Source organism: Xylanibacter sp. (assembly GCF_057607445.1).
Window position 1 is genome coordinate 266,547 of the sequence record NZ_DBLZAX010000003.1, and the last position, 49,610, is coordinate 316,156.

The 49,610-nt window shown below is 48.6% G+C and carries 51 protein-coding genes; 32 read left to right on the forward strand and 19 right to left on the reverse strand.

Going from position 1 to position 49,610, the window contains the following annotated elements; translation table 11 throughout:
• A partial coding sequence (locus tag ACZMIG_RS04310; RefSeq protein ID WP_487889131.1) for a tetratricopeptide repeat protein occupies positions 1-916 on the reverse strand: 916 nt, incomplete at its 3' end.
• Positions 917-1,337: 421 nt separating this feature from the next.
• On the opposite strand from ACZMIG_RS04310, the gene ACZMIG_RS04315 reads away from it, so the two are divergent.
• The 7 genes from ACZMIG_RS04315 (at position 1,338) to ACZMIG_RS04345 (ending at position 5,106) form a co-directional block, all read left to right on the forward strand.
• Entirely contained in the window at positions 1,338-1,691 is a 354-nt protein-coding gene (locus ACZMIG_RS04315) for a hypothetical protein (RefSeq protein WP_487889132.1), read from the forward strand.
• Positions 1,692-1,752: 61 nt separating this feature from the next.
• Positions 1,753-2,139: a hypothetical protein gene (locus ACZMIG_RS04320; RefSeq protein WP_487889133.1), complete on the forward strand. Its 387-nt coding sequence runs from the start codon at positions 1,753-1,755 to the stop codon at positions 2,137-2,139.
• 13 nt (positions 2,140-2,152) lie between these two features.
• The gene (locus ACZMIG_RS04325; RefSeq protein WP_487889134.1) at positions 2,153-2,398 is read left to right on the forward strand and encodes a hypothetical protein; all 246 of its coding nucleotides are present in this window, start codon (positions 2,153-2,155) and stop codon (positions 2,396-2,398) included.
• A 308-nt stretch (positions 2,399-2,706) separates the two neighbouring features.
• Positions 2,707-3,075, forward strand: a complete 369-nt coding sequence (locus ACZMIG_RS04330) for a hypothetical protein (protein WP_487889135.1) — start codon at positions 2,707-2,709, stop codon at positions 3,073-3,075.
• Between the two features lie 231 nt (positions 3,076-3,306).
• Entirely contained in the window at positions 3,307-3,552 is a 246-nt protein-coding gene (locus ACZMIG_RS04335; protein ID WP_021854850.1) for a hypothetical protein, read from the forward strand.
• A gap of 408 nt (positions 3,553-3,960) precedes the next feature.
• Positions 3,961-4,323, forward strand: coding sequence for a hypothetical protein (locus tag ACZMIG_RS04340; protein ID WP_302023521.1), 363 nt, complete (start codon positions 3,961-3,963; stop codon positions 4,321-4,323).
• Between the two features lie 264 nt (positions 4,324-4,587).
• Positions 4,588-5,106 carry a hypothetical protein gene (locus ACZMIG_RS04345; RefSeq protein WP_288949084.1) on the forward strand — a complete coding sequence of 173 codons (519 nt, stop codon included), beginning with the start codon at positions 4,588-4,590 and terminating at the stop codon, positions 5,104-5,106.
• Positions 5,107-5,260: 154 nt separating this feature from the next.
• On the opposite strand, the gene ACZMIG_RS04350 is transcribed toward ACZMIG_RS04345, so the two are convergent.
• Together ACZMIG_RS04350 and recO are read right to left on the reverse strand one after the other, a co-directional pair.
• Positions 5,261-6,577 carry an alpha-L-fucosidase gene (locus tag ACZMIG_RS04350; RefSeq protein ID WP_487889136.1) on the reverse strand — a complete coding sequence of 439 codons (1,317 nt, stop codon included), beginning with the start codon at positions 6,575-6,577 and terminating at the stop codon, positions 5,261-5,263.
• Positions 6,578-7,333: 756 nt separating this feature from the next.
• On the reverse strand, positions 7,334-8,062 hold the full coding sequence (gene recO / locus ACZMIG_RS04355) for a DNA repair protein RecO (protein WP_287604479.1): 729 nt from the start codon (positions 8,060-8,062) through the stop codon (positions 7,334-7,336).
• Positions 8,063-8,268: 206 nt separating this feature from the next.
• On the opposite strand from recO, the gene rpsT reads away from it, so the two are divergent.
• Together rpsT and gyrB are read left to right on the forward strand one after the other, a co-directional pair.
• Entirely contained in the window at positions 8,269-8,523 is a 255-nt protein-coding gene (rpsT, locus tag ACZMIG_RS04360) for a 30S ribosomal protein S20 (protein WP_021854845.1), read from the forward strand.
• 302 nt (positions 8,524-8,825) lie between these two features.
• Positions 8,826-10,799 carry a DNA topoisomerase (ATP-hydrolyzing) subunit B gene (gene gyrB / locus ACZMIG_RS04365; RefSeq protein WP_053398406.1) on the forward strand — a complete coding sequence of 658 codons (1,974 nt, stop codon included), beginning with the start codon at positions 8,826-8,828 and terminating at the stop codon, positions 10,797-10,799.
• Positions 10,800-11,067: 268 nt separating this feature from the next.
• Here gyrB and ACZMIG_RS04370 read toward each other — a convergent pair whose 3' ends face one another.
• Entirely contained in the window at positions 11,068-11,211 is a 144-nt protein-coding gene (locus tag ACZMIG_RS04370; RefSeq protein ID WP_302353970.1) for a hypothetical protein, read from the reverse strand.
• A gap of 190 nt (positions 11,212-11,401) precedes the next feature.
• Here ACZMIG_RS04370 and ACZMIG_RS04375 point away from each other — a divergent pair, with 190 nt between their 5' ends.
• A complete protein-coding gene (locus ACZMIG_RS04375; protein ID WP_487889137.1) occupies positions 11,402-13,783 on the forward strand; it encodes a T9SS type A sorting domain-containing protein in 2,382 nt (793 codons plus the stop codon).
• A gap of 92 nt (positions 13,784-13,875) precedes the next feature.
• Here the strand turns inward: ACZMIG_RS04375 and ACZMIG_RS04380 are convergent, their stop codons facing one another.
• From ACZMIG_RS04380 to ACZMIG_RS04390, 3 genes are all read right to left on the reverse strand, one after another.
• Complete coding sequence (locus ACZMIG_RS04380) at positions 13,876-14,592, reverse strand: MBL fold metallo-hydrolase (protein ID WP_302698185.1); 717 nt, start codon at positions 14,590-14,592, stop codon at positions 13,876-13,878.
• A 133-nt stretch (positions 14,593-14,725) separates the two neighbouring features.
• Positions 14,726-16,831 carry a M6 family metalloprotease domain-containing protein gene (locus ACZMIG_RS04385; protein ID WP_487889138.1) on the reverse strand — a complete coding sequence of 702 codons (2,106 nt, stop codon included), beginning with the start codon at positions 16,829-16,831 and terminating at the stop codon, positions 14,726-14,728.
• A gap of 276 nt (positions 16,832-17,107) precedes the next feature.
• Positions 17,108-18,211, reverse strand: a complete 1,104-nt coding sequence (locus ACZMIG_RS04390; RefSeq protein WP_487889139.1) for a M20 family metallo-hydrolase — start codon at positions 18,209-18,211, stop codon at positions 17,108-17,110.
• Positions 18,212-18,520: 309 nt separating this feature from the next.
• Between ACZMIG_RS04390 and ACZMIG_RS04395 the strand changes: the two genes are divergently transcribed.
• The 4 genes from ACZMIG_RS04395 to ACZMIG_RS04410 all read left to right on the forward strand — a co-directional run bounded on the left by ACZMIG_RS04395 (position 18,521) and on the right by ACZMIG_RS04410 (position 22,332).
• Complete coding sequence (locus tag ACZMIG_RS04395) at positions 18,521-20,362, forward strand: AMP-dependent synthetase/ligase (protein ID WP_053398410.1); 1,842 nt, start codon at positions 18,521-18,523, stop codon at positions 20,360-20,362.
• Positions 20,363-20,386: 24 nt separating this feature from the next.
• Positions 20,387-21,508, forward strand: a complete 1,122-nt coding sequence (gene prfB, locus ACZMIG_RS04400; RefSeq protein ID WP_125105597.1) for a peptide chain release factor 2 — start codon at positions 20,387-20,389, stop codon at positions 21,506-21,508.
• 172 nt (positions 21,509-21,680) lie between these two features.
• The gene (locus ACZMIG_RS04405) at positions 21,681-21,824 is read left to right on the forward strand and encodes a hypothetical protein (RefSeq protein ID WP_021854834.1); all 144 of its coding nucleotides are present in this window, start codon (positions 21,681-21,683) and stop codon (positions 21,822-21,824) included.
• A 1-nt stretch (position 21,825) separates the two neighbouring features.
• Complete coding sequence (locus ACZMIG_RS04410) at positions 21,826-22,332, forward strand: CYTH domain-containing protein (protein ID WP_125105596.1); 507 nt, start codon at positions 21,826-21,828, stop codon at positions 22,330-22,332.
• Here ACZMIG_RS04410 and ACZMIG_RS04415 read toward each other — a convergent pair.
• Positions 22,292-22,684: a VanZ family protein gene (locus tag ACZMIG_RS04415; RefSeq protein WP_021854832.1), complete on the reverse strand. Its 393-nt coding sequence runs from the start codon at positions 22,682-22,684 to the stop codon at positions 22,292-22,294. The genes ACZMIG_RS04410 and ACZMIG_RS04415 overlap by 41 nt on opposite strands.
• Positions 22,685-22,846: 162 nt before the next feature.
• Between ACZMIG_RS04415 and ACZMIG_RS04420 the strand changes: the two genes are divergently transcribed.
• The 5 genes from ACZMIG_RS04420 (at position 22,847) to ACZMIG_RS04440 (ending at position 28,525) form a co-directional block, all read left to right on the forward strand.
• Positions 22,847-24,205, forward strand: a complete 1,359-nt coding sequence (locus ACZMIG_RS04420) for a sodium-dependent transporter (protein ID WP_487889140.1) — start codon at positions 22,847-22,849, stop codon at positions 24,203-24,205.
• A gap of 44 nt (positions 24,206-24,249) precedes the next feature.
• The gene (locus ACZMIG_RS04425) at positions 24,250-25,146 is read left to right on the forward strand and encodes a helix-hairpin-helix domain-containing protein (protein WP_487889141.1); all 897 of its coding nucleotides are present in this window, start codon (positions 24,250-24,252) and stop codon (positions 25,144-25,146) included.
• 667 nt (positions 25,147-25,813) lie between these two features.
• Positions 25,814-26,824: a phosphate acetyltransferase gene (gene pta, locus ACZMIG_RS04430; protein ID WP_053398439.1), complete on the forward strand. Its 1,011-nt coding sequence runs from the start codon at positions 25,814-25,816 to the stop codon at positions 26,822-26,824.
• A 64-nt stretch (positions 26,825-26,888) separates the two neighbouring features.
• The gene (locus tag ACZMIG_RS04435) at positions 26,889-27,275 is read left to right on the forward strand and encodes a four helix bundle protein (protein ID WP_418874330.1); all 387 of its coding nucleotides are present in this window, start codon (positions 26,889-26,891) and stop codon (positions 27,273-27,275) included.
• A 56-nt stretch (positions 27,276-27,331) separates the two neighbouring features.
• Complete coding sequence (locus ACZMIG_RS04440) at positions 27,332-28,525, forward strand: acetate/propionate family kinase (RefSeq protein ID WP_021854827.1); 1,194 nt, start codon at positions 27,332-27,334, stop codon at positions 28,523-28,525.
• A gap of 181 nt (positions 28,526-28,706) precedes the next feature.
• Here ACZMIG_RS04440 and ACZMIG_RS04445 read toward each other — a convergent pair whose 3' ends face one another.
• The 7 genes from ACZMIG_RS04445 to efp form a co-directional block, all read right to left on the reverse strand.
• On the reverse strand, positions 28,707-29,474 hold the full coding sequence (locus ACZMIG_RS04445; RefSeq protein ID WP_021854826.1) for a UDP-2,3-diacylglucosamine diphosphatase: 768 nt from the start codon (positions 29,472-29,474) through the stop codon (positions 28,707-28,709).
• Positions 29,475-29,506: 32 nt separating this feature from the next.
• Positions 29,507-29,827 (reverse strand): metal-sulfur cluster assembly factor, encoded by a 321-nt coding sequence (locus tag ACZMIG_RS04450; protein ID WP_021854825.1) that lies wholly within the window; start codon positions 29,825-29,827, stop codon positions 29,507-29,509.
• 278 nt (positions 29,828-30,105) lie between these two features.
• Positions 30,106-30,678, reverse strand: coding sequence for a DUF4840 domain-containing protein (locus ACZMIG_RS04455; RefSeq protein WP_021854824.1), 573 nt, complete (start codon positions 30,676-30,678; stop codon positions 30,106-30,108).
• A 401-nt stretch (positions 30,679-31,079) separates the two neighbouring features.
• Complete coding sequence (gene radC / locus ACZMIG_RS04460) at positions 31,080-31,772, reverse strand: RadC family protein (RefSeq protein ID WP_053398420.1); 693 nt, start codon at positions 31,770-31,772, stop codon at positions 31,080-31,082.
• A 162-nt stretch (positions 31,773-31,934) separates the two neighbouring features.
• Positions 31,935-32,303, reverse strand: a complete 369-nt coding sequence (locus ACZMIG_RS04465; protein ID WP_487889142.1) for a four helix bundle protein — start codon at positions 32,301-32,303, stop codon at positions 31,935-31,937.
• A gap of 226 nt (positions 32,304-32,529) precedes the next feature.
• The gene (locus tag ACZMIG_RS04470) at positions 32,530-33,567 is read right to left on the reverse strand and encodes a glycosyltransferase (protein WP_021854821.1); all 1,038 of its coding nucleotides are present in this window, start codon (positions 33,565-33,567) and stop codon (positions 32,530-32,532) included.
• Between the two features lie 174 nt (positions 33,568-33,741).
• Positions 33,742-34,308 carry an elongation factor P gene (gene efp, locus ACZMIG_RS04475; RefSeq protein ID WP_053398423.1) on the reverse strand — a complete coding sequence of 189 codons (567 nt, stop codon included), beginning with the start codon at positions 34,306-34,308 and terminating at the stop codon, positions 33,742-33,744.
• Positions 34,309-34,568: 260 nt separating this feature from the next.
• Between efp and rpmH the strand changes: the two genes are divergently transcribed.
• The 11 genes from rpmH to ACZMIG_RS04530 all read left to right on the forward strand — a co-directional run bounded on the left by rpmH (position 34,569) and on the right by ACZMIG_RS04530 (position 43,579).
• Positions 34,569-34,724 carry a 50S ribosomal protein L34 gene (rpmH, locus tag ACZMIG_RS04480; protein WP_021854819.1) on the forward strand — a complete coding sequence of 52 codons (156 nt, stop codon included), beginning with the start codon at positions 34,569-34,571 and terminating at the stop codon, positions 34,722-34,724.
• A 104-nt stretch (positions 34,725-34,828) separates the two neighbouring features.
• The gene (locus ACZMIG_RS04485; RefSeq protein WP_053398424.1) at positions 34,829-35,542 is read left to right on the forward strand and encodes a PASTA domain-containing protein; all 714 of its coding nucleotides are present in this window, start codon (positions 34,829-34,831) and stop codon (positions 35,540-35,542) included.
• A 63-nt stretch (positions 35,543-35,605) separates the two neighbouring features.
• Positions 35,606-36,655, forward strand: coding sequence for an RluA family pseudouridine synthase (locus tag ACZMIG_RS04490; RefSeq protein ID WP_021854817.1), 1,050 nt, complete (start codon positions 35,606-35,608; stop codon positions 36,653-36,655).
• Between the two features lie 9 nt (positions 36,656-36,664).
• Positions 36,665-37,681, forward strand: a complete 1,017-nt coding sequence (locus tag ACZMIG_RS04495; protein ID WP_487889143.1) for a D-alanine--D-alanine ligase — start codon at positions 36,665-36,667, stop codon at positions 37,679-37,681.
• A gap of 93 nt (positions 37,682-37,774) precedes the next feature.
• Positions 37,775-38,929 carry a 1-acyl-sn-glycerol-3-phosphate acyltransferase gene (locus ACZMIG_RS04500; protein WP_021854815.1) on the forward strand — a complete coding sequence of 385 codons (1,155 nt, stop codon included), beginning with the start codon at positions 37,775-37,777 and terminating at the stop codon, positions 38,927-38,929.
• Positions 38,926-39,618, forward strand: coding sequence for a NigD1/NigD2 family lipoprotein (locus tag ACZMIG_RS04505; protein ID WP_287603593.1), 693 nt, complete (start codon positions 38,926-38,928; stop codon positions 39,616-39,618). Before ACZMIG_RS04500 ends, ACZMIG_RS04505 begins: the two co-directional genes overlap by 4 nt.
• A gap of 376 nt (positions 39,619-39,994) precedes the next feature.
• On the forward strand, positions 39,995-40,960 hold the full coding sequence (locus ACZMIG_RS04510; protein WP_053398427.1) for a GIN domain-containing protein: 966 nt from the start codon (positions 39,995-39,997) through the stop codon (positions 40,958-40,960).
• Positions 40,961-41,120: 160 nt separating this feature from the next.
• Entirely contained in the window at positions 41,121-42,083 is a 963-nt protein-coding gene (locus tag ACZMIG_RS04515; protein WP_418874329.1) for a GIN domain-containing protein, read from the forward strand.
• Between the two features lie 62 nt (positions 42,084-42,145).
• Positions 42,146-42,619, forward strand: coding sequence for an RNA polymerase sigma factor (locus ACZMIG_RS04520; RefSeq protein ID WP_302331248.1), 474 nt, complete (start codon positions 42,146-42,148; stop codon positions 42,617-42,619).
• A gap of 23 nt (positions 42,620-42,642) precedes the next feature.
• On the forward strand, positions 42,643-43,155 hold the full coding sequence (locus ACZMIG_RS04525) for a PG0215 family putative anti-sigma factor (RefSeq protein WP_021854810.1): 513 nt from the start codon (positions 42,643-42,645) through the stop codon (positions 43,153-43,155).
• A 13-nt stretch (positions 43,156-43,168) separates the two neighbouring features.
• Positions 43,169-43,579, forward strand: a complete 411-nt coding sequence (locus ACZMIG_RS04530; protein WP_082335216.1) for a DUF5024 domain-containing protein — start codon at positions 43,169-43,171, stop codon at positions 43,577-43,579.
• A 273-nt stretch (positions 43,580-43,852) separates the two neighbouring features.
• Here the strand turns inward: ACZMIG_RS04530 and ACZMIG_RS04535 are convergent, their stop codons facing one another.
• The 3 genes from ACZMIG_RS04535 to ACZMIG_RS04545 all read right to left on the reverse strand — a co-directional run bounded on the left by ACZMIG_RS04535 (position 43,853) and on the right by ACZMIG_RS04545 (position 47,380).
• Entirely contained in the window at positions 43,853-45,052 is a 1,200-nt protein-coding gene (locus ACZMIG_RS04535; RefSeq protein WP_288949112.1) for a GH25 family lysozyme, read from the reverse strand.
• Complete coding sequence (locus ACZMIG_RS04540; protein WP_418874327.1) at positions 45,049-45,972, reverse strand: hypothetical protein; 924 nt, start codon at positions 45,970-45,972, stop codon at positions 45,049-45,051. The genes ACZMIG_RS04535 and ACZMIG_RS04540 overlap by 4 nt, the downstream gene beginning before the upstream one ends.
• A 106-nt stretch (positions 45,973-46,078) precedes the next feature.
• Positions 46,079-47,380, reverse strand: coding sequence for an inositol-3-phosphate synthase (locus tag ACZMIG_RS04545; RefSeq protein WP_021854806.1), 1,302 nt, complete (start codon positions 47,378-47,380; stop codon positions 46,079-46,081).
• Positions 47,381-47,466: 86 nt separating this feature from the next.
• Between ACZMIG_RS04545 and ACZMIG_RS04550 the strand changes: the two genes are divergently transcribed.
• Complete coding sequence (locus ACZMIG_RS04550; RefSeq protein WP_487889144.1) at positions 47,467-47,709, forward strand: hypothetical protein; 243 nt, start codon at positions 47,467-47,469, stop codon at positions 47,707-47,709.
• 44 nt (positions 47,710-47,753) lie between these two features.
• Positions 47,754-48,926 (forward strand): MalY/PatB family protein, encoded by a 1,173-nt coding sequence (locus tag ACZMIG_RS04555; protein WP_053398433.1) that lies wholly within the window; start codon positions 47,754-47,756, stop codon positions 48,924-48,926.
• Positions 48,927-49,350: 424 nt separating this feature from the next.
• Here the strand turns inward: ACZMIG_RS04555 and ACZMIG_RS04560 are convergent.
• A partial coding sequence (locus ACZMIG_RS04560) for a hypothetical protein (protein WP_487889145.1) occupies positions 49,351-49,610 on the reverse strand: 260 nt, incomplete at its 5' end.

The following is a 49,610-nucleotide window of genomic DNA, read 5'->3' on the forward strand; positions in this document are numbered from 1 at the left end:
CGGCATTCTTCACGGCCTCTTCTTTCTCTATGCTTTTCTGCAGCGCGAGCATATCTTCAGTCTGTTGTCTTGCCTTCATGCTGTCTTCAGCTGCCTTGCTTCTTTCCGCCAGCTTCATGGCCTCCTTATATTCGCCCTGCTCCTTCTTTATGTCAGACATCCACGCCAGCACTTCAGCCTTGATGTCGAAGTCGCCGTCTGCTACAGCCTTTTCATATAGTCTCCATGCCTCGGCTTTTCGTCCTTTGTCCATATATATCACTCCGAGTATAAATTCCGCCCTCGCCGTCGGCTTGGCTTTTATGGACATTAATATATATTTCTCGGCAGAGTCTGGCTTGTTTGAATTATAATAGTAAGCTCCGGCATTAGCATAGAAGTCGGCTTTTAGTTCTTTATGAAGATAACTTGTGTATTTTAATGCTTCTCTCATATAGTGTTCGCAGCTGTCGTCCATGTCTTTGTTGTTAAATATAGCCGCCATTTGGAACAGATCCTCTACAATCCATGCTTTATTGCCTGTTAATTTGGAATTTTGTAGCGCAATATATTCATATTTTAAGGCAGTATTAAGATTGTCTGCCTTCATGTTAATGAAAGCAATTTGTTCGGCTATGTGATGTAAAAGAACTTTATTGTCAGATTCTTTTGCATGTATTTCACCTGCCTTCAGTGTTAATATGGCTTCTTTTATTTTGTCTTTGTTGCGTAGTATTGCACCTTTATAGTAATAAGATTTTGCGAGTTGCTCTGCATCGTAGTGTTTTGTGTAATATTCAATGCATCCGTTTATGATGGAGTCGGGCATAGGCGTCATATACAAAACGTGACGTGTCTGCGTCATCAAAAGATTATAATATGCCCTGTTGCTTTCGTCCTTTAGATCCTCAGTATTGATGCTTTTAAGCACTTTCATTGCCGAATCGTTTTTTGTTTGGTACAATAATGTATCTGCCAAAACGAGTTTTTTGTGTGTTTCTCTGTTGTAATTACAGCTGCAAAGGATAAGTATTGTTACTATAGAGAATAGAAAAAGTCTTTTCATTAATGTCTTGTTTTTTGTTGTTTCAAAGTTAATCAATTTATGTTGAAAAGCATATGGATTTAAGATGTTTTTGTCCTTAGACTTATTCAAAGCGTCACAATTTTCAAAGATAGAAAATAATATATTGTTGTGTAACTTTTTGATTTTTAGCTTGTTATATTGTTTTATGATTGTGACATTTAAAAATAATAATTGCTTTAAAATTTGGAGAGACTTTATTGTTTTTCTAATTTTGAGAACAGAAAGTTATTAAATTTATCAAAACTATGAAGAAATTTTTTTATTATTGGTGATGGTATTCTCATTTGGAGAAGTATTTGCAAATAATGATTTTGCACCTGTTTTTAGAAAAATAGTAGGAATTGGAAAAGGTCTTATTGTAAATAAAGCTCCTTCTCAAAAAGAGCCTGTGATATCTTTTTACGATACCACTCGAAAAGTTTTTATTGTATGGTTTTGTTGCAGTGAAGAAAATGCAGAGATAATAATAACTAAGGATGGAGAAACTGTGGCATTGGATGTTTTTAATGTAAATGAAGATGAGGGTATAGAGTGTGATATGTCTGAATGTAAGAAAGGAGAATATGTCGTTTATGTAGTAACGGATGGTTCTATGCAGGTTTTGGGCTCTTTTTATAAAGAATAAAATATAAATGATATTTCACGTGAAAATTATAACTTATGTTTAATCCTAAAATTTTTTAATTATGAAAAAGTTATTTTATGTTTTGTGTTTATTGACTTTGTCAATGGTTACTTCATGTTCATCTTATGATGATTATGATTGTGAAGAATCTTCATACAAATCATTACCTGATTTGGTAGGAGAAATAGTTGAGAATAACAATTCTGAAGATGGTATAGTTTATGTGTCGTATACATCATCCACTGGTGCTAAGGTGATAATGTCAACTCGAGGTGATGGTCTTGATTCTGGTTGGATTTATGGAGGACATGCATCTGGTAGGGTTGCAGCAGTAACATTGGCAACAAAACTTGCAAACAAGATTGAAGGTGGTCGAGTTGTATATCTTAAAATCGTACCAGATGCAGATGGTAAAGGTTGGAGCGTTTACTATAAGTATGGCAATTAAATATTAGTGCCTTATGAAAAAAGCAAAAGTAATAATTCTTTCCCTTATACTCCTTATAGGTCTTGTATGGTGGGGCTTTGTGTTGTTTGGAATAGAACTTAGGTATTCCTTTATGATTTTGCCGCTTTTGCTTGTAACGTTGACGGCTTTATTGAAAAACAATGAAAGCGCCCGCTTTGACAAGTTGGAACTGGCATTAGAGGTGTTGGCTCTGCTGGCAATGGTGTATTTTACTGTTTTCATGCTGCTTCCTTTTTGATTCTTATTGATAAGATTAAGCGTTGTGAAAATTTTGAATAGTAGTAATAATCCGACTAAATTGAAACGTGTCGGATTATTACTTTACGCCGTATCATACGGCTCTGAATAAATCCTACGTAAACTGTAATTTATTAGAAATGAACCGAAAAGAACTTACTAAAATAAATAACGACTTTAGTTTTTGCCTACATTTGCAAACAAATATACGGACTATTTAGCATAACGATAAAAATATTTCTGACTGCATTGACAATTTGTCTTGCGTGATATAAAAATGTTTGAGCAATAATCTTAAAATCATAAGCTATGAGTAGAATAAGTTTTAGGAAAGACAGGTTAGATATCCTTTTCAGCACTCTTCTGCTTTTATATGCTGTAGAGCCTGTGTTTGGAGACATACTTGTGATAGATTATCTAATTTATGGGTTGATGGCAGTGTGCGCTGTGTTGATGCTTGTGTTCTTGGTGAAAAATCTGATTAAGGATGCGCGCGGCTTCATTTCGAGTTATACATCGAGGTCGGTCTTTTGGATTGTTGATGCCGTAATCTGTCTTATAGGCCTGGCTGTAGGCTATGCGTTCAGCTCAAATTCAGGTAGCTGGTGGATTTTTCTGTTTATCTGTTTTGTTGCTGTATATTTTCTGCCGACACCAAAGGGAACGAAAACAACGTGATATTGCAGGGGCGTACCCCAGGTGCGTCCGAAAGCGTTATATATGATTGATAATGTAAAGGTGGACGCACCTGGGGTACGTCCCTGCGTGCTTAGGCATGATAATGGTTTGTTGCGCATCTTCTTTGTGAGTATAAATCTGTAGAAAATTACATTTGTTGCTTTACTCTCTCTCTTTAACTTCGTTGAAGTTTTTAATGATTATGGTGGTTAAATTTAATTTTAGTGCCTTATGAAAAAAGCAAAAGTAATAATTCTTTCCCTCATACTCCTTATAGGTCTTGTATGGTGGGGCTTTGTGTTGTTTGGAATAGAACTGAGGTATTCCTTTATGATTTTGCCGCTGGTGCTTGTAACACTGACGTCTTTATTGAAAAACAATGAAAGCACCCGCTTTGACAAGCTGGAACTGGCATTAGAGGTGTTGGCTCTGCTGGCTATGGTGTATTTTACTGTTTTCATGCTGCTTCCTTTCTGACGGTTACGGAAAAGCGTTGTGAAAAATTTGAGCAGTATTAATAATTTAATGTGATAACCCGACCGGTTATTATTCGGCCGGGTTATTGCGTTGTGTCTGTCGCGCTGCTCTGAACGCTTATATTTCAATGGATATCGGTGATGAACCGAAATAAACTTATAGAAAGTTGAAAATGTCCAGGATTTTTCCTAACTTTGTGAACATAAGGCTACAAGAGCTGCTGAACCATATCAGCACGTTATAATACGGCATTACAGAATGTCTGTTTGTGCCGGCATGATAATGCTGACGGCTTTGTCGCTGATAATCTTTGTGTCGAGTGTTAGATATTCCTCCATGCGGAAAAAGCTGTTTAAGTTTGATGTTTTGTGATTTAAACCTATAAATATTATTTTTAACAACAAGCCTATGAGAAAAGTAGATTTAAAGACCGGCAAGCTTGAAATTATTTTCAGCATCTTTCTTCTTCTGTTTGCACTTGAGCCGCTGTTTGGCAGCGTGCCTGCGGCAGATTATGCCGTCTGGGGATTAATAGTTCTGTGTCTTGTCCTGATGGTTGTGCTGATGATAAAAGATTTGGTTAAGGATGCGCGCGGCTTCCTTTCGCGTTATACGTCAAGGTCGGTCCTTTCGGTCTTAGACATCGTTATCTGTCTGATAGGCGTGGCTGTGAGCTATGCGGTAGATGCCGGTATGAGCAGCTTCTGGATCTTAATGCTTGTCCTTACAGTCATTGCATATTTCCTGCCGGCGCCCAAAGGAGCTAAATAAGTGAAGAGTGAAGAACGAAGAGTGAAGATTTCAATAGCCGGTTTTATATTGTAAGGCGCAATCAAGATTGTCAATATTGTGATTGCTCAGCTTTTATATACTATTGAATTCTTCATTCTTCATTTCCGTAGTCCCCACGTGTTCAAGATGAAAAAATGTTGTGAATCTTTTTTGCCGTTAATGTTAATTTACTAAAAACGATGTCACAATACGGCGTGTTGTACGTGTTAAAGTAAAAAGCACAAACTAAAAATGTTTTTTACTATGAAGAAATTATTGTTCTTGTTGGCCCTTCTTATGGCCATGGCTACAGCCGGAGCGCAGAACGCGTCGAACGAAAAGTGTTTTTTCGATAAAATTGTTATCAATCTCGGAGTGAGTGCAGGAACAGGCTGCAACAACATGCATCCGCTTACCCTCAATGCCGACATAGGCTACAGGTTTATTCCGCGTATGTATGCCTTTGTTCATGGCGAGAGCATTTACGGCCATTGTGATGCCGACGGACTGAAGACTTACGTCACTTCGCAGAATCTTGGTGGAGGTTTGGGCTATACGTTCTATAAGGACGACGTTACGGCCATAGACCTTCGCGGCACGGTGTCGACGAGCGTCGGTCATGCCGACTGGAAGAATGTTGCTTACGATCTTGGCGTAATGTTCAGGGTTGGGCGAGGTCCTCTGAAGTTTGATTTCGGCGTAAGTTTCCGCCACATGAGTTCGCGCACAGCCGGAATAGGTTCATACAACGGCGCATTCTTTACTTTGGGAGTGGGAATATAAGTATAAGTGAAGAGTGAAGAACGAAGAGTGAAGAATTCAATAGCCGGTTTTGTGTTATAGAACGTCGTCAATGCTATAATGCTATTCAGTTTTATATGCTATTGAATTCTTCACTCTTCGTTCTTCACTCTTCACTTAATTTTTTCCTCTTCACTTATTTCACCGTCAGTGTTATTATTCGGTCTATCGCCGGCGTAAGGTCGGCAGTGTGCAGCACTACGCCGCCGCTTACGTTTTCATGACTTATCTTTTTGCCTGTATCAAATAATACGGCGCTCTTCACTTTGCCTTTCAGCGGCAGCAATATCATCTTCGGCATGTCGTCGGCAAGGATGTGCACATAAAGCTTGTTGCCGCTGCGCGTCGTGGTGCCCCATTCTGCTGTCATCACGTCGCCTGCCGTGGTGGCATACACCGTTTCGCCATATTCAGACAGCCACTTGCCCATGCTCTTAAGGCGCTCAAGAGCCACTGCCGGCAGTTGTCCGTCAGGCTGCGGCCCTATGTTCATAAGCAGGTTGGCACCCTTGCCGGCAGCCCTTACGAGCAGTCTTACGAGCGTTGTGTCCGACTTGTAGTTCTGGTCGCTCACCTTATATCCCCACATTCCGTTCATCGTCTGACATGTTTCCAGCGGCAGACTGCCTATCTCGCTTTCGTCAGAAAGGCCCGCGGTGTTCTCGCCCGGCAGGTCGCGCTCAAACATCTGGAAGTCTTCGCCCTCAACCGGCGCCCTGTGGTGGTTGTTGCCTATGAGGCATGCCGGCTGCAGGCGGTGTATCATGGCATACTGCTCGCTAAGGCGCCAGTCGAAGTCGGGCTTGTCCCACACTCCGTCAAACCATATTGCGCCTATCTCGCCGTAGTTGGTCAGCAGCTCGGTCAGCTGGTTGTTCATAAACTCATAGTAGCTCTCCCAATTGCCGTGGTTCTTTCTGCCCGTCCTGTGGCCCGTGTTGCCCAGCGGATAGTAGTCTTCGCGCGTCCAGTCGAGGTGAGAGTAATACAGATGAAGCTTTATGCCCTGCTTGTGGCACTCGTCTGCCAGCTCCTTTATCACGTCGCGTCCGAAGGGCGTGGCGTCAACAATGTTATAGTCGGAATATTTTGTGTCGAACATCGAGAAGCCGTCGTGGTGGCGTGTGGTGATGCATATATACCGCGCTCCTGCTTCCTTGATGGCCTTAACCCATTCGCTCGCGTTGAAGCGCGATGGGTAGAAAGCCGATGCGGCCTTGGCATACTCGTGGCAGTTGAGCCCGCCGCTGTTGAGATACCACTCACCCTGTCCTAAAAGGCTGTAGATGCCCCAGTGGAGGAATATCCCGAACTTGTTGTCGCTAAACTCTTTGCGCGCCTTCAGGTTTTCGGGCGCCGGCACGTAGCCTGCCTTTTGCGCATGCGCCATGCCCGGCATGAGCAACGCGGCCAGGCATAATGCCATAAAAGTCCTTTTAAAATGTTTTTCCATAATATTATATTATTTGTGCATAGTGATGTTTCAGCCGTTATGTCCGCAAGCATATTTCCGTCTGCATGTCGGCTTTCTCATGCCTGCCTTCTTCGTGCCGTATGGCTAGGCAGGGCAGGGGAGCATGCAAATATACGAATCTTAATTTATAATTCATAATTAACAATTCATAATTCATAATTCACGATCGGCTTTCGCCTAACTTCGTTTCGCAATTCATAATTTCAGTTAGTGCAATGCCGCACATTGTTTTTTAGTTCTTTCCGCTCAGCTTCATTATGGTCTTTTGTCAGCTTTTCTTACATGAACCAGTCCACTTAACGCTCTCAGAATGGCGATGCTCGTCACGAATCCGTGATTTGGCGTGAAAAACGGCGAAAAATGCGTGTTTTTGCTAACCTGTTGTCGTTCAGTGCTTTATGCTGTTTTAAAGACAAAAGCTTAACAGTTAAAAAATATTACTTTGCCGTTTACGGTGCAAAAGTGGCCCGTTTCCGTTGCAAGACATGCCTGTTTTTTATCCGTAGACCATGCTTTTACACCTCAAAAAATTCATGTTTAAGCCTTTTATTCAGTCTTGTCTGTGAACGTATGTTAATGCTCCGCCGCTTTTGTCTGAATTAATTAACATCCGTTATACTCTGCTTTTCTAGATTGGAAAAATATTTTGTCCTAAGTTTTTACCACGAAGTGATGTTCCGTAAGTGAAGAATCTAAAGGTGTCGTATGATTTAAATCTATGTCTAATTTGGCTTGTCAATCAGCAAACAGCTCCTTAAGCACCTGCAGCGACTTCAGTTCTGGCAGTTCGGGCATGTGTATGCGGTAATAGCTTATTATGGTGTCCACCATCCTGTTGCGGTCAAAGTGCGACATGCGGTAAAGGTGCATCGTGGCATAGTTCATGCGCAGCAGCAGTCCTATCTTGCGCGCCTCGTCAGGACTGAGCACGTCGGCGTGCATCGGCCTTTGACGGCAGAAGCAGCTGCTCCTCATGTCGAACCAGTCGCCCGGCTCGTAGTTGTCGGTATTGGGATAAAATCCGAGAAATCTCGACAGGCGCATCATGAACACTATGTGGAAGTTGGCAAAGCCCTCGCCGCATCCGTCGAGCCATCTGATGCTGTTCTCTATATATGAGAATGTGGTTGGGTCGGTCTGCTCGCGGCGTGTGGTGCAGCGCAGAAATTCGGCCATGAAGAGCGAGATGGCCGTTTTGTATGGGTTAAACGGTATCGACGTGAAGGGCACCGCTATGCGTGCGTCCTTCAGCCGCTGCAGTCTGGCGTTCTGTCTTATGTCGATGTCGGTGTCGAGAATGAACAGCGGCTGGAAGTATTGCTTCTTGAGCTTGCCCCTTGCCGATGTCGGAATCTTTATAATGCACGACGTTCTGCCGCATGTTTCGGTGAGAAAGTCAACAATCATCTGTTGCTCTCCATATTTGAACGAATGCAGCACTAAAGCCCTTGTTTTTGTTATCATATCTGCAAAAATACAAGAATTTTATGGTTTTTGAGAAAAAAGTTGCAGAAAAATTTGGAGGTTTAAAATAAAACCACTACCTTTGCACCGCAAATTTATCAAATGGTCCCTTCGTCTATCGGCTAGGACGAGAGATTTTCATTCTCTAAAGAGGAGTTCGACTCTCCTAGGGACTACTAACAAAATAAAAAGGAATAATAACAAAGATGGCAAACCACAAATCATCAGTTAAGAGAATCCGTCAGGAGAAGAAAAGAACATTGCACAATAGATATTATGCAAAGACAATGCGTAATGCAGTGCGTAAGCTGCGCGCTATAACAGATAAGGAAGAAGCTCTGAAGCTGTATCCTAGTGTACAGAAGATGCTTGATAAACTGGCTAAGACCAATATCATCCACAAGAATAAGGCTTCTAATCTTAAGTCAAAGTTGGCGTGCCACATCAGCAAATTGGGATAAATTAAATTATAAATAAGAGACAATAAGGGCTGTGATCAACAAAGATTGCAGCCTTTTTTGTTGTTTGCCGGTTTGCTTCTTTCCTTTCTTGCGTTTTTATTGTTGTCATGAGCGTCATGAAGCATGGTGCATGGCAGCGTGTGGCACCGCTTTGGCTGCCGTTTCGGGCTTTTGCCGTAATATTGTGGGCAAAGGTGCTTATGGTGTAGTTAAACACCGTCATTTCACTTTTTTATAGTTAAAAGCCTTCGCCGTGTCGCAGATTTTTTGTATATTTGCACGTTAATTTACATTGAAGCGAAATGGCAGAAAATCAAATCAACGAGAATAATTATTCAGCCAGTAACATACAGGTGCTTGAAGGCCTTGAGGCCGTGCGCAAGCGTCCGGCAATGTACATAGGCGACATCAGCGAGAAGGGTCTTCACCACTTGGTGAACGAGACAGTGGACAACTCTATCGATGAGGCCATGGCCGGATACTGCACCCATATTGAAGTTACGATAAACGAAGACAACTCTATAACCGTGCAGGACAACGGTCGTGGTATCCCTGTGGATGAACACGAAAAACTGCATAAGTCGGCTCTTGAAGTGGTAATGACCGTGCTGCATGCAGGCGGTAAGTTCGACAAAGGCTCATACAAGGTGTCAGGAGGTCTGCACGGTGTGGGTGTGTCGTGCGTCAACGCGCTTTCTACACACATGCTGTCACAGGTGTTCCGCGACGGAAAGATATATCAGCAGGAGTATGAGAAGGGTAAGCCGCTGTATCCTGTAAAGGTGGTTGGCGAGACTGAGCTGCGCGGTACACGCCAGCAGTTCTGGCCGGACCCTACAATATTCACCACGACACTGTATAAATACGACATAATAGCCAAGCGTATGCGCGAGCTGGCATATCTTAACGCCGGCATAAAGATTACGCTTACAGACCTTCGTCCCGACGAGGAAGGCAAGACAAGGCAGGAAGTGTTCCATGCCAAGGACGGACTGAAGGAGTTTGTGCGCTATATCGACCGTCACCGCACACATCTGTTCGATGACGTTATCTATCTGAAGACAGAGAAGCAGGGCATACCTATCGAGGTGGCTGTGATGTATAACACTGACTACAGCGAGAACATCCATTCATACGTGAACAACATCAACACCATCGAAGGCGGTACGCATCTCGTAGGTTTCCGCATGGCGCTGACACGTACTTTGAAGAAATATGCCGACAACGACCCTGTTATATCAAAGCAGATCGAGAAGGCAAAGATAGAGATTGCAGGCGAGGACTTCCGCGAAGGACTTACGGCCGTTATCTCGATAAAGGTGGCTGAGCCGCAGTTTGAAGGTCAGACAAAGACAAAGCTAGGCAACAGCGAAGTTACCGGAGCCGTTCAGCAGGCTGTGTCAGAGGCTCTGACATATTATCTCGAGGAACATCCGAAGGAGGCAAAGCAGATATGCGACAAGGTGATACTGGCTGCAACGGCACGTATCGCGGCACGCAAGGCGCGCGAGAGCGTTCAGCGCAAGAATCCTATGACCGGAGGCGGTCTGCCCGGAAAGCTTGCTGACTGCTCAAACAAAGACCCGAAGGAGTGCGAGATATTCCTCGTCGAGGGAGACTCGGCCGGCGGTTCTGCCAAGCAGGGACGCGACCGCTACACACAGGCCATACTGCCGCTGCGCGGAAAGATTCTTAACGTGGAGAAGGTTATGTGGCACAAGGTGTTCGAGAGCGAGTCGGTTATGAACATCATACAGAGTATAGGCGTGCGCTTCGGCGTTGACGGCGAGGACGACAAGGAGGCAAACATCGAAAAGTTGCGCTATGACAAGATTATCATAATGACCGATGCCGACGTCGATGGTTCACACATCGACACCCTTATAATGACTCTGTTCTACCGCTTCATGCCTAAGGTTATTCAGGACGGACATCTCTATATAGCCACTCCGCCGCTTTATCTCTGCACATATAAGAACAAGGTGAAGGAGTATTGCTATACCGACCAGCAGCGTCAGGCATTCCTCGACAAGTACGGCAACGGCGTTGACGACGGCAAGAGCATACACACTCAGCGATATAAAGGTTTGGGTGAGATGAACCCGGAGCAGCTTTGGGAGACGACAATGAATCCCGAGACACGTCTGCTGAAACAGGTTACGATAGAGAATGCCGCCGAGGCCGACGAGATATTCTCAATGCTTATGGGTGACGATGTTGAACCTCGACGCCAGTTTATCGAGCAGAACGCCACATACGCAAACATCGATGCTTAAGGCGTAATAATAAATATTCAGATATAATCCGTACGTAATTAGATTTTACGTGCGGATTTTTTTATTCCTAATCTGTCATTATATCTGTCTTTCTAAACTGTAATTAGAATCCTACAGAATTTAAAAGAGAATCGTTGCATGCTTTTTCGCTGCCATGATGGATATGTAAAGAAAGGGTTGATGGAAATAGAAAACATAAAGAAGACAGAAACATCAACGTACTTGTTTTGCAAAATCATATTTTGGCAGGTCTATGACTGATTAGATTTTAATCGGCAGATTTATGGTTCCTGCTGTTGTATAGATTCTTATTTGTTCTTTTTCTTGTTTCTTTTTTTATTGCCATGGTTGTCATGTTTACATAAAAGCGGCGACAATCTTTTTTGCAAAACAATGTTTTGTCAGAATTCATAATGATTGGTTTTTACTTTTTTTGAAATTTGTCCGGTCCCTTTATTGTGTTGTAAATCAGAATGTTATATTATATCTTAATTTTTTTAACATTCGTGTCCGGCGTATTGTCCTGTAGAAAAAGTATAAAGATATTATTTAGATTTGTAATTTTACGCACAGATTCGTAAGTTAAACTAAATATTTATATTATGAAAAAAAGTATTACTATTGTTACACTTGCAGCAGCTCTTTCTGCATGTTGTGTACCTGTTGTCGGTCAGACAATTTATAAGGTGAACACACAAATGAACCTTACGGGTGTTAACAATGACGGTGTTGCCGTTGGTTTTCCGGACCTTAATACTCCTTATTATCTGTGGAGAGCAGTTGAGAAAGGACCAAACCAGAGTGCTGAAGATCTTGAGCTTATTGGCGGTATCGGACCAGGTGATGGTATTGGAGGACATGGCCGCTTTTCAGATGACGGAAAGATTATTTCTGCTGTGACTCTTGCTGATGTATTAGTACGTAAGGGATGGACTAAAACTATTGATATGCCTACAGTTCAAATAAAAGATATGTATCTTACTACTCCGGACGTTTTGTTCTATGGTGTTGCTGTGGGTGTTGACACAGAGACAGGTAACAGCGTTGTGTTGCGTACCGTTAACGAAGGTGAGGTTTGGTATATATACGATAATAGTTGTATACAGAACGGTCTGAAGCAGGGAGCAATAAATACTTTCTCTGTATTTTATAGAGGAAGTATTCTCTTGGGTGGTGATAACGGATTGTGCTATCAGGGCAACCTGGGCAACCAGTGGTTGAATGAAGTAGATCCGCGTCCTGAAGGCCTTACTAAAAACGTGAAGAGTTATCATGCTATCAACTTTATTGATGCGGCACCTTATTGCGGAGTTATTGCCGTTGAGTATGAAGACGGAACGGCAGGAGTATGGCAATGCGATAATGGTGAGGGCATTTATACTATGGATATTTCGTTTACGGATGTAACAGAAGGTGTCAAAGGCCTCACAGGTATGCCAACGAGCATAGTCAATGACGGTACAAATTTCTATATGGCAACGAATGACGGTAGTGTATATAAGTCTACAGACAACGGCAAGACTTGGGAAAGTATCTATTATGGTGGAAGTAATGTCAAGTTTACCAAAATAGCCGTTTCAGGTGAAGGAAAACTTGCAGCTGTGTGTGGTAATGGCAATGTCTATATTTGTACAGACGGAAGCTCTTATTGGGAACGTAGGCGCGTAGACGACGGAAGCGGAGATTATAAGTGGTATACCGTAGCTTTTGATGGAGAGAAACTTGTTGTGGCAGGAGCCAACGGGCAAATTTATTCTTCAGAAGACTATGGAGAGACCTGGGTGAATGAAGGAGAAGATCTAGGAGTAAGTTCAGACATTTATGCTATTAATCAAACATCTACAGCCTTAATGGTAGGAGGTACTGACGGATGCCTTATGCGCAAGCCTGTGGCAGAAACAAAGAATGGCGCAATATCCTCTCTTTATGACATGGAAACACAAGAATGGACACCGCTGAAGAGTACGGGTTATATGAGTGATATTTCTTTCGGTTCAGCGTATGATATTTCTGGAGATGGTAAATATGTAGTAGGTTTGGCGCCGTGGAAAGAGTCTGATGGAGGATTCCGTAGTCATGCTACGGTATGGAGTACAGAAACTGGTGTGCCTGTTGACCTTGGAACACGTGTTGAAGGCAAGGCAACCCGCGCTAATGGTGCAAGTTATGACGGAAGTGTCGTTGTAGGATGGCAGGATTTTAATGGTCCTTGGTATGCTTCTGTATGGCGCAAAGGAGCAGACGGGTATACTCAGGAATTTATATATAGTCATGAAGGTGTATCAGAGGAGGACTTGGATTTTAATGATGATAATAACCTGATGCAGAATCTTGCCCTTGAACTGAGATGTGTATCTTCAGATGGTAAATGGCTGGGAGGTAAAGGTGGAGAGCGTTCTCTGATAAAGAATCCGTATATTTATAGTATAGAAACCGGTATTGTAGAGCTTACAGACAATGGTGTCGGCGGAACTGTGTCTGACATTAATAATGAAGGTGATATCGCTATTGGCTGGTATGGCACAGGCGAGAGCGGCTGGATATGGACAAAGGAAGACGGTATCATGGATATCAATGACTTTGCAAGAAATGTGCTTGGTGCAGAGTATACCGGTACGTTGTGCTCGGCTTACGACATGTCGCCTAACGGACGCTTTGTGATAGGTTATGGTATGGAAGGCCAGAATGTATTCGGTTATATGCTTGATCTTAAGCAGTGGCTTGAGGATCGTGAGCAGGGTACAGGTATAGCTGACGTTACCGTATATCCTAACCCCGCAACAGACGAACTTCATATTGATATGCTTAGTGATGGCAACGCCCATGTTAATCTATACGATCTTACCGGCCGTAAGGTTTATAGCAGCAAGGTGACAGACACAAGCAATGTTGTAAACATATCTTCGGTTAAGAATGGTATCTATGTGCTGGAGGTTCAGGCCGGAAACGCACGTAAGACAATGAAGTTCCAGGTGAAACATTAATGTGTTTTTATAACCAACCTTTTTATTCATAATCACTGCGCCTCAAGCTGTCAATAATACAGTTTGAGGCGCTTATTTTTCTTGCGTGTATATTACAGTGTTCCTATCTCTTCGCCTTCGCGGTGTATGTAGAGAAACTTAGTGCCGCGGAATTCTGCCTCTTTGCCGAAGGTCATGGCCTTCTCTCTTGCCGGCGGGAAGTGCATAGGTGCCATATAGGTTGTCTTTATCGTCTGAATCCACTGCCGTGCGCCGCGTGCAAAGTCGGTGCCGAGCCGCGGGTCGACGGGGAACATGGCAAGGTCGACTGCCGGGTATTCTGCTTTTATGTCGCGCAGCACTGCCATGAAGTCGCCCTCCATCTTTTTGACTTCCTGTGGAGTAGACTCATCCTCCCAGTGCCAGTTGTTCAGGTCGCCGGCGTGAAACACCTTCTTTCCGTCCGTTTCTACCATAAACGACACTCCGGCGTCTGTGGATCCGAAGGCTTTTACGCTTATCATGTCGTCGCTGTAGGTGTCGCCTCTGCGCAGAAGCACGTCAGCGTCGGTTTCTTTCGCTCTGCGGCGCCTTACTATGTCGCGCGACAGAATTATACGTTTCTGTCCGTTTGGCACGTTCAGACTAAAGATTTCGGGGTTGAAGTGGTCTTCGTGAAAATGGCTTGCCATGAAGTAGACGCGCTTGTCTGTGTGCTCAAGCATGTGTTTGACGTCGCCGTCGGGCGAGTCTTTCCAGTAGTCGAAGATGATGACACACTGCTCAGCCTCAAGCATAAAGCAGCTGTGGAAGATGTAATATAGCTTCATGATATCTTTGTTTTGTTGTTGAATGCTGTTGCTTTCAGCTCGTTTTCGGCTGTCTTGTGGCTGCCGGCCGCGGCTGTGGCGGTAATAAAAAAGGGCAGGCCTTGGCCCGCCCTTTTGGTGAAGGTTATGACGATTATTTGATAATCTTCTTTCCGTTGATGATATAGATGCCCTTCTTCAGGCTGTTAAGGTCTTTGCCCATGTAGCGTCCGTCGATGCTGAATATGCGGTTGTCCTTAACCTCATTGTCAGTAACGGTGTTGCTGATGCCTGTAGATGTGTTGCTCAGACAAACCTTGTCGAGATAGAAGCGGCCTGAGTTAACGTAGAATCTGAGTTTAACCGGTCCGTTAGCTGTCAGCTCTGTGCTGAATGCAGACCACTTGTTGTTCTTCAGTACGAATGAAGGCTTAGACAGTGTTCCGTTGCCTTCCTTAACCTCAACGTAGATAGTGTTAGCCTCGCTTGCGTAAGGAGCAGCCTTGAACTGCAGTGTGTATGTTCCGTCTACGGTTATTTCAGGTGTTGTAACGTTACCTGCCATCATGCTTGAGCCGTACTGTGCGCACTGGTAAGCGCTGCGAGAACTTGTTGAAGACCATCCTGTGTTGTCATACTGTACAGAGCCTGATGTCGTTGCGCTGAAGTTGCCGTCGTTTCCTCCTGTACCGTTGCACTTGTCGAATGACTCATAGAAGATGTATGACTGCGGCAGATCGAAGTCAGAGTCAGAGTTGTTCTCGTTCTCGAATGAGAATGACACTGTGCCGTCATTGTTCTTTGTGATGTTTCTTACCGACTTGTTCATGAACTTAGAACCGTCCTTGTTCATGTTGTTAAGTGTAGCGGCCGGTGTAGAAGTGTTAGTCAGGCTGTTGTTGTATTGATAAGGATAGATGTCGCCTGCGTCGTTGTTTTCAGGGTCATTGTCGGCGATGAATATGGTGCAGCGCTGGCGTGATGTGCTGTTCACGAGGTTCTGCTGCCATACTTTGGCGTCGAAGTCAACGTGCAGGATGAGCAGTCCTGAGTTAGGCAGACCTGCATCCCATCCGCTCACCTGTCTGTTCTCGAGCAGATAATACTCGTCTTTGTCATTGTCGTTATATATGATGTAAGCCTCGCCTGTTTCAGCCAGAGCCTTCATGTTGTCTATCTGGCAGTTTTCTGTAAGCTCAGTGGGCTCAATCCATCCTGCGTACATACGCTCGTAGCTGGTGTAGTTGGCCGGCAGATAGCTGTCGCCGTTGTAGCTTCCCTGGTCCATGATGTCCCAGTCGCCCATGCCGTAGTTGCCGCTGTAAGATGTGTCATACATGTCGGCAAGTCCGAGACAGTGAGAGAACTCGTGGCAGATAGTACCGATACCGTCGATACATTCAGCATAACCCTGGCTTGTCTTGACGCCGAGCTCGCAGCTGCAGGCATAAGTGTCGATGGTTACGCCGTCGAGTGTGAGTATTCTGCCGAGAGCTGAGTGCAAGTTCCACTCGTGAGGCCAGATAGTGTTTCTGTCGTCCCAAGAAGCCTCGCCGTGTCCTGCGTAAAGGATGAACACCTGGTCAACCTCTCCGTCGCCGTCCCAGTCGTAGTTAGTGAAGTCTATGCTTTCGTCAACAGCCTTGCAGGCGTCCATAACCATTTCGCCGAGTGCAGTGTTGTTGTCGTTCTGTCCGTTTGTAGGCTTGCCGTAGTATGCATATCCGTTAGGCAGAGTTACAGGGCCGGCGATGTCGAAGTCGAGCTCAAACTGTCTGTAGCTCTGTGCCTTGAAGTAGTCTTTCACACTACCGTTGAAGTCGAGCTCTTTGAAGCCTTCCTCGTTGGCAATGCGCTGATAGAGTGCAGGAGTATGGTCGGCCCAGAATTTGGTGTCGGCAAACTGCACGAGTATGATAAGACCTTTTTTCATACCAACGTATGGCTGGTGGTCGCCTCCGAGCGAGCCTCTTGTCTGTATGTTGTTCTTGCTGCGGCGTGCCGATTGCCTCATCTGGTCGGCTCTTTCGGTCATTGCCTTCATGTCGGCAAGCTCGTAAAAGCCTGTAGTGTTGTTCTGTACTAGTTTGCGGCCGTCAGCTGCCTGCCAGTAGCTGCAGAATTCGTCACCGCGTAGTTCTACTCTGACTTCAGTGCCGTCAGCCATTTTCACCGTTTTCCACATGCCTCGTTTGGCCGGTACGGCGAGCACCAATGTTGACATCAGTGCCATCGATAAGGTAAAAAAAAGTTTTTTCATATTTTTATTGGGATTATTTAGCTTGCAAATGTAACGAATTTGGTTTTTATTTCCAAATAAAATTTATGGTTTGTAGTTTAATTTAACATGTCTGAATGTTGTTGTGTAGTCTTTTTGTGTCAGATGACCTGAATGTAGGTGCTTCATGGTGATTGTGGCGCGGCTGTATTGCTGCCGTGCAAAAGGTATGCTTTCGGGCTGCAAAAGACCACCTTTTGGCGTGTAAAAGACGGCAAATCGCACGCTAAAAGGTGGCCTTTTGCAACTTACTGAAAGTCAAAGCGTTATGCAACTGCTGTCCGCAGGCGCTGCGGCGGGCAGAATGTCGGCTCCGTCGAGCAGGCTGATGTATGTGTTTATGGCATCTTCTATCTCGCCGATGCCTATGTATTCGTCGGCAGAATGTGAGCGTGCCGACTGCCCCGGACCAAGCTTGAACGAGGGGAAGGGCATCAGCGCCTGGTCTGACAGCGTGGGCGAGCCGAACGGCGTCATGCCCATGGCCTTGCACCTTTGTATCAGAGGGTTGTCCTCGCTTATGTGCGACGACGACAGGCGGAACGAGCGCGCCTTCAGCTCGCTCTTCATCTTGGATGACAGAAAGCTGAACACGTCTTCGTTTCTGTAGAATTCGTTGGTCCTTATGTCTATCGTAAACCTGCATTCGTCGGGTATCACGTTGTGCTGCGTGCCGGCGTTTATTATCGTTACGTTCATCACCGTGGGGCCGAGCAGCGGGCTCACCTTCTCGAACTTGTAGCCGCGCAGCCAGCAGATGTCGTCGAGAGCCTCATATATGGCGTTGATGCCTTCGCCCCTGGCGGCATGTCCCGACTTGCCCCTGGCCGTGGCGTCTATCACCATCAGTCCCTTCTCGGCTATGGCGGGCTGCATGCCCGTGGGCTCGCCCACGATGGCCACGTCTGCGGCAGGCAGCAGCGGCAGGGCGCGCCTTATGCCGTTCTCGCCCGACACTTCCTCCTCGGCCGATGCAAGCCATATGGTGTTGTAGCTCTGCGGGCGCGACGTTATGTGCCTGAAGGCCTGCAGCAGGGCAACGAGTCCGCCGCCGCAGTCGTTGCTGCCCAGTCCGTACAGCCTTCCGCCGCATACGTCAGGGCAGAAGGGATTGCGCGTCCACGAACTCACCGGCTTCACCGTGTCGATGTGTGCGTTGAGCAGCAGCGTTGGCTTCGAGCAGTCAAATCCGCTGCTCTTAATCCATATGTTGTTGCCTTCGCGGCTGTATTCGTAGCCATATCCGCTTATCGTGCGTGCCATTACGTCTGCCGCTGCGCTCTCGTCGCGGCTCACCGACGGCGTGGCTATCAGCTCTTTAAGCAGTTCTATGGCGTCGTTGAGATATTCTTTCTGTGTCATAATCATTCAAAAAAGTTGTCGCCAGATGGCCTGCAACAGACCGTCTGGCTGTTCATAATGCAATTATTTGCTGCAAAGTTAATTCAATATGACGTAAAAACAAAATAATGCCGGCACAAGTGTCATGCCGTGTCAGGTGCTGCGCCGGGCGGTCTCAGAGGCATGTTTGCGTGCAGCCGGCGCAGCATTGTCCGTTTTGTCAGTTAAAGTGGCGTGTTTTAGATTTCCTTTTAAAGTAAAAAAGCCGTTTTTATTTTGTTTTTATTATAATTTAATATAACTTTGCATCTAACAAAAAACAATACGCTTATGCAGACAAGATGTCATCTTTCGGTTCTAATCCACGAACAAGCAAAGAAGTATGGAAACAAGCGCGTACTTATTTACCGTGACTTTGGCGACACGCAGTGGAAGTCGGTGTCGTGGAAAGAATTCTCGCGTAAGGTGAGACATGTGTCTAACGCCCTGCTGAACATCGGCGTCAAGGTACAGGAGAACATCGGCGTGTTCTCGCAGAATTCCCTCCAGTATCTCTACACCGACTTCGGAGCGTTCGGCATAAGGGCCGTCAGCGTGCCCTTCTATGCCACCAGCAGCGAGCAGCAGATACAGTATATGATAGACGACGCACAGGTGCGCGTGCTCTTTGTCGGTGAGCAGGAGCAGTACGACAAGGCCTTCAGGGTGTTCTCCCACTGTCCTTCGCTCGAGCGCGTGATAGTCTTCGACAAGCGTGTTGTCATCAGTCCGAACGATAAAAACTCAATATATTTTGACGATTTCCTGACGCTCGGTGAGAACAGTCCGCGGCAGTCGGAAGTGGAAAAACTGTATGCCGAGGCCAATGAAGACGACCTCTGCAACATACTCTACACCAGCGGAACCACCGGCGACAGCAAGGGCGTAATGCTTTCTTACGGTCAGTTTCATGCCGCGCTTAAGGCTAACGACGAGGTTGTGCCGGTAACTGATAAAGACCGCATAATGAACTTCCTGCCCATCACGCACATCTTTGAGCGCGGATGGCTGTTCCTCTGTCTTAGCGAGGGTGCAGAGATTGTAATCAACACCAACCCGAAGGAGATACAGCAGTCTATGCGCGAGACTCATCCTACGTGCATGAGCTCCGTGCCAAGATTCTGGGAGAAAGTGTATGCCGGCGTAAAGGACAAGATAGACAGGGCCAACCCCGTGAGACGCAAGCTCTTCATGAAGGCCCTGGCCGTAGGGCGCAAGCACAATATCGAATATCTCAGCCGCGGCAAGCGTCCGCCGCTGTCGCTGAAGATGAAGTATGCGCTCATGAACAGGACGCTCTTCAGCATCGTGCGTAATGAGCTGGGACTAGAGCATCCCAACATATTCCCCACGGCAGGAGCCACGGTGTCAGAGGAGGTGGAGTGCTTCGTGCATTCTATCGGAATCGACATGATCGTTGGCTACGGCCTCACCGAGAGCCTCGCCACTGTGTCGTGCGACCATAAGAATGAGCCTTTCACCGTAGGGTCGGTAGGTCGCCCGATAAGCGGTCTTGACATTAAGATAGGCGAGAACGACGAGATCCTGCTCAAAGGCCCCACCATCACAAGGGGATATTACAAGCGCGACGCGCTCAACCGCGAGGTGTTCGACGAGGACGGATACTTCCATACAGGCGACTCAGGCTATATAAGTAAAGGTGAACTCTTCCTGAAAGACAGGATAAAAGACCTCTTCAAGACATCCAACGGCAAATATATAGCGCCGCAGATGATAGAGTCGAAGCTGCTTGTTGACAAGTTTATCGACCAGATAGCCGTCATAGCCGACCAGCGCAAGTTTGTGTCTGCACTGGTTATACCCGACTATGCCCTGCTCGAGGAATACGCCCGCGACAACAACATAAAGTTTGGCTGCCGCGAAGACCTGTGCGCCGACCCGCGCATCAACAAGATGATGGCCGACCGCATAGAGACGCTTCAGCAGCAGTTTGCCAGCTATGAGAAGATAAAGCGCTTCACCATACTGCCAAAACATTTCACTATGGAGAGCGGAGAGCTTACCAATACGCTCAAGATAAGGCGAAAGGTGCTCAACAAGAACTACGCCGGCGTAATAGACAAGATGTATGAAGACGCTGACGCCGTGCAGCCTGAAACACCCGTTAAATAACAGAAAAAAACGACAGTAACCCAGATGATAACAAGTGATCAACTGAAAGATGTGATGGAGCGTGCCGAGGCACTGCATCATTATCTTGACATAGACAAGAAGAAAATAGAATTTGAGGAAGAACAGCTGCGCACACAGGCGCCCGACTTCTGGGACGACCCTAAGCGCGCCCAGGAACAGATGAAGAAGGTGAAGGGCATACAGCGCTGGATCGACGGATATAAGGAGGTGCGCACTTGTGCCGACGAGCTTCAGCTGGCTTTCGACTTCTATCATGACGATATGGTTACCGAAGAGGAGGTAGACGAAGACTACGCCAAGGCGATAAAGGCCATCGAGGACCTTGAACTTAAGAATATGCTCCGCCAGAAGGAAGATCCCATGGACTGTGTGCTCAAGATAAACAGCGGCGCCGGCGGCACCGAGAGCCAGGACTGGGCGCAGATGCTCATGCGTATGTATATGCGCTGGGCTGAGGCTCACGGCCACAAGGTTACAATCAGCAACCTGCAGGAGGGCGACGAGGCCGGAATAAAGAGCGTTACCATGGAGATTGAGGGTGGAGAGTATGCCTACGGATATCTTAAGAGCGAGAACGGAGTCCACCGCCTGGTGCGTGTCTCTCCGTTCAATGCGCAGGGCAAGCGCATGACCAGCTTCGCCAGCGTGTTCGTTTCGCCTCTCGTTGACGACACGATCGAGGTCTATGTCGACCCGTCAAAGGTCAGCTGGGACTTGTTCCGTTCGGGAGGTGCCGGCGGACAGAACGTCAACAAGGTGGAAACCGGTGTGCGTCTGCGCTACCAGTATGTCGACCCCGACACCGGCGAAGAAGAGGAAATCCTCATTGAGAACACAGAGAGCCGCAAGCAGCTTGAGAACCGCAACAACGCCATGCGCCTGCTCAAGTCGCAGCTCTACGACCGTGCAATGAAGAAACGCCTCGAGGCTCAGGCCAAGATTGAGGCAGGAAAGAAGAAGATAGAGTGGGGAAGTCAGATAAGAAGTTATGTCTTCGACGACCGCCGCGTCAAGGATCACCGCACCAACTATCAGACGTCTGACGTGGACGGAGTGATGGACGGAAAGATCGACGGCTTCATCAAGGCATACCTTATGGAGTTTCCGGTTACCGACGAGGAGTAATTCTTCGTCGGCACATGATGCCGGATGCAGTCCGGTTGCTTTCTTCAGGCATGCGCATTTGCGCCTCGCCGTCAGGCGTTGCAGCTTCTTTTGCTGCCTCGTCAGCGGCATTCGGCTATGCGTCAGGCCGTATGAAAATATTTGAAGAACCTTAATTTTAAAGATAATAACTATGAGTCAGAACAGAAAATTACGCCGCGCTAAGCGTGAGGCAGAACAAGAACAGCAAGGCAAGAAAGTCGTTACATGGATATTTGCGGCACTGGTTATCTTTGCCGTGATATATCTTGTTGTTCTAATGATAGGCCAGATGTAATATGAGTGGTCTGGAGATAGAGCGCAAGTTCTTGGTTCACAAGGCCGGCCGGCCGTATGCGGCTCAGGCTACATCGTCGAGCCGCATACGCCAGGGTTATATCTGCAGCGAGCGCGGGCGCACTGTCAGGGTGCGTATTCGCGACGGCCGCGGCTTCATAACAATCAAGGGACCGTCTGACGGCAAAGGCATGAGCCGCTATGAGTTTGAGAAGGAGATAACGCTCGACGAGGCCTCGCATCTTATGGAGCTGTGCGAGCCGGGCATTATCGACAAGACCCGATATCTCGTTGCCAGCGGAAAGCATGTGTTCGAGGTAGATGAGTTCTATGGAGAGAACGAGGGCCTGGTAATGGCTGAGGTGGAGCTGCAGAGCGAGGACGAGCCTTTCGTCAAGCCCGACTTCATTGCCGACGAGGTAACTGCCGACCGCCGGTTCTACAACTCATCGCTGCGCCGCTCGCCGTTCAGTGCCTGGCGCGACTCTTTGCCAGAAGAATTCCGATAACGGCAGCCAGCGTTACGCCTGTGGCATTGGCCGCAAAGTCGAGCCAGTCGCCGCTTCTCCTGCCGCCGGTGCAGTTTTCCTGCAGTATCTCTATCAGTCCGCTCATCATCACAGGGGCGAGCCATGCCCATATAAAAAGCTTCATCGTCTCAGGTGTCTTGTGATGTCTGAGGTATTCAATCCATATTGTTGTGCATGTTCCGGCATACATAACTATGTGTACCCATTTGTCTATGAATGCCACGTTGTCAAGCGGAGTGCGTGGCGGATAGCAGAAACACAGAATCCATATCGTGGCCAGAAACAGATATGAAAACGGGTATTTCTTTACTTGCGGTTGTCTTAGTCTCATCAATGTCAGTCTTTTTGTGCAAAGGTAGCATATTTCTGTGAAAACCTGACATCGATTGCCGTGAAAACAAAAAGCGTCTCTTATGCAGGCTTTGACTTTTGGCAACAGGCGGGTGCAAGTGGTTAATGGTAACATAAGACATTAAAGTGAAAATTTACTATTATGAAATCAGAGAGAGCAAGTTTTGGAAGTAAGCTTGGAATTATTCTTGCCACGGCCGGTTCTGCCGTAGGATTAGGTAACGTCTGGCGCTTCCCCTATATGGCGGGAGATCACGGCGGAGGAGTGTATATTATTGTCTACATTGCCTGTGTGCTTCTGCTCGGCATTCCCTGCATCGTCAGCGAGTTTGTGATAGGACGCCGTGCCGCATCCAACACGGCGCGGGCCTACGGCATTTTGTCCGGCGGAAAGCCGTGGATGCTTGTCGGCCTGCTCGGAGTGCTTACAGGTTTTCTGATTTCGGGATATTACGCCGTGGTGTCAGGCTGGTGCCTGCATTATATATATGCCTCGGTTGCGGGCCATCTGCACGGGTCGCCCGACTTTTTTGCAGGTTATTTCTCGTCTTTCGAGACCAATCCCTGGAAGCCTGCCTTCTGGACACTTCTGTTTATGCTTATTACTCACCTTATAATAATACGCGGCATCCGCGGAGGCATTGAGAAGGCTTCAAAGCTGATGATGCCCATACTTTTTGTGCTTCTCATAGTCATTGTCGTGCTTTCGTGCATGCTTCCCGGGGCTATGGAGGGCGTGAAGTTTCTGTTTGAACCAGACTTCAGCAAGGTTGACGGCAGCATGTTTCTCGGTGCTCTCGGCCAGGCTTTCTTCTCGCTCAGTATTGGTATGGGATGCCTGTGTACGTATGCGTCATACTTCAGTAAGGATACCGACCTGATGAAGTCGGCCGCCCAGATAGCCTTTATCGACACCGTTGTGGCCGTGCTTGCGGGCCTCATGATTTTCCCCGCAGCGTTTTCGGTGGGTATCAGTCCCGATTCAGGTCCTTCATTGGTGTTCATCACCTTGCCTAACGTGTTCCAGCAGGCATTCTCAAGCATGCCGGCTGTGGGCTATGTCGTGTCTGCCGCGTTCTATGCGTTGCTGGCTTTGGCAGCCCTTACATCCATAATCTCCATGCACGAGGCAAGCACCGTGTTCTTCGAGGAGGAGTGCAAGCTCAGCCGCAAGCGTGCTGCCACTATCGTAACCGTGGCCTGCTCGGTGATAGGTCTTGTATGTTCGATGTCTTTGGGCGGATACGATCTGCTGACTGTTTTTGGCCGTACGCTGTTCGACGTGTTCGATTTCTTTACAGGACAAATAATGCTTCCCGTGGGAGGATTCCTTACATGTATCTTCCTCGGCTGGTTCCTGCCGCATAAGCTGGTGCGTGATGAGTTTACCAATCATGGCACGTTGCGCGGCCGTCTGTTCGGCATCTATCTGTTCTGTGTTAGATACGTGTGTCCCGTAGGAATATTGCTTATATTCCTTCAGCAGTTTGGCATAATCTGATAGGTGAGGCTATGCCGTTCGGTTTCATTTAGCATCACAGAAAAATGCGCGGGTTCTTTTATCTTAACCGCACCGACCGCCGTGTTGTGGTGGCCGTGCTCCTTGTGGCCGTAGCAGCCGCGGGACTGCTGCTCTGTGCCGGCTACGGCGCGGGTGAGTCGCCTGCAGGCGTGGCAGGAGATGCTCCTGCCGTGGCGGCTGGCGGCAGAAAAGGCTCTGCCGGTAAGAAGGACGGATATGCGGAATATACCGACGGCCGGCGCACAGAGCTGTCATACTTCGACCCTAACACGGCAGACAGCACACAGCTGCTGAGGCTCGGGCTGGCGCCGTGGCAGGTCAGAAACATATATAAGTACAGGGCCAAGGGCGGAATATATCGCACCAAGGCCGACTTTGCACGCCTTTACGGACTTACGGCGCAGAAGTTTAAGGAACTGGAGCCATACATACGCATCGAGGGCGACTATCGTCCGGCATCTGAGGTGTATGGAGGCAGCACAGCCGACCTGACCATACGCGACACGACGAGATACCCCGTGAAGATAAAGCCCGGCGAACATATCGTGCTGAACACGGCCGACACGTCGCTGCTGAAGCGCGTGCCGGGCATAGGCAGCGGCTTTGCCCGCGCCATAGTGAGCTACGGCCGTCGGCTGGGCGGATATGTCAGCGTTGATCAGCTGCGCGAGATTGACAACTTTCCCGAGTCGGCCATAGCCTATTTCGTGGTGAAGCATCCTGTGGTTAGCCGGCTCAACCTCAACCGGCTGCCGCTCAGCAGTCTGCGCAGACATCCCTACATAGGCTTCTATCAGGCAAAGACCATAATAGAATACCGCCGCCTGCACGGAAGAATAAATTCGCTCGACGACCTGAAGCTGTGCAAGGACTTCACGCCCGAGGCCATCGAGCGCCTGCGCCCCTATGTGGAATTCTGACGCCCCTCTTTGCTTCCCGTGACGCAGGAAAAATACGCTTGTGTAACATATTGATATCCAGCGCGTTGCAAAAGGCCATGTTTTGCGCTCCAAAAGACCGTCTTTTATCATGCAAAAGACCACCTTTTAGAGCCTGAAACATGGCCTTTTGCATTACGGCTGCACAGAGCATGCGCCATGACATCAGCATGACGCTGCTCTCATCTCAAATATGGCATCAGTGTTCAGCCTGTATTTTTGCCTTATGTTGAGCAGATTTTCGTTATAATTTTCATCTGCATAGCAGACTCTATAAAGAAAAGTTGACGTAAACACGGCGACATAAAACAAGAAGACTGCTGAAAACATGAATGGACAAGGTAGATAAAACTATGTTCGGAATAATGCCCGGTTAGGGCTTATCCCCGTGCCGTGGACTCCTTTCGGTCCTTTGTCCGTGCCCGTATGAGGCTGCCTCAGCCAGCCCTTGCAGCCGTCATGTTACGCCCTGCGGCGGCCTTTAGGCATGGCTCCGCAGTTTGATTTCTGCCTGCATGGCGAGCTTTTTGATTATTATCGTTTAATTAATCAAAAAAAAGGAATAGCCCAATGTTATTCAAATTATTTTTTCTACTTTTGCAAAGTAGAAATTACAAAACACACATATATATTTAAAAACTACAAAACTATGGATTTAGTTCAGCAAATCATTGAGCGCGCTAAAAGCAACAAGCAGCGCATCGTGCTCCCCGAAGCCACAGAGGAGCGCACTTTAAGGGCAGCCGACATGGTGCTGGCCGAAGGTGTGGCTGACATCATTCTTATCGGCAATCCCGGTGAGATAAACTCTCTGGCAGAGCAGTGGGGCCTGAAAAATATCGACAAGGCTACTATCGTTGACCCGGAGAACAACCCCAAGAGCGAGGAATATGCAGCCCTGCTGGCAGAGCTCCGCAAGAAGAAGGGCATGACCATCGAGCAGGCTCGCGAGCTGGTTAAGAATCCTCTCTATCTCGGATGTATGATTATAAAGACTGGCGGAGCCGACGGACAGATATCTGGAGCGCTCAGCACAACGGCCGACACTCTGCGTCCGGCTCTTCAGATCATCAAGTGCACCCCCGGAATCACATGCGTCAGCGGTGCAATGCTGCTCATCACAAAGCAGCCTCAGTATGGCGAGAACGGCGTGCTCGTAGTAGGCGACGTTGCCGTTACACCTATGCCCGACGCACAGCAGCTGGCTCAGATTGCCGTTTGCACAGCTCAGACAGCCAAATCAGTTGCAGGCTTCGCTGATCCCCGCGTTGCTATGCTCAGTTTCTCAACAAAAGGCAGCGCAAGCCATGAGGTGGTTGACAAGGTGGTTGAGGCTACAAAACTTGCTAAGGAGCTCGATCCGTCTCTCAAGGTTGACGGCGAACTGCAGGCCGACGCAGCCCTCGTGCCTTCAGTTGGCGAGAAGAAGGCTCCCGGAAGCGACATCGCCGGCAAGGCCAACGTTCTCGTATTCCCATGCCTCGAGGTAGGCAACATCAGCTATAAGATGGTTCAGCGTCTTGGCGGTGCCGAAGCCATAGGTCCTATCCTTCAGGGTATCGCCCGTCCGGTTAACGACCTCAGCCGCGGATGCTCAGTAGAGGATATTTACAAGCTGGTAGCCATCACGGCATGCCAGGCAATGGATGCAAAAGCATAATTAATAATTTAAGTAGTTAAAGGAGTTATAGTAGTTAAAGAAGTTAAAGTCAATAGCCTTGCAGATGAACAACTTTGAGAGCGTGGTGGCATGGCAGAAGGCCTACAAGTTTACCTTGCTGGCATATAAGGTAGCCAACATCTTTCCCGAATGTGAACGCTTCGGACTCTGCTCTCAGTTTAAAAGAGCTGCGGTTTCTGTTCCGGCCAATATTGCTGAGGGATATAAAAAACTCAGCAAGGCAGACAAGCTGCGCTTCTATAACATCGCGCAAGGAAGCATTGAAGAATGCAGATGCTATGTTTATTTGTCGAAAGACCTTGGGTATGTTGATGCTCCGGTTTTCAACGAACTGATGGAAGCTCTGTCTGATGCAAGCAGGCTGCTTAACGCATATTGCAAGGGTGTGATAAATAATGGCTATGCTGATGATGGCCAACAGGGCTATTGACTTTAACTACTTTAACTACTATAACTACTTTAACTCCCGATAAACAACTTATAACCATGAAAATTTTAGTATTAAACTGCGGCAGCTCGTCTATCAAGTATGCACTTTACAACATGGACGACAAGTCTGTCATGACATCAGGCGGTGCAGAGCGCGTTGGTCTCGACGGCGCTTTCGTTAAAGTGAAGCTGCCTAACGGAGAGAAAAAAACTGTAATGCACGACATTCCCGAACATACAGAGGGAGTGAAGTTCATCTTCTCACTGCTCACCGATCCTGAAATCGGCGTTATTAAAGACCTCAATGAAATCGACGCCGTTGGCCATCGTATGGTGCACGGAGGCGAGAAGTTCAACAAGAGCGTGGTGCTTACCGACGAGGTGCTCAAGACTTTTGAAGAGTGCATCGACCTGGCTCCGCTGCACAATCCGGCCAACCTCAAGGGTGTCAAGGCCGTCAGCGAGCTTATGCCCGGTCTGCCTCAAGTAGGCGTGTTCGATACAGCCTTCCATCAGACAATGCCCGCACACTCATATCTCTACGCCATACCGTATGAGCTTTACGAGAAATATGGCGTGCGCCGCTACGGATTCCACGGAACAAGCCACCGCTATGTGTCAAAGAGAGTGTGCGATTTCCTGGGCGTAAATCCTGCCGACAAGAAGGTCATCACCTGCCACATAGGCAACGGAGGCAGTATAGCTGCCGTTGACGGAGGCAAATGTGTTGACACATCTATGGGTCTCACACCGCTCGAAGGTCTCATGATGGGCACACGAAGCGGTGATATCGACGGCGGTGCCATCACATTCCTCGAGAAGAAACTCGGTCTCGACGCTGACGGAATGTCAAATCTGCTCAACAAGAAGAGCGGTGTGCTCGGCATAACAGGCATCTCTTCAGACATGCGTGAGATAGAGTCTGCCAACGATGAGGGCAACGAGCGTGCCAAGCTGGCTCTCGACATGTACAGCTACAGAATAAAGAAATACGTTGGAGCCTATGCTGCTGCCATGGGCGGATGCGACATCATCGTGTTCACCGCAGGCGTTGGCGAGAACCAGGCTTCTATGCGTGAGGATGTATGCAAGAACATGGAGTACATGGGTGTTAAGCTCGATGTTGAGAAGAACAAGACCATCCGCGGTGAGGAAGCCATCATCTCTACTCCCGACTCTAAGGTTACGGTATGCGTAATTCCTACCGACGAGGAGCTGATGATTGCAACAGACACAATGAATCTGCTGTAAGCTTCACACGGATAGCATATAATAAAGGTGAGAAAGCATGTGCGTCTGATATGTCATGACGCCGTCTTTCTCACCTTTTTTTATTTGTTGAGGCTTGCGCCCCGTGCGTGTTGTCGCTGTTGTTGCGGCCTGATGCAGTGCAGTATGCCGCCGTTGTCGTGCCGTAGGGGCTGCTGAAGGCTTATGGCTTGCTCTCGCCCTCGGCGTATTCTTCGAGGAACAGATGCTCGCCGTCGAACACAACGTATGTGAACTGCCATATCCAGTCGCCTATAATCATCATCCGCGTCTTGCGCGACAGCATGAGGTCGAGCTCTATGTGGCGGTGTCCGTAGATGAAATAGTCGATGTCCGGATGGGTCTTCATGTACTTCTTGGTGTATTTTACCAAGGCTTCCTTGTCCTCACCCTGATAGGGCGGCTCCTTTCCGTCGGCACGCTTCATGCGGCTGTGCTTGGCCCATGTCAGTCCGAACCAGATGCCCCAGCGCGGATGCAGCGCGCTGAACATGCGCTGGCAGACGCGGTTGTGGAACACGCGGCGTATGAAGTTGAACTTAGGGTCGTGGTCGCCAAGGCCGTCGCCGTGTGCCATGTAGAACACCTTGTCGTATATGTCTACGGTCGTTGGCTTGGTGTGTATGATTACGCCGCACTCTTCTTCAAGATAGCCGTACATCCAGATGTCGTGGTTGCCGGTGAAGAAGTGCACCTCGACGCCCATGTCGGTCAGCTCGGAGAGCTTGCCCAGGAAGCGCGTATATCCCTTGGGCACGGCATATTTGTATTCGTACCAGAAGTCGAACATGTCGCCCAGCAGATATATTGCCGCGGCCTTGTTCTTTATTTCGTCAAGAAACCGCACCAGCCTGCGCTCCTGTGTGCGGCCGTGAGCTATGGCCAGCGAGCCCAGGTGTGCGTCGGACAGTATGTAGACATTCTTTCTCATGGTGCAGATGTTTTAGTATTTAAGATATGCTGTTATTCGAATCCCAGCTCGAGGCGTGCCTCCTCGCTGAGCATGCTCTGGTCCCATGCGGGCTCGAACACGAGGTTCACCGTGGCCGACTTTACGCCGTCGAGGCTGTCAACCTTCTGCCTTACGTCCTCGAGGATGAAGTCTGCCGCCGGACATGTGGGCGCGGTGAAGGTCATGTCGATGTCCACGGTGGCGTCGTCTTTCACGTCAATCTTGTAAATCAGTCCGAGGTCGTATATGTTTACGGGTATTTCCGGGTCGTATACAGTCTTGAGCACATCTACTATTCTCTCTTCTATAGCTGTTTTTTCTTCTTGAGTCATGATTCTTATGTTATGATTAGTTGCATCATCTGTGTGCAGGCCGCTGCTTGTGCCGTGCCTGTGTGCCTGTTGCATAATAGGGCAATACAAAGATAGGTGAAAAAAAGCGTATTACAAAATTTATGCCGTTTTTTTGTGCCGTGCGGCGCTCTGTTGTGCCACGGCTGTTGCCCTGTCTGTGCAGCGGAGTGGTGTTGGCTGAGATTGGACTTTGCGCAAAAAGAAGCCCGGACGCAAGCGTATGGCAGAAGGCGTCCGGGCGGATTCAGTTGTAGTAATTATTGATTGTCTTGCTGTTTTTCGGTTGCAGGCAGAGTGACAGTTGTTGCTGTGTAGTCTTCAACTTGTTTTCCGTCGATTTTCACGTTCTTGATGTTGAGTGTCAGCGTCAGCTTGTTGTCCTCCCCGTTGTATGATGCTGTCGTAACGGCCACGTCGGCAGTAGCCTTCACGGTGTTCTCGCCGGCCTGATATTCAAAGTTGCAGATGCAGCTGTCGGCTGTCATGCTTACAATGTTGTTGGCATATCCGCTTATTCTGTAGCTTACGCTGCATGTGTCGGCCTTGTATGTGTTGAGCGCCTGCTCGAGGTTTTCTGCTGCTACAACGTCCTTTATGATGTTGCTTACGGGCAGGTTGAACTGCATGTCGGCTGTTCCGAGAGTTACGGTCATAGCCGAGTCGGCTGTAGCTTCGCCGTATTCCATGCTGTTTACATATGTGCCGGGCATTGCGCTGAGTACTTCCTGTGGTACGCTTACGCCGTTGTCTTCATCGTCGTCGCAAGATGTCATTGTTGCTGTGAGGCATAAGCCCATGATAAATCCAAATATTAATTTCAAAGATTTCATTGCTTTTTTGTTTTTAATTTTACGTTATTTTGTTTGTGAGTACTCGTAATTGTAAATGTTACGGCGACAGAAAACTTGCATGGGGGTATGGTTAAAACTTGTAAAAATATATTTTCTACACTGAAAACTCTGTCATCATCTGCCGTAGTCAATGCTTTTCTGCCGGCCTTTTTCTGCTGCCTTTCACCGGCGTTGCATAGACTTTGATTGTGGCGATTTAGGCTGTTGTATGGCATTGCCATTGAGACTGATTTCTAAAAGACCGCCTTTCGCCTTCCGAAAGGCCACATATTGCACGCTAAAAGGCCACCTTTTAGAAGCTAAAAGATGACCTTTTGTAACGTGCTGGATGTCAGGCTGTTGCGCGGTTGCGCGCTTTGCCTTCGCAGGGCGGCGTTTTCTTACAGCCGTCCCTCCTCCGAATAGCTGTAATATCGTCCGTCGGTGATTATCAGATGGTCGAGAAAGTGCAGGCGCATTATCTCGCACGCCTTCTTCATGCGCTGCGTCAGTCTGTCGTCGTCGCCGCTCGGCATGGGGTTGTTGCTCGGATGGTTGTGGCAGAGCACCACGATGGTGGCGTTGCACAGCAGTGCGTTCTTTATCACCACGCGTATGTCCACCGCCGTCTCGGTTATGCCGCCGTGCGACAGCTGCATGTCTTTTATCAGCTTGCAGTTTTGGTTCATCAGCAAGATCCATGCCTCCTCTTCGCTCAAGTCCTGCATCTTTGGGTGCATAAACTCGTAGATTGCTGCTGCCGAGTCGAGCCGCTTGCGCTCTTCAGCCTTCTCGGCCTGGCGGCGCTTGCCCAGCTCGCAGGCTGCCAGTATGGTTACGGCTTTGGCCGGTCCCAGGCCCTTGTAGTTGCCGGAGGTGAGCTGGCCGATGCTCATCTTGCCGAGAGAGTTAAGGTTGTTGTTGCAGTCGTTGAGCACTCTCTTCATGAGGTCTACCGCACTTTCTTCGGGCGAGCCTGAGCCTATGAGTATAGCCAGCAGTTCGGCGTTCGACAGCGCCTGTGCCCCGAGCCGCATCATCTTTTCGCGTGGCCGGTCGTCCTCGGCCCATTGGTTTATGCTTAGTTTTGACATATTGTTTTTAATTGAGAATTGAGAGTTGAGAATGGAAAATTATGATTTGCCTTTTTGATTATTATTGTGTTGCTTTGTTTGCAGATTGGACGTGTAAAAAACAAGTTAGATTGTTACAAAATGTAGAAATGGGGTAATAGCAGGGCACGTAAATATCTCTGCTTATGGCACTAAACTGCTTTTTGATGTTTTTATAATTTTTGTGAGTATGCGTATAATTTCCTCGTTGTCGTTCATCATAGATTGCAGTTGCCTGTCCGTAATATAATGGCCGCTGTTAAGCATTTTCAGCCAATATTCCGTTTCGTCGGCTTCTTTTAGCGCAATGCTCAGCTTATGTATAAAGTCAATTTTGCTTTGTGCGTTTCTGCTTTCAGCTGTATTGGCTCCGATGCTTGTGCCACTTCTAAGTATTTGGTTCGCTATAATGTGTTCGTGTTTCACCTCAACAAGGTATCTGTGCATGTTGACTATACGTGCAGAAAAGGCCTCGGTCTTAGTTAATATTATGTTTTCTTTCCGTTGTAGCATTAGTGTTGTTTTAAGGTTATAAAGGTAAAGAATAAGGTTGTAAAGGTAAAAAGAATGATGCGTATGCTGATTGCATGAATTAAATATGCAGCAGATTGCTGTCAGCAAATTGCTTTAATTGAAGAATTGAGAATGAATAATCAGATTACATCAAAATTATACCTTTCAAAGGTAATCATAATTGGCTTGCGCCGAACTTTGTTTTTCCATTCTCAATTCTCCATTCTCACTTATAAAAGTTTTTGTCGAATGCATGAAACTCGTCGTGCTTCAGCACGCAGCGCTTCCACCATGCAGTGATGAATCCGCATCCGTAGCCGAACAGCTGGATGAACGATGCCGGTATGCTGAGCAGTCCTACCTTAAAGCTTCGGTTGCTTATTGACGAGTCGATGAGTATCAGCAGGCAGTAGAGAAGTATCGGAAGCCAGGGCCCGGCGCACAGCCAATACCACTTGTCTATGCTGTCGTATTCCATCAGCACACGCCCCACGGCAGATGTCAGCACCAGGGCCGTCACGCCTACGGTGAACACCGTCGGCAGCATGTGCACTATCTTGAGCGATTCAGGATACTTCTTATACAGGTTTATGCGCGCTATTCCGCTGTTGAATACCTGCCGGTAGAACTTGCGGAAGTCGGTGCGGCGCTTGTGCCAAACCCATGCGTCGGGGAACAGGCGGCAGTTGCAGCCTGCCTTGAATATGCGTATGCTGAAGTCGATGTCCTCGCCGAATCGCATCTTTGAGAATCCTCCCAGCTTCAGATATACGCTGCGGCGTATGCCCATGTTGTACGAGCGTGGATAAAACTTGTCGAGCTTCTTCTTTCCGCCCCTTATGCCTCCGGTGGTGAAAAAGCTTGTCATGGAGTAGCTTATGGCCTTCTGCGTGTCGGTGAACGAGTCGTGCGCGCGGTCAGGACCGCCAAAGGCGTCGGCCCCGGTCTTGGCCAGTTCGGCGTCTACTGCCGCGAGATAGCCCTCGGGCAGCACCACGTCAGAGTCGAGCACAATGAGATATTCTCCTTTAGAGCGCTCCGCTCCATAGTTGCGGCTCTGTCCCGGTCCGCTGTTCTTCTTCATAAAATACTGAATGTCGAGCGCTCCGCTGTATCCCTCGCATACGCTCTTGCATGTGCGTGTGCTGCCGTCTTCAACAATAATCACCTCAAAGTCCTTCACGGTCTGTGCCGTAAGGCTCTTCAGCAGTTCGTCAACTTCCTCCGGGCGGTTGAACACCGGTATGATAAAAGAATATTTCATTTGTCCTGTAAGGTTAACGGTTACTTTATGTTTGCACCTCCTCAGCATGGAGGATTATAAAAGAGAAGGAGCCAAGCCTTCGGTAAGGAAACCGCATCGCGATGTGTCAGCGGTCGCCGTGCCGAAGCCCTGGCTCCTTGTTTGTTTATGTTCTCAACGTCAGGTTGAGCATGCTTATTCCTTTACACGGTTCAGATAGCTTCCGTCGCGTGTGTCAACCTGGATGAGGTCGCCTTCGTTGATGAACAGCGGCACTCTCACCTCAACACCGGTTTCGAGTGTAGCCGGCTTTGTGGCATTGGTAGCTGTGTCGCCCTTGATGCCCGGCTCGCTGTGTGTTACGCGCAAGTTTGTCTTTACAGGCATTTCGGCATAGAGGATAGTTCCGTCTGTAGTGTCGGTTACAACCTCAACGATGTCGCTCTCCTTCATGAAGTCAACGCCGATGATAGCGTCCTTGGCGATAGGAATCTGCTCGAAAGTTTCCTGGTTCATGAAGATAAGACCTGTTGTATCCTCATAAAGATACTGATACGGACGGTGCTCTATTCTTACGTCTTCGAGCTTGAAGCCAACCTGGAATGTGCGCTCCAGAACGCGGCCGTCGGTCACGTTCTTCAGTTTTGTACGCATAACGGTGTTACCCTTACCTGGCTTAACGTGCTGGAAGTCGATGCAAATCCATACCTGATTGTCCATGCGGATGCATGTTCCTTTTTTAATTTCCTGTGAGTTAATCATTGTTCGTAATATATGAATTTATTGTTGATTCCTGACTGCTGACGGGCGGGCGCCTCGTCTCTTGCTGCGGGCTTTTGCCCCGTGCCAAAGCATCATTATGTTGTAAATGTTTGGCTTTCAGGGCGCAAAGTTACGATTTTTTTAGAAAAAAACATAAAAGTTTGACCTAAAAAACGCTTAATTCTTGGTTATTTAAAAAGAAATGTGTACTTTTGCAGCCCAAAGCGAGGAATAAAATAAACAATAAATAATTAAATAAGATGAAAAGAACATTTCAGCCGCACAACAGAAAGAGAGTGAACAAGCACGGTTTCCGTGAGAGAATGGCTACAAAGAACGGCCGTCGCGTGCTTGCAGCACGTCGTGCAAAAGGGCGTAAAAAGCTTACAGTTTCTGACGAGAACCACGGTAAATAACCAAATGTTCCAAAGAAATTAAACGGGAAATGAGAAAGAAGTAAAGTAATATCTTTGCTTCTTTCTCTTTTTTTTATACCTTTGCAGAAAAACCTACGACATAGATGAAGACAAAAGATTTCTTCGGAAAAATCTTTAGTTTAAGGCTTTGGGCCAACTTCCTTGCAATGTTCCTGGTCGTTGTCCTGCTGTGCTGGGGCGTGAAGATGGGCATCGACATATACACCCATCATGGCGAGAAGATAAAGATACCGGACGTGAGGCATAAGCTCTTTGCCGATGCCGAGCATATCCTCAACGACAGAGGCCTGCAGATTGTTGTCAGCGACACCGGATACGTCAAGACGCTTCCGCCCGACTGTATCCTTGAACAGTCGCCCGAGGCAGGAAGGGAAGTTAAGTCTGGCCGTGTGGTTTATGTCGTCATCAACTCTTCGAGCTCGCCGATGCTGACCATACCCGACATCATCGACAACTGTTCTTACCGCGAGGCGCGCGCCAAGCTGATGGCAATGGGCTTCAAGGTCGGCCCGACGGAGTTTATCCCGGGCGAGAAAGACTGGGTGTACGGGCTGAAGTCGAAGGGCAAGAGCCTGCGCAACGGACAGAAAGTGTCGGTAAACGACGTGCTCGTGCTTCAGGTGGGAGACGGCATGCGCGACATGAACGACTCGATAATATACGCTGATCCAGATTTCTATTATGACGGCAGTGCCGACTCTACCATGCATCACGACATGGCAGACCCGTCGGTTCAGGGCGTGCAGACGCAGGGAGGCGATGTCGACGAGTTTGAGGTGGTCACCGGTCCGGAATGATGATGGCTGCCATGGCCGTGCGGGTTATGATGCCGCAGGCCTTCTGTAAAACGAGATATTTATATGACAGACAATTATATAGAGGAACTTGAGGACGACGAGCAGCAACAGCTGTATGAGCATCTGCGCATAGTCGTGGACAAGGGACAGATGCCCCTGCGCATCGACAAGTACATGTTCGAGAAGCTGCAGCACACAAGCCGCAACCGCATTCAGCGTGCGGCTGACGCCGGATTCGTGCATGTCAACGACGTTCCGGTGAAGAGCAACTATAAGGTTCGCCCGCTCGACGTCATAACCCTGATGCTCGACCGCCCTCAGTATGACAACACAATAGAGCCCGAGGACATTCCGCTGGATGTGGTCTATGAAGATTCGGAGCTGATAGTGATAAACAAGCCTGCCGGACTTGTTGTCCATCCGGGCTGCGGAAACTATCACGGCACACTGGTCAATGCCATAGCATGGCATCTGCGCGACCTGCCTTCGTATAACCCCAACGACCCTGAAGTGGGCCTCGTTCACCGTATAGACAAGGACACAAGCGGCCTTTTGGTCATTGCCAAGACGCCGGACGCAAAGACAAAGCTCGGCGCACAGTTCTTCAACAAGACTACACACCGCAGCTACAACGCCATGGTGTGGGGCAACTTCACCGAAGATGAGGGACGCATTGAGGGCAACATCGGCCGCGATCCTAAGGACAGGCTCCGCATGGCGGTGTTCTCGCCCGACTCGGGCATAGGCAAGCATGCCGTAACCCACTACCGCGTGATAGAGCGCTTCGGCTATGTAACGCTGGTAGAGTGTATCCTCGAGACCGGCCGCACCCATCAGATACGTGCCCATATGCGGCATATCGGCCATCCGCTCTTCGGCGACGAGCGCTACGGAGGCACCGTCATACTGCGCGGAAACCGCAGCGGCAGCTACAAGCAGTTTATAGAGAACTGCCTGAAGATATGTCCGCGCCAGGCGCTTCATGCCCGCACGCTCGGCTTCGTGCATCCCAAGACCGGCAAGCAGCTCGACTTCACCTCGCAGCTTCCTGCCGACATGGAGCAGCTGATAGGGCGTTGGAGGACTTATATAAACGGAAATGAATTTAAATAAAAATATTGTATGAAGAATTTAAAGAGAACTATTGCCATCGTGTGCGGTGGAGATTCCTCAGAGTATGAGGTTTCATTGCGCTCTGCACAGGGCCTTTACTCTTTTTTTGACAAGGAGCGTTACAATGTGTATATTGTTGTTGTGAGAAGCCTTGACTGGCATGTCAACCTTCCTGACGGCACAACAGCCAGCATTGACCGCAACGATTTCTCATTCATGGAGAATGGTAAACTGGTGCAGTTTGACTATGCTTATATCACCATACACGGCACACCGGGCGAGAACGGCATCATGCAGGGATATTTTGAGCTTGTGCATGTGCCTTATTCAACAAGCAGCGTGCTTGTTGAGGCGCTCACTTTCAACAAGTTTGTGCTTAACCAGTATCTGCGCGGTTACGGCGTAAGAGTGGCCGACAGCCTGCTGATACGCAAGGGATATGAGGAGATTGTAAGCGACGACGAGATAGAGGAGCGCATCGGCATGCCTTGCTTCGTTAAGCCTGCGGCCGACGGCAGCAGCTTCGGAGTGTCGAAAGTGAAGAACAAAGACCAGCTTGCTCCGGCCATACGCAAGGCCATGCTCGAGAGCGAGGATGTGATGGTGGAACGTTACATGGAAGGAACAGAGATATCGATAGGCTGCTACAAGACTCACGACAAGACCGTGGTGCTGCCTGCAACAGAGGTGGTTACGCAGCGCGAGTTCTTCGATTACGACGCCAAGTACAACGGACAGGTGCAGGAGATTACGCCGGCACGCCTCAGTGAGGAGACCACAAAGCGCGTAAACGAGATTACAAGCCTGATTTATGACATACTCCACTGCAACGGAATAATCCGCATCGACTACATCATCAGCCGCGGAAAGGGCAGCGACGGACAGGAGGTTGACAAGGTGAACATGATAGAGATCAACACCACTCCGGGCATGACAGCCACCAGCTTTATTCCGCAGCAGGTTAAGGCTGCCGGCCTTAACATGACGGATGTGCTGACAGACATCGTGGAAAACCAGTTCAGATAAAATTCTGAAACTTTTTAAATATACGGTTAAGAGAGCCGGGATTGAAGGCTCTTTTAACCGTTTTACAGAATAACAATAAAATTTTTTCGTACTATGAAAGTTCCGGTTGAGTTTGACGAGATACGGCCTTTTGAGCCGGAAGAGCTTCCTCAGGCTTATGAAAGGCTGCTGGCCAATCCGCAGTTCAGGAAGGTTATTGAGTTTGTTTTGCCCGGAGTGCCGTTTGAGATGATCGAGAAGAAGATGTACTCGTGCAAGACTAATTTTGAGTTCCAGTTGAATTTTTGCTATGCTTTCTTGCAGAAGCTTGTCGATTCGTTCACGAAGGGCTTCTCTATGGACATTTCGTGCATAAGCGTCGACAGGCGTTACACTTTTGTGAGCAACCACCGCGACATAGTGATCGACCCTGCCTTCCTCGGCAAGGGACTTATCGACAACGGATTCAAGACCACCTGCGAGATAGCCATAGGCGACAACCTGCTGTCGCTGCCGTGGGTGAAAGACCTGGTAAGGGTGGTAAAGTCGTTCATCGTGAAGCGCGGACTGTCGCCCCGCGAGACGCTTGCCGCAAGCAAGGTGATGTCTGACTATATGTACTTCGTGATGGAGCAGAAGCACGACAACATCTGGATTGCACAGCGCGAAGGCCGCGCCAAGGACTCTGACGACCGCACGCAGCCGGCCATTCTGAAGATGATGGCCATGGGCGGAGGCAAGGGCAGCGTGGTGGAAAAGCTGAAGAGGCTGCACATTGTGCCGATGGCAATATCGTATGAGCTCGACCCATGCGACTTCCTGAAGGCTCAGGAGTTTCAGCTTAAGCGCGACATTGCAGGCTGGAAGAAGTCGGCACAGGACGATGTGGTGAGCATGCAGACCGGAATAACAGGCAACAAGGGCCGTGTGCATTACCATTGTGCGCCGTGCATCGACGAATGGCTCGACACGCTCGACCCCGAAATGCCCAAGACGGAGGTGTTTGACGTCATTGCGGCACACATCGACCACGAGATTCACCGCAACTACAGGCTCTATCCGCTCAACTATGTGGCGCTCGACACGCTCGACGGCGGCACGGCTCATGCCGACAAATATACAGACGAGGACAAGGCTGCCTTTGAGAAATATCTTGACGGACAGATGGCCAAAATAAATATTGAGAACAAGGACGAGGCATATCTGCGCGAGCGGATGCTCACGATGTATGCCAATCCGGCCAGGAACTTTATAAAGGCTTCAGAGTGAGAATAAGACGTTTTTTTATGCTGATGCCGCTCGTTGCACTGCTCATGGCGTGCAGCAGCGACAGCTATGATACGGGCGACGGCAGCCTGTCGTATATGGTGGCCGACTTTGTTGAGGCCGAGACCGACGCGTCGGCAAAGGTGGTGAGCATCGTAACCGACCGCGACGAGAGGCTTTGGCTTACGCGGAGCGTGAAGCTCGACTGGGCAGAAAAGCCCGACACGGCTTACCGTTCGCTTATATATTATAATAAGGTGAAGGACGGCAACGGGCAGTATGTGGCCGAGCCGGTGGGCGCGACGCAGGTGCTTACGCCTGCGGTTACGGCAACCGCCGACATAAAGGGAGGCATGAAGACCGACCCCGTGGTGTTCGAGAGTGCATGGAAAAGCCACAACGGCAAATACATCAACCTCGACCTGAGCGTGAAGACCGGCACCGTTGACGGCGAGTACGGCCAGCAGACGGTGGGCATGGCATGCGACGGCATTGACACGCGCACCGACGGCACGCGCCTTGTGCGCCTCACGCTGTATCACGACCAGGCATCAGTGCCCGAATACTATTCGGCCAAGCTCTACATGAGCATCCCCGTGGAGTATATCCCCATAGAGCTGTCGGCAGGCGACGAGGTGCAGGTCAGCATTGCCACTTACGGCGGTCAGGTTGTCAAGACCTTTGGGTTTTAACCGGCGACAGGCATAGCTACGGCATAAAGAAACATCTCAATAAACACGCTAAAGCGCCCACAGGCATGCTGCCGCTTGCCGGTATCCGCTGCCTGCGGCACGGCTTTTACGCCGGGCATATGGCATCAAGTTTTACGAAAGGCCACCTTTTGGATTCCGAAAGGTGGCCTTTTGCCGTCTAAAAGGTGCCCTTTTGCAGGCTGAAAGATGGTCTTTTGCAACACGTTGACAGTCAGGTTGTTGCACACCCCGTTGCAAGGCGCATCATGGACGGATGCAAATTAATTCATGCCGGAATGAAAAAAAGTTAGTTTTTCATGTCACAAATGGCAACGTTCTGCGTACTTCTAACAGAAGAAACATTAAAAATAAGATTATGATGAAGTTTAAGTTATATCTGTTTTCGGCAATATTGGCCGTAATGCCGTTCATTTCCGGCGGATGTTCCAACAAGAATGTGTCATACGAAGATGCCGGCACCGTGTGGTCAGGCCTGTTCTCAAACCATGATTCAAAGACCGTAAGAAAGACCCTGTCGCTGAAAAACTTCCACGGGATAAACGTTGTGAGCGCTGCCCAGGTGTACTATACGCAAGGCTCTGAATATAAGGTGGAGTTCGAAGGGCGCAGCTGCGACTTTAATAATCTGAGCTTCAAGGTGTCTGACGGAATACTTGTTGTTGGCTTTTCTAAGAAAAACAACTGGAAAGACATCGGCTCACTCAACTGCAAACTTTACATCACGGCTCCGCGCATCGACCGCATAGCATGCAGCGGCTCGTTCTCGTTCAGGGCAAAAACTCTGAAGACCGGCAGCCTGACCGTAAGCAACAGCGGTGCACTCAGGCTGTATGTTAACCAGCTTAAAACCGGCTCGTGCCGCATGTCAAACAGCGGCGCGCTGACAAACAACGGAGTTATAGACGCCGGCTCGTTCGACTTGAGCAACAGCGGAGCCTACAACAGCAGCGCGCAGATGAAGGTTTCAGGCGATATGAGCGTAAGCAACAACGGCTCTAACAGTATCAGTGGCGACATAGAGGCGCGCAATCTGTATTGGAGATGCTATGGCGCTGACAAGTGCGAAATTGGCATTAATGCCAAAAATGTTGATTTCTATATTGACGGTTCAGGGAAAATTAACGGAAAGTTCAAGGGCGACGTGATGAGCATAAAATGCAACGGCGCGGCAAAAGTTAATATGGATGTCGACTGTCTTAGCGTAACTGCCAGCGTAAACGGCACCGGAAACATAGCGCTTTCGGGCACGGCCGACAAGATAGATATAGGCGGCAGCGGCATTTCGAGGATAGACACGAGCCGGCTGAACAACTTCGAATGACGTGTCGACTGGCTTGTCTGTCATTCAGGCAGATGCCGGTATGCGCAGCGTATAGCCTGCTCATGCGGCAGAAAAGATAGAAAAAGTTTGTTGTTTCATGTCACAAACGGCATAGTTTTGCGTACATATGTCAGAATAGAAACATTAAAATAAGATTATTATGAAGTTTAAGTTATATTTGTTCTTGGCATTTATCGCCTCAATTCCGCTCATCGCCTGCGGCTGTTCAAACAAGAATATGGCAGTGGAAAATACCGGTGTTAAGCTGCATGACAACTTTAAAGATTCTGATTCCGGAATTATAAAGAAGACCTTGCCGCTGAAAGACTTCCACGGAATAAACGTGGCAAGTTATGCTCAGGTGTACTATACGCAAGGTTCAGAATATAAGGTCGTGTTTGAAGGTCGTGAGAGTGTGTGGAAGGGCTTGAGCTTTGATGTACATGGCGGGATACTTGTTGTAGGATTTTCGAAGGATACTTGTATTAACAGCTTTAACTCTTCATCATGTAATTTGTATATTACAGCTCCGAATATTGACCAGCTTCATACTTCTGGCTTTTTAACTTTTTATGCAAAAAGTTTGAAGACACACATCCTTGCTGTATGCAACAATGGTAATATGGATTTGTTTATTGATAAATTGAAGGCTGACTCATATTCAATTATTAATAATGGATTCATGACAAATAACGGCGTATTTGAAGTAGACAAGTTTGCAATGATTAATTACGCTGAATACAAAAGCAAGTCTGATTTGAAGGCTTCATATGATATGAATTTAAACAACAACGGTTCGGTTGATATCAGCGGTGGCATTGACGCACGTAATATATATTGGAATTCTACTGCTATTGATAATTGTAAAGTTGATATTAAGGCCAAAAATGCTGACTTCAATATATCCGGCTCCGGGCAAATAGACGGCAAGTTCAATGGCGACATTATTAGCGTAGAATGCAATGGTGAGGCTAAGATTAATATGGGCGTCGACTGTCGCAGTGTCAGTGCCTGTGTCAACGGTGAAGGGAGTATAACACTTTCAGGCACGGCCGACAAGACAGATATATATGGCAAAGGTGTTTCGAGGGTAGACACGAGCCGGCTTAACAACTTCGACTGACATGGCGACTGCATGTCCGGCAATGCCGGCAGATGCAATGTTTGAGCAAAAATAGTGTTTAGATGACAGCAGACGAATTCGAAAAAGAGGCCCTAAGCCTCAGACCAGCACTTACGGCAATGGCCGCGCGATGGCTCGGTGGCACCGACTGTGCCGAAGACCTCGTGCAGGACGCCATGCTGAAGCTTTGGGCAATGTGTGCCGAGCTGCGCAGCCCCATGGCTCCGCTGGCCCGTGTGCTGGTGCATAACCTCTGCATCGACTATCTGCGACGTCATCATTACACGCTGAGCATAGACACTACCGACGTGCCCGACCTCAGTAATGCCTCGGCCGACATCGAGCGGATAGAGCGCATGATGGCCATAGTGGGCATGCTGCCGCCTGCGCAGCAGATTATATTGCGCCTGCGCCATATCGACGGCATGTCGATGGCCGACATAGCAAGGCTTACGGGCGGAACCGAAGCTGCGGTGCGCAAGGCGCTGAGCAGGGCCCGAATGGCCGTGAAAGAGCAGTATTTGCATAATATGTAACGACTTTATACATAACTACGGATATGAACGAACGTAAGATAAAAGAGATAGAAAGGCTTATCGGAAAATTCTTCGACGGAGAGACGACGCTCAGGGAGGAGCAGCGGCTGTACGAGTTTTTTGCCCGCCGCAGCGTGCCCGCCCGTCTTCAAGGCTATCGCGAAGTGTTTGCCGGCTTTGCCTCTATGCAGGCCGGAGAGCCCCGCCGTCTGAAGTTGCGCCGCGTGCTTATGCGTGTGGCAGCCGCGGCGGCCGTGGTGCTTATAGTGGTGTCTGCCGTGGTGGCTTATGCCGGCTATCGTGAAGACAGGCATCTGGCAAGGCTCTACGGCGGCAGTTATGTCATAGAGAACGGCCACCGCATAGACGATCTCAGCGAGATAAAGGACGACATAGAGAAGGCTCTCGACGATGCCGGACGCATAGAGCGCCGCATCAGTTCGGCAAATGTTGCGGATAATGCGGAGCAGGAGGTGCTCAACAGCATTGACGACCCGTCAGAGCGCAGGCGCATAAGCGAGATGTTGAACGATTAAAAATAATGTAACCATGATACGCAGACTGATTCTAATATTGTTTTTTACCTTAGGCACGCTGCTTGCCGCCATGGCCCAGAACAGCATCGACAGGCAGGTGGAGCGCTATTCGGCGATAGGGCAGAGCAGGTTTACGTCGGCAGTGGAGCGCGATCCGCGCACACGCAGGGTGCAGAAGGTGGTTAAGGTGCTCGAGCTTTACGATAAGGGTGTAAAGGCCCTCATTGACGCGTTCAAGGCTGAATCGTCCAACGGCGACTTCACGGAAAAGCGCGACAGCAAGGGCCTCACGATGATTCTTACCACAAGCCGTCCGCGTCAGAACCGTGTCTATATGCTTAAATGCGACTCGCCTTACAGCTTCGGTGCGTACGCCGGCAGTTACGGACACGCCAAGGTTACGATAATAATAAGGTATAAATAAAAAAACGCCCGTGGCCAATTGCTGCGGGCGAATATGTTTCTTTGGCCGCTGTCTTGCGGCAGGCATGCCGGCGTGGCATGCTTATTATGCTTTTGTTACAGTCTGATTAGTCTTACTCTCGACCAGAGATTCTGATTTCTTTATGACCGGCTCCGGGAGCTGTTTATGTCGTTGAGGCATCTTATGGCCATGACATATCATGCTCTCGGAGCCGGTCTGGCGTTTGTCTTTCGGCTTCTTCTGCAGGAATCTCCATGCCGCTGCTTCACAAGTTTACTTTATTCTTTCGTTAATAAGAAACTGGTTAAACTGGTCGCGGTATCCGTTGAACACGTTGATGTCCACTTCACCGGTTATTCCGCTAACCCTTCCGTCGGGGCACAGCTGCCAGAACACCAGTCTCACTTCGGGCTTATATTCGCCGTAGCGCGCTATCCACACCATGTAGTCACGCATGAGGTCGGGCGCTTCGGGCAGATATTGGTTCACAAACTGCTGGCTGACATACAGTATGGGCTTCACTCCCGTGCGCTGTCTTACGATGTTTAGCCACGTGCGTATGCGGCTGAACATGGCAGCCGGACCGCCCATGGCCTTTACCTGCGACGGCGTTGGCTCTACGTCGAGCACCGGCGGGAAGTCGCCTTTGCTGAAGCGCGAGTGCTTCAGGAAGAAGTATGCCTGCTTCGATGCCTGCGAAGTGTGCGAGAAGAAGTGGTAGGCGCCGCAGTGTATGCCGTACTTCCGTGCCTGCTGATAGTCGGACAGATAGTATGGATTGCGCACGCTCGTGCCTTCGGTTGACTTTATGTATACGAACGACACGGGGTAGTCTACGGTTCCGCTCACTTTCTTGCGGCTTATTTTCCCAAGGTGTGTTATGCGCACTTTGTTCCAGTGAATGGGATATTTCTTGCGTCCCTTGCCGTGCTGGTAGCGCGATATGTCAATGCCGTAAATCCTTTCGGCCGTGTAGGTCAGGCGCTCGCCGCGGAATTTTCCTGCCTTCCATTCGCCTGTACGGGCTTTTCCGGCAGCGCTCATGGAGCATCCGAAGCCGCTGTAGAGTCCGTCTTTCCAGTTGCCGTTGTAGAAGCTGCCGTCCTTGCCGAAGTATATGCCGTGGCCTTCTTCCACCAGTTTGCCGTTAAACTCGCCGATGTAGGTGCCTGCCGAGTCGTTTCTGATGCCTCTGACAAGCGAGTCGGCTCTCCACATACTTGTCACTGTGCGTCCCAGCGAGTCGGTGGTCTGGCCCAGTCCGTCGCGCTTTCCGTCTTTCCATTGTCCGCTGTAGACTATGCTGTCCTTAAATGTCAGCACGCCATAGCCGTTGTATTTGCCGCCCGAAAGTTCTCCGCGGTAGCAGTAGTCGCCGTTCTTCACGACGCCCGTGCCCTCGGGAGTCTTTACCGAGCATGCCGACATGAGCAGCATTGCTGCGGTTGTAGCTATATAAATAAGTTTCTTCATGGCAGCAAGTTTTTAAGTGCTAGGCCGAAGTTTCCCGTGCCTGTTATTCTTCCGTTATAGCTTATGCCCATCATGCGGCCGTCCGACGTATATATGGCAGCCCCGTTTGGAGCCAGCATCGGCGGAATGTCGTGGCGGCTTTTGCCCGTTGCCTTGCCGCTGAATGTGGTCGCCTTTGCCCCATTGACGTCATAGCGGTTGAGCATGCAGCCCGGATATGATGCCACGATGATGCCTCTTTCTGCATCTGTCGCAGGCGTAAACCACTGGTGAAGATACGTCGGCGATACGTTGTCGGGCGTTTGCTTGTCTGATGTCTGTATTATTCTGAATGGCTTTTCGCTTGCAGGAGTTATCGTGTTGCAGGCTATTTTTACGGTGTGTCCTGCCGTGTCTTTATGCAGCAGGGTGTATTTGCTCACCAGTCTTATGGCTGCATTCTTGGCCGTTTGGGCTTTCCTGATGATTTCTAGGGCTTTTTCTGCCTGTTCTTTCTGCTGTTTCAGCCGTCCGTCAAGATAGGCCATCGTGTTGTATCCGTCGTCGTTTACGTTGTGGACGCTCAGATAGTATCTCAGTTCCTCGTCCTTTTTGCTTAGCGATTTTATAGCACTTTCAAGTCTTTCGGCCGTGTTCTTTATCACGTTTCCGATGTTCTTGTTTGCAGCTGCCAGTGTCTTGTAGGCCATGCTGTCTGGGGCGGTTGTCAGAATCATGCCGTGACACGACGGCATGAAGGCATACTTGTTCACCCAGCAGCCGTTGATTATGCTACGCTTGGTTACCGACGAGTCGGCCGAAAGCATGATGTTGTCAGACATGCAGCTGTCTGTCAGCGCGTCGAACCATGCCACGGGCTTGCCCGAAACCGTGAGTTCGTAGTAAGACTTGTGCTCAATCAGCGCAGCCCCGCGTTCCATCTTTTTTGTTGAGCGCGGCATTAATGACATGACGTATATAACAACTACAATCGCCACCGGCACTGCCGGCAGCGATTGTAAGATTATACGTGATGTTCGCTTTCTGTTAGTCGATTTCTTCATCAGCCTCGTAGCCTCCCATCTCGCGGATTGCATTCTTCAGCATTGTGTACTGCTTGAACAGGTCGTTTACGGCCTCTTCGCCCTTTGTATAGTCGTGCATAGGGCTCTTCAGGTAGAAGCTGAGGAAGCGCTGTATGCCGTAGCGTCCGGCTCTTGCTGCCAGGTCGCTGAGCAGACAGAGGTCGAGCAGCAGCGGAGCTGCAAGGATAGAGTCGCGGCAGAGGAAGTTTATCTTTATCTGCATCGGGTAGCCCATCCATCCGAAGATGTCGATGTTGTCCCATCCTTCCTTGTTGTCGTTGCGTGGAGGATAGTAGTTGATGCGCACCTTGTGGTAGATGTCGCCATACAGGTCAGGCTGTTTGTCGGCTTTGAGTATTGTTTCGAGTGTAGACAGCTTGCTCACTTCTTTTGTGCGGAAGTTCTCTGGCTCGTCGAGCACAAGACCGTCGCGGTTGCCGAGGATGTTGGTTGAGAACCAACCGCTCATTCCGAGGCAGCGTGTGCCGATGATAGGAGCAAATCCACTCTTAACCAGTGTCTGTCCTGTCTTGAAGTCCTTGCCGGCGATAGGCATCTTGGTCTTCTCGGCCATTTCCCACATTGCAGGTATGTCCACAGTTGTGTTAGGAGCACCCATTATGAAGGGAGCGCCCTCTGCGAGTGCGGCGTAGGCATAGCACATAGACGGTGCGATGTGCTCGCGGTCGTCTTCCTTCATTGCTTTTTCAAGAGCGGCGAGCGTGCCGTGTACCGGCTCATATACAGGTACATAGATTTCGGTAGATGCAGCCCAGATAACAACGATTCTTGCGCAGCCGTTTTTCTCCTTGAATGAGCGTATGTCCTCGCGCAGCTGTTCAACCATTTCCCAGCGTGTGGCAGCGTCTTTCACGTTGTCGCCGTCGAGTCTTTTGGCATAGTTCTTGTCGAAGGCAGCCTTCATCGGAACTATCTGCTCAAGCTCTTCACGCACGGGGTTGATGTCTTTCTCCTTGAGCACCTCGGCATACATTGCTGCCTGATATGCGTTTTGGGGATAAACGTCCCATGTACCGAATACGATGTCGTTGAGGTTAGTAAGCGGAACGATGTCTCCGTATGCGAGATATTTCTTGTTTTCGCCTTTTCCGACGCGTATTTTGTCATACTGTGTCATTGAGCCTACAGGCTTTGCAAGTCCTTTGCGGGCCATCAAAACACCGGTCATGAATGTTGTGGAAACGGCTCCACAACCGACCACTAAAATACCCAGTTTACCTTCTGCAGGTTTTACGTTTGCCATTTCTGTTTCTTTTTAAAAATTTTTATTATTGTTTTTTATAATCAGTTCCTTTCGTTTGAATTGTGCAAATGTAATAAAAACTTTTTATGATTTATTGGTTTTTATATATTTTTGTATACTTTTCGTTGATTTTGCCTTATTATGCCGTAAAAAAGGTATATGCGGTTTGGTTTTTCTTTTGTAATTTTGTGGCGGCATTGAACAATGCTTACAAAAGGCTTTGCCGTTTATGGCATGCCTTTCTTGGGGCACCGGCTGTTTGTGCTGCCATGCAGGCGGAGTCGGTGCCATGCCGCAAGGGGTGTCAGTGGCCCGTTTCGGGCGTCTGACAATGGAGCCCCTGCATAGTTTACACCTTATTATATTATATGTTATGGCTAAATTTAATTTTGACGAGATAGTCGACCGAAGAGGGAGCGACTGTGTTAAATGGGACGAGACAGATGTCGACGGCATGCTGCCGATGTGGGTGGCGGATATGGACTTCCGCACGGCTCCTGCCATAATCGAGGCGCTGCAGCGCCGTGCCGCGCATGGTGTGTTCGGTTATGAGCACGTGCCTCAATCTTATTATGCGGCCGTAGTTGGCTGGTTTGCCCGCCGCCATGGCTGGACTTTCCGTCCCGAATGGATAATTTACACTACGGGAGTGGTGCCGGCAGTGTCGGCTGTCATCAAGGCCGTTACCGTGCCGGGCGACAAAGTGCTGGTTCAGACGCCTGTCTACAACTGCTTTTTCTCGTCTATCCGTAATAACGGATGCATAATAGAGGAGAACAAGCTGGTTTATTCCGACGGAACGTATTCTGTTGATTTTGAGGACTTTGAGCGCCGCGTGGCTGATCCTTCTGTAAAAGCTTTCTTGCTTTGCAACCCTCATAATCCGGCAGGAAGGGTGTGGACGCCCGACGAACTGCGCCGCATGGGCGAAATATGTCTGCGCCACGGAGTGTTCGTTATTGCCGACGAGATACATTGCGACATAGTGATGCCGGGTTATAAGTATACGCCTTTTGCATCGCTGTCTGACGAGTTTCTTGCAAATTCGGCCACATGTACGGCTCCGACCAAGACGTTTAACATTGCCGGACTGCAGATAGCCAACATCATAGCCGCCGATGACACTGTCCGTAAGAAGATCGACCGCGCGATAAATATCAACGAGGTGTGCGATGTAGGTCCATTTGGCGTGGTGGCTCTTCAGGCTGCATATAATGAGAGCGAAGGCTGGCTCGACGAGCTTTTGCCGTATATCAAGTCTAATTATGATTACCTTTGCGACTTCTTTGCTGCTCATATGCCTATGCTTAAGGTGCTTCGTCTTGAGGGCACTTATCTCGTTTGGGTAGACTGTACGGCGCTTGGCCGCACGTCTTCAGACATTATCAGCGAACTGAAGGACGGTGAAAAGCTGTGGCTTAACGGCGGAGATATTTATGGAGAAACCGACCGGCCGTTTGTCCGCATAAACATAGCTTGTCCGAGAGCAACGCTTGTTGACGGACTTAACCGCCTGTTACATTATGTAGAGCGCATCGTTAAATGATGCGCTCTTTTTGTATATGTTCATGGACTTTTGGCGTTTCATTTTCCTGTTTGCGTAAGTTTCAGAAAGGGCAGCTTTTCTTTCTTTTTTCAAAAGTTATGCTTTTGCGTTCCGTTTGTTATCCTTTTATCGTGTAAAAGGTATGCTTTTGTCCCCTAAAAGGTGCCCTTTTGCAGACGGCTGTATGATATATATGTTTTGTGCCGGGCGTATAGCCGGCTTTAAAAGCCTATAACGTCCATTCTGTCAGCATTTTATGGCGTTGCTGACTGCCCGTATGGCTTGCCGCACAGCCTTGCATTTATCCTGCCGTTCATGAATATATCTGCTCCATGACAGGCCTGCCCGTAGCATCGGCTGTCGTAACCGGCATCCGGCCGGCTGTTTTCTTCCTTTGGGATTCAAACACCTTTAAATTCTGCCATCAGCCTTTGGCTTTTGCCATTATCGTATGATTTTCATCCTTCCCGTCCGGTCTTTTTTCCCGTTCCTGTGTCATAAGTCTGCCTATTTCTTTAGTAAAATATAATAATGTGAATGGTGTAAAATCCGCACTCAATATGTAAACGACTGTTAAAATGAATCTAAAATTAAAACTTTTTTCAGAAAACATTTGGCGGTTTGGTGAAAACCCCGTACTTTTGCATCCGCTTTTGAGAGCTGACGCTCCCTGAGCACTGAAGA

Bases quoted from the DNA above. Each gene is read 5' to 3' on its own strand.
- ACZMIG_RS04315 (WP_487889132.1), top strand. From the start codon at position 1,338: ATGGTATTCTCATTTGGAGAAGTATTTGCAAATAATGATTTTGCACCT.
- ACZMIG_RS04320 (WP_487889133.1), top strand. From the start codon at position 1,753: ATGAAAAAGTTATTTTATGTTTTGTGTTTATTGACTTTGTCAATGGTT.
- ACZMIG_RS04325 (WP_487889134.1), top strand. From the start codon at position 2,153: ATGAAAAAAGCAAAAGTAATAATTCTTTCCCTTATACTCCTTATAGGT.
- ACZMIG_RS04330 (WP_487889135.1), top strand. From the start codon at position 2,707: ATGAGTAGAATAAGTTTTAGGAAAGACAGGTTAGATATCCTTTTCAGC.
- ACZMIG_RS04335 (WP_021854850.1), top strand. From the start codon at position 3,307: ATGAAAAAAGCAAAAGTAATAATTCTTTCCCTCATACTCCTTATAGGT.
- ACZMIG_RS04340 (WP_302023521.1), top strand. From the start codon at position 3,961: ATGAGAAAAGTAGATTTAAAGACCGGCAAGCTTGAAATTATTTTCAGC.
- ACZMIG_RS04345 (WP_288949084.1), top strand. From the start codon at position 4,588: ATGAAGAAATTATTGTTCTTGTTGGCCCTTCTTATGGCCATGGCTACA.
- ACZMIG_RS04350 (WP_487889136.1), bottom strand. From the start codon at position 6,577: ATGGAAAAACATTTTAAAAGGACTTTTATGGCATTATGCCTGGCCGCG.
- recO (WP_287604479.1), bottom strand. From the start codon at position 8,062: ATGATAACAAAAACAAGGGCTTTAGTGCTGCATTCGTTCAAATATGGA.
- rpsT (WP_021854845.1), top strand. From the start codon at position 8,269: ATGGCAAACCACAAATCATCAGTTAAGAGAATCCGTCAGGAGAAGAAA.
- gyrB (WP_053398406.1), top strand. From the start codon at position 8,826: ATGGCAGAAAATCAAATCAACGAGAATAATTATTCAGCCAGTAACATA.
- ACZMIG_RS04370 (WP_302353970.1), bottom strand. From the start codon at position 11,211: ATGAATTCTGACAAAACATTGTTTTGCAAAAAAGATTGTCGCCGCTTT.
- ACZMIG_RS04375 (WP_487889137.1), top strand. From the start codon at position 11,402: ATGAAAAAAAGTATTACTATTGTTACACTTGCAGCAGCTCTTTCTGCA.
- ACZMIG_RS04380 (WP_302698185.1), bottom strand. From the start codon at position 14,592: ATGAAGCTATATTACATCTTCCACAGCTGCTTTATGCTTGAGGCTGAG.
- ACZMIG_RS04385 (WP_487889138.1), bottom strand. From the start codon at position 16,831: ATGAAAAAACTTTTTTTTACCTTATCGATGGCACTGATGTCAACATTG.
- ACZMIG_RS04390 (WP_487889139.1), bottom strand. From the start codon at position 18,211: ATGACACAGAAAGAATATCTCAACGACGCCATAGAACTGCTTAAAGAG.
- ACZMIG_RS04395 (WP_053398410.1), top strand. From the start codon at position 18,521: ATGCAGACAAGATGTCATCTTTCGGTTCTAATCCACGAACAAGCAAAG.
- prfB (WP_125105597.1), top strand. From the start codon at position 20,387: ATGATAACAAGTGATCAACTGAAAGATGTGATGGAGCGTGCCGAGGCA.
- ACZMIG_RS04405 (WP_021854834.1), top strand. From the start codon at position 21,681: ATGAGTCAGAACAGAAAATTACGCCGCGCTAAGCGTGAGGCAGAACAA.
- ACZMIG_RS04410 (WP_125105596.1), top strand. From the start codon at position 21,826: ATGAGTGGTCTGGAGATAGAGCGCAAGTTCTTGGTTCACAAGGCCGGC.
- ACZMIG_RS04415 (WP_021854832.1), bottom strand. From the start codon at position 22,684: ATGAGACTAAGACAACCGCAAGTAAAGAAATACCCGTTTTCATATCTG.
- ACZMIG_RS04420 (WP_487889140.1), top strand. From the start codon at position 22,847: ATGAAATCAGAGAGAGCAAGTTTTGGAAGTAAGCTTGGAATTATTCTT.
- ACZMIG_RS04425 (WP_487889141.1), top strand. From the start codon at position 24,250: ATGCGCGGGTTCTTTTATCTTAACCGCACCGACCGCCGTGTTGTGGTG.
- pta (WP_053398439.1), top strand. From the start codon at position 25,814: ATGGATTTAGTTCAGCAAATCATTGAGCGCGCTAAAAGCAACAAGCAG.
- ACZMIG_RS04435 (WP_418874330.1), top strand. From the start codon at position 26,889: ATGAACAACTTTGAGAGCGTGGTGGCATGGCAGAAGGCCTACAAGTTT.
- ACZMIG_RS04440 (WP_021854827.1), top strand. From the start codon at position 27,332: ATGAAAATTTTAGTATTAAACTGCGGCAGCTCGTCTATCAAGTATGCA.
- ACZMIG_RS04445 (WP_021854826.1), bottom strand. From the start codon at position 29,474: ATGAGAAAGAATGTCTACATACTGTCCGACGCACACCTGGGCTCGCTG.
- ACZMIG_RS04450 (WP_021854825.1), bottom strand. From the start codon at position 29,827: ATGACTCAAGAAGAAAAAACAGCTATAGAAGAGAGAATAGTAGATGTG.
- ACZMIG_RS04455 (WP_021854824.1), bottom strand. From the start codon at position 30,678: ATGAAATCTTTGAAATTAATATTTGGATTTATCATGGGCTTATGCCTC.
- radC (WP_053398420.1), bottom strand. From the start codon at position 31,772: ATGTCAAAACTAAGCATAAACCAATGGGCCGAGGACGACCGGCCACGC.
- ACZMIG_RS04465 (WP_487889142.1), bottom strand. From the start codon at position 32,303: ATGCTACAACGGAAAGAAAACATAATATTAACTAAGACCGAGGCCTTT.
- ACZMIG_RS04470 (WP_021854821.1), bottom strand. From the start codon at position 33,567: ATGAAATATTCTTTTATCATACCGGTGTTCAACCGCCCGGAGGAAGTT.
- efp (WP_053398423.1), bottom strand. From the start codon at position 34,308: ATGATTAACTCACAGGAAATTAAAAAAGGAACATGCATCCGCATGGAC.
- rpmH (WP_021854819.1), top strand. From the start codon at position 34,569: ATGAAAAGAACATTTCAGCCGCACAACAGAAAGAGAGTGAACAAGCAC.
- ACZMIG_RS04485 (WP_053398424.1), top strand. From the start codon at position 34,829: ATGAAGACAAAAGATTTCTTCGGAAAAATCTTTAGTTTAAGGCTTTGG.
- ACZMIG_RS04490 (WP_021854817.1), top strand. From the start codon at position 35,606: ATGACAGACAATTATATAGAGGAACTTGAGGACGACGAGCAGCAACAG.
- ACZMIG_RS04495 (WP_487889143.1), top strand. From the start codon at position 36,665: ATGAAGAATTTAAAGAGAACTATTGCCATCGTGTGCGGTGGAGATTCC.
- ACZMIG_RS04500 (WP_021854815.1), top strand. From the start codon at position 37,775: ATGAAAGTTCCGGTTGAGTTTGACGAGATACGGCCTTTTGAGCCGGAA.
- ACZMIG_RS04510 (WP_053398427.1), top strand. From the start codon at position 39,995: ATGATGAAGTTTAAGTTATATCTGTTTTCGGCAATATTGGCCGTAATG.
- ACZMIG_RS04515 (WP_418874329.1), top strand. From the start codon at position 41,121: ATGAAGTTTAAGTTATATTTGTTCTTGGCATTTATCGCCTCAATTCCG.
- ACZMIG_RS04520 (WP_302331248.1), top strand. From the start codon at position 42,146: ATGACAGCAGACGAATTCGAAAAAGAGGCCCTAAGCCTCAGACCAGCA.
- ACZMIG_RS04525 (WP_021854810.1), top strand. From the start codon at position 42,643: ATGAACGAACGTAAGATAAAAGAGATAGAAAGGCTTATCGGAAAATTC.
- ACZMIG_RS04530 (WP_082335216.1), top strand. From the start codon at position 43,169: ATGATACGCAGACTGATTCTAATATTGTTTTTTACCTTAGGCACGCTG.
- ACZMIG_RS04535 (WP_288949112.1), bottom strand. From the start codon at position 45,052: ATGAAGAAACTTATTTATATAGCTACAACCGCAGCAATGCTGCTCATG.
- ACZMIG_RS04540 (WP_418874327.1), bottom strand. From the start codon at position 45,972: ATGGAACGCGGGGCTGCGCTGATTGAGCACAAGTCTTACTACGAACTC.
- ACZMIG_RS04545 (WP_021854806.1), bottom strand. From the start codon at position 47,380: ATGGCAAACGTAAAACCTGCAGAAGGTAAACTGGGTATTTTAGTGGTC.
- ACZMIG_RS04550 (WP_487889144.1), top strand. From the start codon at position 47,467: ATGATTTATTGGTTTTTATATATTTTTGTATACTTTTCGTTGATTTTG.
- ACZMIG_RS04555 (WP_053398433.1), top strand. From the start codon at position 47,754: ATGGCTAAATTTAATTTTGACGAGATAGTCGACCGAAGAGGGAGCGAC.